The sequence below is a fragment of the Streptomyces sp. NPDC006997 genome (assembly GCF_040635175.1).
Classification (GTDB): domain Bacteria; phylum Actinomycetota; class Actinomycetes; order Streptomycetales; family Streptomycetaceae; genus Streptomyces.
Genome location: NZ_JBEYHH010000010.1, coordinates 165425 through 221125, shown reverse-complemented (window position 1 = coordinate 221125; position 55701 = coordinate 165425). Strand labels below are relative to the sequence as shown.

General features: G+C 71.1%; 35 protein-coding genes and 2 pseudogenes (1 of these 37 running past the window's edge). 10 read left to right on the top strand and 27 right to left on the bottom strand.

What is annotated here, in order from left to right; translation table 11 throughout:
• Positions 1-109: 109 nt before the first annotated feature.
• The 4 genes from ABZ659_RS13055 to ABZ659_RS13040 form a co-directional block, all read right to left on the bottom strand.
• The gene (locus ABZ659_RS13055) at positions 110-418 is read right to left on the bottom strand and encodes a hypothetical protein (protein WP_360217478.1); all 309 of its coding nucleotides are present in this window, start codon (positions 416-418) and stop codon (positions 110-112) included.
• Positions 419-630: 212 nt separating this feature from the next.
• On the bottom strand, positions 631-1626 hold the full coding sequence (locus ABZ659_RS13050; protein ID WP_360217475.1) for an SDR family oxidoreductase: 996 nt from the start codon (positions 1624-1626) through the stop codon (positions 631-633).
• 126 nt (positions 1627-1752) lie between these two features.
• A complete protein-coding gene (gene glnII / locus ABZ659_RS13045) occupies positions 1753-2781 on the bottom strand; it encodes a glutamine synthetase (RefSeq protein ID WP_360217472.1) in 1029 nt (342 codons plus the stop codon).
• A gap of 473 nt (positions 2782-3254) precedes the next feature.
• Positions 3255-3626 carry an arsenate reductase family protein gene (locus ABZ659_RS13040; RefSeq protein ID WP_360217469.1) on the bottom strand — a complete coding sequence of 124 codons (372 nt, stop codon included), beginning with the start codon at positions 3624-3626 and terminating at the stop codon, positions 3255-3257.
• Positions 3627-3859: 233 nt separating this feature from the next.
• Here ABZ659_RS13040 and ABZ659_RS13035 point away from each other — a divergent pair, with 233 nt between their 5' ends.
• Positions 3860-5374: a DUF1996 domain-containing protein gene (locus ABZ659_RS13035; RefSeq protein ID WP_360217466.1), complete on the top strand. Its 1515-nt coding sequence runs from the start codon at positions 3860-3862 to the stop codon at positions 5372-5374.
• Positions 5375-5430: 56 nt separating this feature from the next.
• Here the strand turns inward: ABZ659_RS13035 and ABZ659_RS13030 are convergent, their stop codons facing one another.
• From ABZ659_RS13030 to ABZ659_RS13005, 6 genes are all read right to left on the bottom strand, one after another.
• Positions 5431-5874, bottom strand: a complete 444-nt coding sequence (locus ABZ659_RS13030) for a hypothetical protein (protein WP_360217464.1) — start codon at positions 5872-5874, stop codon at positions 5431-5433.
• A 142-nt stretch (positions 5875-6016) separates the two neighbouring features.
• Positions 6017-6559 carry a DUF1629 domain-containing protein gene (locus ABZ659_RS13025; protein ID WP_360217461.1) on the bottom strand — a complete coding sequence of 181 codons (543 nt, stop codon included), beginning with the start codon at positions 6557-6559 and terminating at the stop codon, positions 6017-6019.
• Complete coding sequence (locus ABZ659_RS13020; RefSeq protein WP_360217458.1) at positions 6559-8568, bottom strand: RHS repeat-associated core domain-containing protein; 2010 nt, start codon at positions 8566-8568, stop codon at positions 6559-6561. The genes ABZ659_RS13025 and ABZ659_RS13020 overlap by 1 nt, the downstream gene beginning before the upstream one ends.
• A complete protein-coding gene (locus ABZ659_RS13015) occupies positions 8466-13514 on the bottom strand; it encodes a sugar-binding protein (RefSeq protein ID WP_360217455.1) in 5049 nt (1682 codons plus the stop codon). The genes ABZ659_RS13020 and ABZ659_RS13015 overlap by 103 nt, the downstream gene beginning before the upstream one ends.
• 132 nt (positions 13515-13646) lie before the next feature.
• Entirely contained in the window at positions 13647-16415 is a 2769-nt protein-coding gene (locus ABZ659_RS13010; RefSeq protein ID WP_360217452.1) for a LamG domain-containing protein, read from the bottom strand.
• Entirely contained in the window at positions 16346-17188 is an 843-nt protein-coding gene (locus tag ABZ659_RS13005) for an FG-GAP repeat protein (RefSeq protein WP_360217449.1), read from the bottom strand. Before ABZ659_RS13005 ends, ABZ659_RS13010 begins: the two co-directional genes overlap by 70 nt.
• A gap of 653 nt (positions 17189-17841) precedes the next feature.
• On the opposite strand from ABZ659_RS13005, the gene ABZ659_RS13000 reads away from it, so the two are divergent.
• Both ABZ659_RS13000 and ABZ659_RS12995 read left to right on the top strand, forming a co-directional pair.
• The gene (locus tag ABZ659_RS13000; RefSeq protein WP_360217446.1) at positions 17842-19755 is read left to right on the top strand and encodes a hypothetical protein; all 1914 of its coding nucleotides are present in this window, start codon (positions 17842-17844) and stop codon (positions 19753-19755) included.
• A 159-nt stretch (positions 19756-19914) separates the two neighbouring features.
• Positions 19915-20613: a TetR/AcrR family transcriptional regulator gene (locus ABZ659_RS12995; RefSeq protein ID WP_360217443.1), complete on the top strand. Its 699-nt coding sequence runs from the start codon at positions 19915-19917 to the stop codon at positions 20611-20613.
• On the opposite strand, the gene ABZ659_RS12990 is transcribed toward ABZ659_RS12995, so the two are convergent.
• The 7 genes from ABZ659_RS12990 to ABZ659_RS12960 all read right to left on the bottom strand — a co-directional run bounded on the left by ABZ659_RS12990 (position 20610) and on the right by ABZ659_RS12960 (position 33381).
• Positions 20610-20969, bottom strand: coding sequence for an isomerase (locus ABZ659_RS12990; RefSeq protein WP_360217440.1), 360 nt, complete (start codon positions 20967-20969; stop codon positions 20610-20612). The genes ABZ659_RS12995 and ABZ659_RS12990 overlap by 4 nt on opposite strands.
• A gap of 66 nt (positions 20970-21035) precedes the next feature.
• Positions 21036-26444: a pullulanase-type alpha-1,6-glucosidase gene (gene pulA, locus ABZ659_RS12985; protein ID WP_360217508.1), complete on the bottom strand. Its 5409-nt coding sequence runs from the start codon at positions 26442-26444 to the stop codon at positions 21036-21038.
• A gap of 165 nt (positions 26445-26609) precedes the next feature.
• On the bottom strand, positions 26610-27989 hold the full coding sequence (locus ABZ659_RS12980) for an alpha-amylase family protein (protein ID WP_360217437.1): 1380 nt from the start codon (positions 27987-27989) through the stop codon (positions 26610-26612).
• A 214-nt stretch (positions 27990-28203) separates the two neighbouring features.
• Positions 28204-29883: a glycoside hydrolase family 13 protein gene (locus ABZ659_RS12975; protein WP_360217434.1), complete on the bottom strand. Its 1680-nt coding sequence runs from the start codon at positions 29881-29883 to the stop codon at positions 28204-28206.
• Between the two features lie 172 nt (positions 29884-30055).
• Complete coding sequence (locus ABZ659_RS12970) at positions 30056-30928, bottom strand: ABC transporter permease subunit (RefSeq protein WP_360217431.1); 873 nt, start codon at positions 30926-30928, stop codon at positions 30056-30058.
• 13 nt (positions 30929-30941) lie between these two features.
• Entirely contained in the window at positions 30942-31946 is a 1005-nt protein-coding gene (locus ABZ659_RS12965; RefSeq protein ID WP_360217428.1) for a sugar ABC transporter permease, read from the bottom strand.
• A gap of 163 nt (positions 31947-32109) precedes the next feature.
• A complete protein-coding gene (locus ABZ659_RS12960; protein WP_360217425.1) occupies positions 32110-33381 on the bottom strand; it encodes an extracellular solute-binding protein in 1272 nt (423 codons plus the stop codon).
• 401 nt (positions 33382-33782) lie between these two features.
• Here ABZ659_RS12960 and ABZ659_RS12955 point away from each other — a divergent pair, with 401 nt between their 5' ends.
• Together ABZ659_RS12955 and ABZ659_RS12950 are read left to right on the top strand one after the other, a co-directional pair.
• A complete protein-coding gene (locus tag ABZ659_RS12955; protein WP_360217422.1) occupies positions 33783-34817 on the top strand; it encodes a LacI family DNA-binding transcriptional regulator in 1035 nt (344 codons plus the stop codon).
• A gap of 132 nt (positions 34818-34949) precedes the next feature.
• Complete coding sequence (locus ABZ659_RS12950; RefSeq protein WP_360217419.1) at positions 34950-35969, top strand: phosphatase PAP2 family protein; 1020 nt, start codon at positions 34950-34952, stop codon at positions 35967-35969.
• Between the two features lie 17 nt (positions 35970-35986).
• Here the strand turns inward: ABZ659_RS12950 and ABZ659_RS12945 are convergent.
• The 3 genes and pseudogenes from ABZ659_RS12945 to ABZ659_RS12935 all read right to left on the bottom strand — a co-directional run.
• Positions 35987-36145, bottom strand: a pseudogene (locus ABZ659_RS12945) (LysR family transcriptional regulator); the annotation flags it as partial.
• Positions 36146-36413: 268 nt separating this feature from the next.
• A complete protein-coding gene (locus tag ABZ659_RS12940) occupies positions 36414-39425 on the bottom strand; it encodes a bifunctional [glutamine synthetase] adenylyltransferase/[glutamine synthetase]-adenylyl-L-tyrosine phosphorylase (RefSeq protein WP_360217416.1) in 3012 nt (1003 codons plus the stop codon).
• Between the two features lie 260 nt (positions 39426-39685).
• Positions 39686-41230, bottom strand: a complete 1545-nt coding sequence (locus tag ABZ659_RS12935; RefSeq protein ID WP_360217413.1) for a pectate lyase — start codon at positions 41228-41230, stop codon at positions 39686-39688.
• A 613-nt stretch (positions 41231-41843) separates the two neighbouring features.
• Here ABZ659_RS12935 and ABZ659_RS12930 point away from each other — a divergent pair.
• Positions 41844-42803, top strand: coding sequence for a sigma-70 family RNA polymerase sigma factor (locus tag ABZ659_RS12930; RefSeq protein ID WP_360217410.1), 960 nt, complete (start codon positions 41844-41846; stop codon positions 42801-42803).
• Positions 42804-42831: 28 nt separating this feature from the next.
• Here ABZ659_RS12930 and ABZ659_RS12925 read toward each other — a convergent pair whose 3' ends face one another.
• The 3 genes from ABZ659_RS12925 to ABZ659_RS12915 all read right to left on the bottom strand — a co-directional run bounded on the left by ABZ659_RS12925 (position 42832) and on the right by ABZ659_RS12915 (position 45951).
• Positions 42832-44586 (bottom strand): NAD+ synthase, encoded by a 1755-nt coding sequence (locus tag ABZ659_RS12925; RefSeq protein WP_360217407.1) that lies wholly within the window; start codon positions 44584-44586, stop codon positions 42832-42834.
• Between the two features lie 67 nt (positions 44587-44653).
• Complete coding sequence (locus tag ABZ659_RS12920) at positions 44654-45292, bottom strand: DUF305 domain-containing protein (RefSeq protein ID WP_360217404.1); 639 nt, start codon at positions 45290-45292, stop codon at positions 44654-44656.
• On the bottom strand, positions 45289-45951 hold the full coding sequence (locus tag ABZ659_RS12915; protein ID WP_360217401.1) for a DUF3105 domain-containing protein: 663 nt from the start codon (positions 45949-45951) through the stop codon (positions 45289-45291). Before ABZ659_RS12915 ends, ABZ659_RS12920 begins: the two co-directional genes overlap by 4 nt.
• Positions 45952-46325: 374 nt before the next feature.
• Here ABZ659_RS12915 and ABZ659_RS12910 point away from each other — a divergent pair, with 374 nt between their 5' ends.
• A complete protein-coding gene (locus ABZ659_RS12910) occupies positions 46326-47687 on the top strand; it encodes a glutamine synthetase family protein (protein WP_360217398.1) in 1362 nt (453 codons plus the stop codon).
• 1794 nt (positions 47688-49481) lie between these two features.
• On the opposite strand, the pseudogene ABZ659_RS12905 reads toward ABZ659_RS12910, so the two are convergent.
• Positions 49482-49825 (bottom strand): annotated as a pseudogene (locus ABZ659_RS12905) (fatty acid--CoA ligase family protein); the annotation flags it as partial.
• Positions 49826-49873: 48 nt separating this feature from the next.
• Between ABZ659_RS12905 and ABZ659_RS12900 the strand changes: the two are divergent.
• Positions 49874-50053 (top strand): hypothetical protein, encoded by a 180-nt coding sequence (locus ABZ659_RS12900; protein WP_360217505.1) that lies wholly within the window; start codon positions 49874-49876, stop codon positions 50051-50053.
• A 225-nt stretch (positions 50054-50278) separates the two neighbouring features.
• On the opposite strand, the gene ABZ659_RS12895 is transcribed toward ABZ659_RS12900, so the two are convergent.
• The 3 genes from ABZ659_RS12895 to ABZ659_RS12885 form a co-directional block, all read right to left on the bottom strand.
• Positions 50279-51337 (bottom strand): endonuclease/exonuclease/phosphatase family protein, encoded by a 1059-nt coding sequence (locus tag ABZ659_RS12895; protein ID WP_360217395.1) that lies wholly within the window; start codon positions 51335-51337, stop codon positions 50279-50281.
• A 177-nt stretch (positions 51338-51514) separates the two neighbouring features.
• The gene (locus tag ABZ659_RS12890) at positions 51515-52150 is read right to left on the bottom strand and encodes a TetR/AcrR family transcriptional regulator (protein ID WP_360217392.1); all 636 of its coding nucleotides are present in this window, start codon (positions 52148-52150) and stop codon (positions 51515-51517) included.
• A 131-nt stretch (positions 52151-52281) separates the two neighbouring features.
• A complete protein-coding gene (locus ABZ659_RS12885; protein WP_360217389.1) occupies positions 52282-53883 on the bottom strand; it encodes an MFS transporter in 1602 nt (533 codons plus the stop codon).
• 194 nt (positions 53884-54077) lie between these two features.
• Here ABZ659_RS12885 and panB point away from each other — a divergent pair, with 194 nt between their 5' ends.
• A complete protein-coding gene (panB, locus tag ABZ659_RS12880) occupies positions 54078-54953 on the top strand; it encodes a 3-methyl-2-oxobutanoate hydroxymethyltransferase (RefSeq protein WP_360217386.1) in 876 nt (291 codons plus the stop codon).
• 157 nt (positions 54954-55110) lie between these two features.
• Positions 55111-55701 carry the 5' portion of an ATP-binding cassette domain-containing protein gene (locus tag ABZ659_RS12875; protein WP_360217383.1) on the top strand. The gene runs 432 nt beyond the window's last position, so only the first 591 of its 1023 coding nucleotides appear in the window; it begins with the start codon at positions 55111-55113; the stop codon falls past the right edge of the window.

The window sequence follows — 55701 nt, the reverse complement described above, 5'->3', positions numbered from 1 at the left end:
CGGGCAGCGAGTTGTGGGTTACTGACCCCAGTAACGCGCTCCGGTCGCGCCGCCCGACGGCAGCCCCCACGCTGCGGGGCGGGCACCCGGCGGCCCTGGCACGGATCTCTCAGCGGCTGTAGCGGATCAGGGCGCGCACCATGTGGCACGTCGTGTCCGACGGCGGGTGTACGCCGATCAGCGCCGCGGTGCTGCGGATCTTCTCGTCGCGCGCCTGGTTCGGTACGTAGACGCCCGAGTCGAGCAGGGCGATCGCCAGACGCATGGCCTTCAGACGGCGGTTGTGCGTGACGTACCACTCGCGGGGTCGGCCCGGCGGCAGCGGGCGCTTCTCCACGGGTGCGTACGGCAGGTCGAGCTGGACGGGACGCCTCGCGGTGGACTGGGTGGGCAGCGGCTTGAGAGCGGCAGCGGGCACAGGCAACCTCCTGTCGCGGTCAGAGTTCCGGCGGGGGCGCAGGCCCCGCCGGAACTCTCGAACACTGCTTACAGTCTACTGCCCACCACTGACAATGGCCGATGCCTGAGAACCCCTCAAATCCGCTGGTGGAGTGGGGAATCGGGAGTGTGTCAGGGTGGGCCCCTGAGGCCCGTGGAGTCGGCTGTGAATTCGAACAGAGCCGACCTCCCTCACTCGCCCAGCACCTCCGCCTCCACCCGGGGGTCCAGCCCCACCACCGGCCGGTCCGGGCGCTGTGGCGCGGTGCCGCCGAGGCCGCGCAGCCAGCTCCAGGTGTCGGCGACCGTCTCCGTCACGGGACGGCAGCGCAGGCCCGCCGCGACGGCCCGGGAGACGTCCGCGCCGTGCACGGCGTCGTGCAGCTCGCTCGCCGGGGGCACCCACACCGGCAGCTGGGTCCAGGGCTCGATGCCCGCCGCCAGCACGGTCTCCGGCTCGGTCCAGCGCAGCTCGGCCGCCCCGCCCGTCACCTCCGCGCAGGCGTCCAGCAGCCCGCCCATCGTGGTGTGGCCCGACGGGCTGACCAGGTTGTACGGCCCGCTCAGCCGCCCCTCCACCGCGTCCAGCGTCCAGTCCGCCAGGTCACGGACGTCGACGTACTGGAGCGGCAGGTCACGCGGTCCCGGGGCGAGCACGGGGCCGCCGCGGGCCGTCCGGTTCAGCCACCACGGCAGACGGCCGATGTTCTCGTACGGCCCGAGGATCAGTCCGCACCGCACCAGCAGTGACCGGTCCGCGCCGAAGGCGGCCTCGGCGGCCAGTTCACCGCCCCGCTTGTCCCGCGCGTAGTCGGTGGCGTCGGCGTCGGCGGAGGCGCCCTCGACCAGCGGGGCGTCCTCGGTGTACCCGGCGGGCCGCGGCCAGGCGTACACCGAGCAACTCGACACGTACGCGAACCGGCCCGCCCGCTCCCGCAGCAGCCGTGCCGCGTCCCGCACCGCGCGGGGCGCCGCCGACCAGGTGTCGACCACGGCCTCCCAGGTGCCGCCCCGGGCGAGGGCGGCCAGTCCGTCCGGGTCGGTCCGGTCACCGCGCAGCGACCGCACCCCGGCCGGAGGCCTGTGCCGTCCCCGGTGGAACACGGTCACGTCCCAGCCGCGCGCCAGCGCCGCCTCCACCACGGCCCGCCCCACGAACTCCGTACCGCCCAGCGTCAGTAGCCTCATGCCGGTGACTCTGCCCCGGCGGGCTGCCGCCGCGGTACCCCCCTCTGCCGTCAGCAGACGCGCTGCCGGTGCCACGCCGAAGGGCGCCCGCCGAACCGGCGGACGCCCTCAGGGGAAGCTGGTGGATCAGACCTGCCCGGCCTTCTCCAGCGCCGAGCAGCAGGTGTCGACGAGGAGGCGGGTCACCACGTACGGGTCGACGTTGGCGTTCGGACGGCGGTCCTCGATGTAGCCCTTGCCGTCCTTCTCGACCTGCCACGGGATGCGCACCGAGGCGCCGCGGTTGGAGACGCCGTACGAGTACTCGTCCCACGGGGCGGTCTCGTGCAGGCCGGTGAGGCGGTCGTCGATGCCCGCGCCGTAGTTCTTGACGTGGTCGAGCGGCTTGGAGCCCTCACCGAGCGACTCGCACGCGGTGATGATGGCCTCGTAGCCCTCGCGCATCGCCTTGGTGGAGAAGTTGGTGTGCGCGCCCGCGCCGTTCCAGTCGCCCTTGACCGGCTTGGGGTCGAGGGTGGCGGAGACACCGAAGTCCTCGGCGGTGCGGTAGAGCAGCCAGCGGGCCACCCACAGCTGGTCGGAGACCTCCAGCGGGGCCAGCGGGCCCACCTGGAACTCCCACTGGCCCGGCATGACCTCGGCGTTGATGCCGGAGATGCCCAGCCCCGCCTTCAGGCAGTTCTCCAGGTGCGCCTCGACGACGTCGCGGCCGAAGATCTCGTCGGCGCCGACACCGCAGTAGTAGCCGCCCTGCGGGGCGGGGAAGCCGCCCTCGGGGAAGCCCAGCGGACGGGAGCCGTCGAAGAAGGTGTACTCCTGCTCGATGCCGAAGATCGGCTCCTGCGCGGCGAACTTCTCCTCGACCTCGGCCAGCGCGGCGCGCGTGTTGGAGGAGTGCGGGGTCATGTCCGTGTTGAGGACCTCGCACAGCACCAGGATGTCGTCGCCGCCGCGGATCGGGTCCGGGCAGGAGAAGACCGGCTTGAGCACGCAGTCGGAGGCGTGGCCCTCGGCCTGGTTGGTGGAGGAACCGTCGAAGCCCCAGATCGGCAGCTCGGCGCCCTTGGCTGAGTCGGCCAGAATCTTCGTCTTGGAACGGAGCTTGGCCGTCGGCTGGGTGCCGTCGATCCAGATGTACTCAGCCTTGAAGGTCACGGGCCACTTCCTTCGGGGGTGGGTCTGGGCGCGCTTGCGGGTGCTACGGCGCTACGGCACTGGGGCACCGCGGTGATCTGCCCGGCAGCCTGTCAACAGGCGGTTTCCCGGCCATTGCCCGTTTGTGAACCCCGTGTTACCTGGTGATGGTGTGGCCAGCCTCACGCCGTGAGACGGGACGGAGTGCGCGGCCCCCCGCCGACAGCCGCCGGTCCGCGCCCGCGGCCCCGGCCGGACGACGGCTCGTATGCGATGGGAATACGGCACCGGGGAGCGGGGAGTCGCCGCCGCGCCGGCGAGGTGACGCCCCCGGACGCCGCCTCGCCGTGCCGCAGGCTGCCGTGCCGCCGTGTGCCTCAGGCCGCCTCCTCGACGACCGCCCGGCGGATGCGGAACCTGCCGGGCTCGCGGAGCTGCTCGAAGGCCGCGTCGTTCACCGGGAGCGGATGGGCATGGCCTGCGTCACACCACCCTCATGCGTCGCCCGTCCGGGACAGCGCCTCCCGCACCGCCTCCTCCGTGCGCCCCACCACCGCCGTACCGTCGTCCGCGGTGATGATCGGCCGCTGGATCAGCTTCGGGTGCTCGGCGAGGGCGGTGATCCACCGGTCCCGCGCCGCCGCGTCCCGGGGCCACTGCCCGACGCCGAGTTCCCTGGCGACGGCCTCCCGGGTGCGGGTGATGTCCCACGGTTCGAGGCCGAGGCGGGCGAGCACCTCCCTGATCTCGTCCTCCCCCGGCACCTCCTCCAGATAGCGGCGGACGGTGTACTCGGCCCCCTCGGCGTCGAGCAGGCTGACGGCGGCGCGGCACTTGGAACAGGCCGGGTTGATCCAGATCTCCATGCCGCCCACGCTACGTCCCACCCGCCGCCGGAGCCGTCACCTCCCGCGCTGGATCAACAACTCGCGGTCTCCATCGGGCAGTTGAAACCCGAGGGGCCCAGGAATCCGACGGCAATTCCCGGGACGGCTGAACACCGGTGGGACCGCCTCCGTATGGGAGTGCGCCGCTTCACTCCTGTCGGGCGCCTCGCTGCCCCGCAAGGGATGCCCCGCAAGGAAGTCAGAGGAGTTCCATGGGACGCAACACGAGAAAACGCCGTACGCCGCTGGCCACCAAGGCCATAGCCGCATCGGCGGCCCTAGCGCTCGGTGGGGGCGGGCTGGTCTGGGCTAACTTCCACGCCTCGGCGCACGAGTCGAACAGGGCGGAGACCCGGGCCGGCACGACGGGCGCGCGGATCGCCACGATCTCCTGTCCGGACGTCGGCGAACGGCTGCGGAAGGTGCCGCGGCGGGCGCGCAACGGTGTCGCCAGGGAGCTGGCGAACCTCGACAAGCAGATCACCGAGGCGTACGCCCGGCTCGCGTCGACGCGTCAGGCCCAGGAGGGCGACCCCGCCTTCGTGCAGAACGCCATCCTCGGCCCCCTGAAGTCCAAGCGCACCGCCACCATCGACCGGATCGGCATCAACGTCCGCCGCGCGGGCGGGTACACGCCGAGGTGGCTGGGCAAGCTCGCCGAGTGCAAGGGCATGGGCGGCGACGAGGTCACCGAGGGCGACGGCCAGACACCGCCGGAGAGCGAGCAGCCGAGCGCGGAGCCCGGCCAGGGCGGCGACGGTGGCGGCGGCGGTCAGGTCGGCGACAACGGCAACGGCGCCGCCGGCCCCTTCGCGGACGACTTCGTCGACATCACCACCGTCGAGCCCAACACCCCGCCGTCGAACGGCAACGGCTTCGCGGCCAACGGCGACTCCGGGTCGCAGGGCTCGTTCACCACGGTCTGCGGCGTGAACGAGAACAACAAGTTCAACACCGACAACCTGATCGTCGCCCCGGGTGTCGACAACGGCGCCCACCACCTCCACGACTACGTCGGCAACCAGGGCAACGACGCCTTCGCCAGCGACCAGGACCTGGCCGACGCCGACACGTCCTGCCAGAACCAGGCGGACAGGTCGACGTACTACTGGCCGGTGATCCGCGTCCAGGACGGCACCCAGGAGTTCGACGCGGGTGAACTGGGCGGTGGCCTCGAAGGCAACGTCGGCCGCGTGGTGAAGGCCAGCCAGGCCGAGATCCGCTTCGTCGGCAGCAAGCAGGGCGATGTCGTCGCGATGCCGAAGTTCCTGCGCATCATCACCGGCGCCGCCAACGCGTTCACCAACGGCGACGCGAACGCCAACGCGGCGTGGAGCTGCACCGGCTTCGAGGACCGCCAGCTGCGCGACAAGTACCCGATCTGCCCGCAGGGCAGCCAGGTGGTGCGCACGGCCAACTTCCAGAGCTGCTGGGACGGCCAGAACATCGACAGCGCCAACCACCGCGACCACGTGGCCTTCGTCCAGGAGGACGGCAGCTGCCCGGAGGGCTTCCAGGCCATCCCGCAGCTCCAGGTCCGGCTGGTGTACGACGTCCCGGCGCCGACCATCGAGAACGGGCAGATCCGGGCGCCGTTCGCGGTGGACGGCTTCCCGGAGCAGTTGCACAAGCCGATCACCGACCACAACGACTTCATCAACGTCATGGACGAGGACCTGATGAACCGGGTGGTGGAGTGCATCAACTCGGGTGAGGACTGCGAGTAGCACCGTAAAGGGGGCGGCGGGAGACACCACACCTCCCGCCGCCCCCTTCGGCGTGCTCAGCCTCCGTGCCCCCCGTGCCCACCGGATCGACCTGCACCGGAGTGACCGGCGCCGGAGTGATCGGCGCCGACCTCGATGTCCCCGCCCAGCGTGGCCCGCAGCCGTGTCACCACGTCCTCGTGCCCGACGGCGAGCCACTTCCGCCCGACGAGGTAGTAACCGCCGTAGTCCTTGGCCTCGTTGATCCACTCCCGCTGCCCCCGGTCGGTGGCGAAGGTCAGCAGCACGTACTTGTCGGCCGCCCCCTTGCAGAGCGCCTGCCGCAACTCGTCGGCATCGATCTGGATGTCCGGCTGGCACCGCGCCTCGGCGGCCAGATGCTCCAGGCTGCCGGTCGCCGTCTCCGGTACGGCGTCCTGGTCGCCGTCGGCGCCGCAGCCCACGAGCGCCAGTGCCAGCGCGGCGCCGCCCAGGGCGAGCATCGGTCGGGTCAGCCTCATCTGTTCCTCCGGGTCCAGTGCGGGAACGCACACGTGTGCCGCACTTCGATACGGGCGCCGGGCACCGCCTGCTCAACGCGGTACGCCGCGCCCTCTCGGGAGCGCGGCGTACCCGGCCTACCGCTCTACTGCCGGACGGGGCTCAGCCCTCGCTCCAGTCCGCGGGGACGAACCGCAGGCCCTTGATCCCGGCGGCCTCCAGCGCCGCCTTCACGCGCTCTCCGCAGAACAGCATCGTCATGGCCTTCGGCACGCGGAACAGCCGGCCCGCGATCTCCTCCTCGGCATGTCGCCAGAAGGCGGGGAAGGCCAGCACCTCGTACGACGGGTACCGCTCGACGATCGACGCCTCCATGTCCACCACGTCCAGCACGGTGGTCACCTGAACCAGGAAGACCGGCTCCCCGTCGAGGGTGCCCCGGGCGATGGTGTGCAGGTCCTGCCCCGCACACTCCTTGAGTGTCCGGTAGGCGCGCTCGCCGCACACCCAGTCGCCCATCTGCGGATACCAGAACACATCGGGCCTGACCCGGCTTTCCCCCCGCTCCCACTCGAAGACGGGCTCAGCCTGGACCGCGGGATAGGGGGTCCGCCAGTCATGCTCCGTGATGTCCACGGGGAAGACGCTCTCATCCGCGTCGACACAGCCGTACTCACCGGTGTCCAGCTCAACGAGGTAGCCCATCAGAGCTTCCCGTACCTTTCGAATCGTGCGTACTGGTCGACTGCGGAGAGTTGCGTCTTCAGCTCCGCCAGGAAGTCCAGCACTCCCTGTCTGCCACCGAGTGCGTCCGCGTTCCTGATGCCGTCGTTGACATAACCGTAGTAGTCCCTGCCCTTCGCGCTGGTGAAGGTGCCACGGTGTCCCTGGTGACTCATCCACACGCCGTTCTCGGCGGAGTTGATGTCGATGTTGTGCTTCTTGAGGATCTGCTGTGCGGGCTTGGCCTTCCGTGCTCCGCACGGGACCATGTGGTGCGCCTGGGCGTCCACGCCGACGGGCTTGGCCTCACCGTTCTTGATGAGGTTGCGGCCCAGCTTGGCGCTGTCGCAGTTGTGCACCAGCGTCGAGATCGAGCCCGGCACCACGTAGTAGGTGTGGATCTGGTCGACGGTGAGGTCGTGCGTGCGCTGCCGGCGCTCGAAGTGGCGGACGGACTCGACCTCGGCGGTCGTGCCCTGTGCGGTCCGTACGGTCATCCCTGGCCGGAGTTCGCCCGCTGGCACCCACTCGCCTTCGGACACCACCCACAGCGGATGGGTCGTCGTGGTGATCAGCGCCGCGTCCAGCTCACCGTCGGCGGTGAGAGTAAGGTCGACGAAGTGCTTGTCGTCCTCTGTGACGATCGTCCCGACGACCTCCCGGGTCGTGGTCTCGCCGGTCTCCGGGTCCGTGACGGTGACCTTCTCGCCCAGCTCGACGTCCTCGATGGCCTTGGTGCTGCCGTCGGCGAGGAGGACTCGGGTACCGGGTAGGAAGCTGTGGCAGTCCGGCTCCTTCTTGGTGATCTTGCTCTTGGCGGCCTTCGCCTTCGCGGCGGCCTTCGCCTTCGCGGCCTTGAGCGCGTCGGTCGCCCGGTCCAGACCGTTCTGGGCCTTCGAGACCGCCGCGGAGGCCTTCCCCAGCCCCTTGAACCCGCTGATCAGGTCGCCGGCCAGGCCCCATACGCGTTTGACGAGCTTTGCGGCCCTGCCCCAGTTCCACGGAGCCCCGTACTTGGCGAGGATCTTGCCCGCCAGGCCACCGGCGAAGCTCCCGGCGATGTTGAGTGCCGTCTCTCCGCAGGCGCCGAGGTCACCGCTGGAAAAGCAGTCCATGGCCGCGTTGATGCCGAGGATGTCCTTGGCGATCTCGACCAGGCCGGAGACAGCGCTCTTGATCTTCTGCTTGGCCCGCGAGTGCTGTAGCTGGGCCGCGCCCAGATCGGACTTGGCCTTGCTCTCCTTGGCCTGAGCGTCGCGGACGTCCTTGTCCGTGTGGACGACGGGTACACCGCCCCGGCACTCGATCAGGCCCTGGGCGCACTCCGGAACGATCAGACCGGTCGGATCGCTGTGCGTGACCGGGCTGTTGTTGGCGTATGCGTAGCCGTTGATCTGCTGTGGCTGGGTGTACGCGACGATCGGGTCGACGGAGATGAACTTGCCCAGCCCGGGGTCGTACTCCCGGGCACCGATGTGGACCAGCCCGGTCTGTGCGTCGATCGTCCCGCCGACGAACCCCTTCTCACCGGGCCAGACCCCCGTGGCCTCGCCCCGCTCCTGCCCGAACGGGTCGGAGCGGCGCTGGGCCACCGCGCCGGTGGCGGCGTTGATGGCGACCTCGCCGGTGCCGTGGTGGTCGGCTGCGAGCCAGGACAGCTCACCGTCGCCGGTACGGACCGCGATGGTCTGGTCGGCGAAGGTGTAGTAGCGGGTCGCCTCGACGCTCGACGAGCCCTTCGCCAGACGCAGTTCCGTGCCCGGCAGGTAGACCGTGGTGGCCTCGGCGTCGCGGCGCAGTACACGGTTGCCGCTGGTGTCGTAGACGTAGGTGGCCTCCTTGCCGTCGGCCTCCGTGGTCTTGCCCAGCTTGCCCTCGGCATCCCAGGTCAGCGTCTGGGTGTCGCCGCCGGCGGTACGCGTGGTGGTGTTGCCGGTGACGTCGTAGCCGTAGCTGTAGCGGCGGTCGCCGGTCGGGGTGTTCTCCACCACCGTGGTGACGGCGTGCGGGCCGGCCTCGTCCTCGCCGTAGGTGTAGTCGCGGACGATGTCCTTGGCCGGGTCAAGCGTGGTGTCGTGGATGACCTCCTTGGTGCGGTTGCCGATGGCGTCGGTGGCGTAGGACTTCCAGTACGCCGCCGGGCCGCCGAGCGGCTGGCTGCCGGGTGCGCCCGCACAGGCCGACGGCGGCTGCCGCTGAGCTGGCTGCCGACGGTGCCGGAGCCCGCCGCGGTCGCCGCGGTGGCCGCGGGGGTCCATGCCTGGGAGAGCCGCTGGCGGGTGTCGTAGGCGAAGCACTGGACGTCCGGCACGCCGCCGGCCAGGTCGGAGATCGCGGTGACGTTGCCGGCCTGGTCGTAGGAGTAGTGCGCGTCCCGGACGGCGCCCTTGCCGATGATGTCGGTGGCTGAACTCCTCAGCCGGTCGGTGCCCTTCTCGTACTGGAAGGTCTGGTTGACCTGCGCGCCGCTTCCGGTGGAGAGCTGTAGCTGCTTGAGCTGGCTGGTGGTGGAGAACACCGCGCCGGTGACATAGCTCCCCAGGTTGCTGCTCATGGACGACGGCCGCTGCAACTCGTCATAGCCGAGCTCCAGGGTCTCCGCGCCCAGGGTGCCGACCGCGGGCATACCCATGCTGCGCAGGGTGCCGTCACGGCTGTAGGCGCTGGTGAAGACGTACGTGCCGGCGAGTGCCCCTTCGGAGGCGGGCACCGAGTACGCCGCCTTCAGCGGACGGTAGAACTCGTCCATCTCCTGGGTGACGCTGGCGAAGTACGAGGGACCGCCGTCGACGAAGCGCAGCGAGGCCCAGGCCTGGCCCAGCCACCCCGCCCGGTCGTAGCGGGTCTCGGTGAGCTTGGTGCCGGTGCCGGGCTCGCCCTCCCAGGTGAACGTGGGGCGGCCCAGCTTGTCGTACTGCGTGGAGGTCTTGATCCCGCGTGCGTCGGTGATCGACACCTGGTGGTCCAGGGCGTCGTATGCGGTGATCGTGGTGCCGGCGTCCGGGTCGGTGCTCTTGGTCTGCCGGCCGAGCTGGTCGTACTCGTAGGACCAGACGTTGCCCTCGGCGTCGGTGACCGTCTTCAGCTGGCCGCCGGGCGTGTAGCTGTACTTCGTCGCGTCGTACCCGTTCCCCGGGCCCTCGGCCGCCTGCGGGTTGGGGCTGCCACCCTCGTAGTGGCGCAACTCGACGGTGCGGCCCGCGATGTCGGTGATGGCCGTGGTGGGCACACCGCCGACGGGCGGGTCGGTGTGGGTGCGGTCCCCCTCGTAGACGGTGGTGGTGCGCCACTGCTCGACCCCGGCCACAGCGAAGATCTCCGCGGTCGGGCGACCCATGCCGTCGTACTGCCACAGGGTCTGCGCGCCGACCTCGCCGTTGGTGACGATCTGGAGCTCGCCTTCGGGCGCGCCCAGGGCGTTGTAGGTCTGGTTGACCTTCTTGATCTTGCCGACGCCGTCGTAGAAGGTGTCGGCCATCATCCGGCTGCCGTCCGGCCCCTGGGTCTGGATCTGCCGGGAGCGCAGCAGGCTGTCATAGAGCTGGTACTCGGCGCCGTACGTGCCGTCGATCTGGATCTTCTCCATCTTGACGGCGGTGACCTTGTCCTTACGGACGTCGTAGCTGTACTTGATGCTCGGCGTCTGGGTCTTCGCCCGGTCCGCCAGCCACACCGACACCAGCCGGCCGAGGGCGTCGTAGGCCAGCTCGGTGCGCTTGCCGTTGGGGTCGCTCTGGCCGGTGGAGACGCCCCAGGCCGGGGCGTAGTCGGTGGTGGTGACGTGACCGAGCGCGTTGGTGACCTCGGTCCGCGAGATCAGGCCGTTGACGTCGGTGTACCGCGTGGTGGTCGTGGCGTTCCCGGCGTCCGTCTGGGACGTCGGGCGGCCGAAGGCGTCGTACTCGGTGGTGCCGGTGACCTGGTACGTGGCGGTGGTGCCGTCGTGCTTGGTCAGCCGCTCCGTCCTGGTGGCATCGCCCCTGACCGGCGCCGCGCCGTAGGCGCCACCGTCGTAGGAGACCCGCTCGTCGGCCAGCACCTGGGTGCTGCGGTCCGGGGTGAGGGAACAGGCCACCGAAACGGCTTCGCTGCGCCGGGGCAGCGAGAGGATGTTCTTGGCCGCGTTGTCGGCGTACCAGATGCGGGTGCACTGCTCGTCGCCCGTCCGCTCGGTGTCGCCGAGTTCCTCGACCTGGGTCAGCCGTCCCGCGTCGGTGGCGGTGTCGTAGCTGGTGACCGTCTTGGTCGACTGCCAGGTGCCGTCCTTCCTCGCCTTGTAGTCACGGTTGGTCTTCGTCTGGACCAGGGTGGCCTTGACCGTCCCCCAGGACCGGGTCTGGGTGGCGGTGTCCCGCTTGGACGGCTCCGTGACCGACTTGGCGACGATCTTGCCGGCGCTGTAGGCGGCCGACTCGATCTCGAAGCCGGTGAACTCCGGGTGGTCGGTGTACTCAACACCCGTGGAGTCGGTGACGGTGACGCTGCGGGTGCCGCCGGCTGGGTCCTTGTCGCCGTGCATACCCTGTAGGTACGTGTAGTCGACCCGGCTGGGCATGGTCTCGCCGTCGCCCGCGGTGACCGATACCTTGCCGTAGCCCTGCCACTGGCTCCAGGTACGGTACTTCTCCGGGGTCAGGCCGTCGGCCGGGACGTGCCGCCAGGCGGCCGGGCCCTGGTAGTCGTAGCGGGTGACCAGGTCGGCGCCGCCGCCGGTGCGGTCGGTCTCAAGGGTCTCGGCGACCACGTACTTGTGGAACCAGTCGGTGACCGGCTCGGTGTAGCCGGGGGGCGCCCACTTGACGGGATAGCAACGCTTGACCGATGTGCCCGGCTCGGGCAGCGCGGTGGCGCTGCAGTCGGCCGGGGCATAGGTCACGTCTAGCTGTGCGCCGGTCTCCGAAACCACGGTGACCAGGCGGAAGCGGTGGAAGGCGTCGATGTTGTCGCCGTCCTTGTCCACCCGGTTGGGGAGCTGGATGCCCTGGAGGTCCAGGCTCGGGAGCTTGATGCTGCCGCCGACCCTGCCCTCGTGGCCGATCTTCGAGAGCCAGAGCGTCTTCGACTGGTCGCCGTTGTCGGTGAAGATGTGCGTCAGCGACCAGGCGTCCACGTCCTGGTAGCTGGTGGTGTCCTTGCGGACCTGTGTGGTGATCGCGGTGAGCCGCTTGGTGGTGAAGAACGACGGCACCACCTGGCTGGACGTGCACCTGGTCGCGGCCTTGCACTCCAGGTCGACGGGGGTGTCCGGCCAGTGCGCGGCGTTGGCGGTGGTCCGCTTGGCCGTCGCGCAGTCGAAGTCCGTGGTGGGCAGACAGCGTTCGGAGACGTCGAAGACCACCCGGGCCGGTGCCTTGGCCGCGTACACCTGGCCGTCGCGCTGGCCGTAGTCGATGCGCTTCAGATAGCCGCCGCGCTCGTACGGGGTGCCGTTGACGTCGGTCTTGGCGTTCAGGGCGTAGTGGTTGACCTCAGCCCCGTAGTAGTAGGACATCACGTTGCCGTGGGTGTCCTTGACGTAGTCGAGGTTCCAGCGCCAGGCCTGCTGGCAGTGCGCCGAGGTGAAGGTGGCCTGGTAGCAGGGCTCGCCGGAGTCGTCACCGAAGACCGGGGCGGTCCACACCGAGTTCGTGGTCTCGTCGCCCGAGGCCCAGCCCGGCAGCCTGTGCAGGCCGAAGTAGTACTCGGTGCCGTCGGTGGTGGTGACCTTCCACGCCTCGCCGTTGTCGTCGCCGTTGCCGGACGAGGTGATCTTCTCCACCTTGGCGCCGGACTCGTTGGTGAAGTGCCACTCGCCGCCGTCGTCATCCTTGATCAGCTGGCTGGAGGTGCCGTCGAGCAGGATGGTGGCGTTGTCGAAGGCCCAGCACTGCTCAGCCGAGGTGGAGTGGCCGTCGTCCGCGCAGGGCTTGTAGGCGCGCTCGATGTAGCCCGCCTCGTAGGAGAAGCCCTCGCCGAGCCACGAGCCCTGGTTGTTGGTGACCGAGGTACGGCCGTCCACCGACTGGGAGGAGTAGCCCAGGCCCACCGAAGGTGCCAGACCGCCGGGGGCGGGGGCGGTGCGGATCGGGTAGTTCCAGGAGAAGCCGCCGGAGGAGTTGGAGACGCTCCAACTCGCCGACGGGGACAGCGGGGTCGCCTTGTAGTCCCCTTGCGATGAGGAGGCTCCCGCGGTCACGGCAAGCAGCCCGGTGGCCCGCGTGGTCTGTGTGGACAGCCCTTCCTGGGCGGGGTGAGCGGTGACGTCGGCGGAGATCGTGCGCTTGTCCACGCTGTTGCGGGTGGGCAGCTCTACCGGCTGCGCGGGGCAGTCCGCGCTGCCGGGCGGGGCCACGGCCGCACAGCCCGGCAACTGCACCAGCCGCAACCGGGCCGCGTAGTCGCCGCCGTATGCTTCGGCGAACTCCGCGTAGTCCACGGTCAGCCGGACCTTGCCGGCCTCGGCCTTGCCGTCTGTCCGCTCCACCCGCAGCAGCGCGGCGGCGCCCAGCTCCCTGGCGGCCCTGTGGTCCAGCGCGGTCACCTTGGCCTTCGCCACCGCACCTGGATCGGTGTCCCGGGCCCGCTTCCCCTTCTCGGCCCGCTTCGCCGCTTCGGGGGCCCCGACCGTGATGCCGAGCCCTCCGGCCCGGGCCTTGCCGACGGCCTTCCCAGCCGCGTCGACCGGGACCTCGACGCTGCCGGGCTCTGGCCACGCGGCCTTCTCCAGCACCGTGACCGCGGCCTTCTTCGCCGCGTCCGCCGGGCGGCCGGCGGCCTTGGCGTCCTCGGACTCGGCCGGGTCGGGGTCCTGCTGCAGCGCCCGGCCCGACACCGCGGCCTCGATCGGCAGCGCCTGGGCACCGGTGGCCGCGAGGGCCAGGCTCAGTCCGAGCGCCAGGGTCCCGACGGCGCGTTGGGGTAGGTGGCGGTCGAGCAGACCGCCTCTCAGCCATTTCACGGAAATCTCCCGCAGATCGGATGCCTGCGCGGCAGCGAAGCGCGCCGGCGGGGACATGGAAGGGGTGGAGGGCAGCGGACATGCGGCGCCCGCCCCCGTTCGAGGGCGGGCGCCGCACAGCGGTGCCGTGGACTACATGCCGGGCAACGGGGTGAGGTCGGCGGTGATCCGGACCTTGCCGGCGTCGAGCACGCCCGCGTACACCCGCACCTCGTCCAGCGCTCCGGCGAAGTACTCGCTGCCGCCGCCCTGGGCGGAGCGGCCCACTTGGAGTCCGCCATCGGCGGCCCACAAGGTGGTGTCCTCGGCCTGGGCGATGGAGGCTAGCTGGCCCTCCACATACAGCCGCAGCTCGTTGGCGAAGGCGTCGTACACCACCGCCAGATGCTGGCCCGGGCCGCCGGAGACCGGCAGTTCTTGGTCGTCGGTCACCAGAACCTGCTCCGCGCCGGCCGCGTCGGTCTTGTTGACCTCAAGCTCCCACTGACCGGTGGCGGCCTGGTAGCGCACCGCGACCCGGTCCGCCGCCACACCCGGCAGGGAGAACACGGTCTGCGACTTCACCGGGTCCAGGGTGGTGAGCTGGGCGCGGGCGGTGATGGTGAAGCTGGAGCCGCCCGTCGTCGGCGGGGTGCTGGTGGCCGCCCAGTCGCCGTCGCCGTCGAGTTGCAGATGGCCGGAGCCGACCAGCGCTGGCGGGTCGAACAGCTCGTCTGCCGGGCTGTAGATCGCCGCGTTGCCGTTCAGGGTGAGCGCCTCGCCGCCGGACTGTACGTTCGCCGAGCTGCCGACGGTGGCCGAGTCGAGCGGCCAGTAGCCCTTGCGCTGCGGCTTGACCGTCATCAGCTCCGCCACCTGGGACGCCGGCAGCACCCGGTCGAACACCCGCACCTCGGCCAGGTCGCCGGTGAAGTGATCGCGGTAGCCCGACTTGGCCACCGAGCGGCCGATCTGGAGGGCGCCGTGGGCGGTCCAGGACGAACGCCGCTTGGCGGTGCCCTTGAGCACGTCGTTGACGTACAGCCGCAGTTCCGGTCCGTCGGCGGCGTGCGCGTCGTAGACGCCGGTGATCAGGACCCACTGGTCCTTGACCACGCTCACGCCCGCCTTGGCCTGCCAACTGCCCAGCGCGGCCACGTCACTGACCGGCTGTCCGAAGGCCCAGGATCCGGAGACCTGGTCGTAGCCGAGCACGAAGCCCGGTTCGCCGCTGCCGTTCTGGCTGATCACCGTCATCGAGCGGTCCAGCGCGGTGGGGCGTACCCAGGCGCTGACGCTGAAGCTGTCGTTGGTGTCCAGCACGGTGGCGCCGGTGTCCAGATAGGCGTTGGCGGTGCCGTCCAGGCGGGCCGCCGTGTCGGCGGCGCCACCCGGGCCCTGCACTCCGAAGGTGACGCCGGTGCCGGAGGCGGCGGGGTAGTCGCCCGACTCGTCGTGGGCGTTCTCCGCTCCCGCGGCGTCCGCCAAGTTCCACTGGCCGAGCACGGGCTTGCCCTCGGTGACCAGGAACTCGTGCAGTGCGGGAACGCTGGAGTTGCCCGCCCGGTCGTACGCCTCGACCGTCACCCAGTGCTTGCCGGGCCGCAGCGGGGTGAAGGGCACCGTGGCCGGTCCGCCTGCCGTGGCGGGGGCGACGGGCTGCATCGGGGCGTCGTCGAAGCTGTAGCGGTACTCCACCAGGTCGGTGTCGGAGATGCCGTCGTCGGTGTTCGGCGAGAAGGTAAAGCTTCCCGCCGTGCCCACCCCGTCGTGGTAGATCAGATCGTCCGGGTACTCGGCGGAGGACACCCGCGGGGCGCCCGGCCGAGTCGAGTCGAACACGATCTCGCAGCGCTGGGCGGGGTCGCCGGTATAGCTCCACGCTCCCCAGGCGTCGCCGTCATAGGCGCGGGCGCTCCAGTAGATCACCGAGTTCTGTTTGACGTTCGCGATCACCGTCGACTTCACCGTGTGGGTGAAGGTCGTCCCGGTGTTGGGCGACTTGTATCCGGTGTCGTAGGTGTAGGACTGGGCGGTGCCGTCCTTGTGCGTCCAGTCCACCTTGAACTGCACCTTCACCGGGTCGGTGGTGGTGGAGTTGTGGTCCGGGTCGCGGGCCTCGGTGCGCAGTTGCGGGGCCACGTCGGTGTAGGGGCGCACGGTGGAGCCCCAGACGCAGCGTCCACCGGGGTTGGAGGACATCCAGCTAGTGCTGATCTGCTTCGGCGGGGTGTTGTAGCTGATCTTCAGGTAGGAGTTGCCGCAGATCCGCTTCCAGCCACCGAAGGTCGTCTCGTCCTTGGCGCGGATGCCCAGCGACATGGAGGACCAGCCCTCGGTCGCGGCGGTCTGCACCTCGGTCTTGAGTTCGCCGCCCTCGAAGTGCAGGTTGGCCTGGCTGCCGCACGAGGTGGGGTTGATCTGCTTGTCCACCGTCAGCAGGTAGTCGTCCCAGTCGTCGCTGGTGTTGGACCAGTTGCTGCTGGAGGTGACGGTGTAGTTCTTGCCGCCGATCCGGTACAGGTCGACCGGTTCGGCCCGCGCGTCGGCCCAGTAGACGTGGTTGAGCCGGGCACTGAAGGTGGCGCCCAGGATCTGCTTGCCCTTGTAGAAGGACATCGGCATGGTGAACAGGAGCCGCCGCACCCCCACGCCGTTGCAGCTCACGGGGTTGTAGTCGGTGGGGCACCTGCCCGCGCCGGCGCTGCCGGAGTACTTCCAGTCCTGGTCGGTCGGGAAGCCCGACGTCACCCCGGTCCAGGCGGTACGGGAAGTGGTGCGCTGGATCGGGTCGATCACCACGGGGTACGTGGTGTCCTCGCCGGTCAGCATGGTGCGGTCCGGGACCAGCGTCAGACGACCCTTGCCCACCCGCAGGTCCACCTCGGCGGTGCGGCCGCCGGCGCCGGGGCCGGCCTGCACCGCCTGAGCGGACCCGGCCCCAGATGCTTCGGGGTGGCGGCCAGCGAGTAGCCGAAGCGGTCGTCCGCCTCGGCGACGCCCTGCACGCCGTCATGGTCCTGGTGGATGCTCACGTTCGCCGTGCCGCGCAGGTAGTGCGCCATGCCGGCGTCCGCGGTGGTTCCCAGGTCCTCGCCCGGCACCCCGATCGCCAGGTACGGCTCGCCTGCCGAGGTCCTGCCGCCCGCCACCGCGAAGCCGAGCCAGTCCTGGTTCTCGGGCTCCGACGCGGCCAAGCTACCCGAGCCGCTGCCCTGGAGCAGTTCCGTCACGGCCGTCCCGGTGGCCAGTCCGGTCGTCGCGCCGTACAGCACCTGCACCAGGCCCGAGTCAGGTGTTTCTCCGATGTCCTCGTACGGGATGCCGACGACCAGGTCGGTGCAACCGTCCTTGTTGTAGTCGACGGCCGCCAGGCTGTGCCCGAACCGGTCCCCCGGCTCCGGGGCCCCCGGCACGCCGGCGGAGTCCTGGTGGATCTCGGCCAACCCCTTGCCGCCGCCGTAGACGATCCGCACCAGGCCGGCCTCGGCGTGCCCGGAGACCGTCGCCTCAGGGTCAGCGATCGCCAGGTCCCGTACGCCGTCGCCGTTGAAGTCCGAATCGGCTCCCGCCGTGCAGCCGGCGGCTGCGGCGGTCGACGCGGTCGACGTGTCCACTCCCAACGCCAGCAGCACCCCCACCGAACAGCCCGCGAGCAGTCGCGGCATCATCCCTCTGCCTCGCAGAGTCAGCACATGGTCTCCATCCTTCTCGACTTCTCAGGGCACATGTGGCTCCTGACGGATACGTGCAGCCGCAGCTCAAATGGCGTATAGCCGCGAGGGATTGGGGGCGTCAGCGCAAGGCGCCCGGCCCCCCTGTGACGGTCGTGTGCGGCCCACGGGCCGGAGGAGGGCAGGGTGGGCAGGCGAGCGCTCGAACCCCATGTGCAGCCAGCCCCTTCGCACATCGCTACATGGCAATAGGCGGCCACCGCGTCCGCGGGGCCGTCAACAGAACGGTGTGTTCTCGAAGTTGCCGTGCGGTGGGGCGCCCGACGTCGAGTGAACAGAAGATAAGCGATCAAGCCGCTGGTCAGTCAAGAGTAGATGAATACTCCGGATGCATTTGCCCGCTCCTTTCATCGATGAACGGGAAAGCCGGTTACTCCTGACACATACGGAATAGCCATGCCTTTTCGCTTACGACAAGGACATGGACGTCGAATAACTCCATGCCGACATGTGTCCGCAGAAATACAAGAGAACCCGTGTGCGCCGATTTTCTGACTGCCACATCCCGCGCCGCGCGGGGTCAGCCCTCGATGTCGTCGGCGCGGCCGACGAGTTGCTCGCCGTGTGGGACGGCCCTCGGGTGACCAACCGCCCCCTCGTTCGTTGCGCTGGGCGTGCAGTCACAGGATGTCGCCCCGCCCCCCGCCCCCGCCGACCCGGTCCTCGATGTCGAGCAGGCCGAGGCCGCGCTCGTCGAGCACTACCCGCGGCTGGTCCGGCTCGCCTATCTGGTGTTGCCGCCCCGGCTGGGGCGCAACCGGCGGGTGCTCACCGCGCACGCCCTGGTGCAGCGCGCGCTGCCCCGGGGCCGGACGCCCGCGCCGGTGATCCCGGCCCAGTCCAGCGGCCGGGACGGCGACCCGGGGTACGCCTTCGTGCGGCTGCGGGTGCTGCGTACGGCGCTGGAGGCGGGGCTGCCGCGGACGTTCCGGGCGTGGCCCAAGCGGGCGCAACTGCCGATGCCGCTGCCCCAGGTCTGGGGGCTCAGGCTCTTCCCGCGCTCCGGCGGCGCCGACGAACTCGCCCTCGACCAGCAGTTGTCGGCGCTGTCCTCGCCCGCCCGGGCCGCGTACGCGCTGCGCGGTCTGGAGAAGCTGCCGGACGGCGACGTACGGGCGGTGCTCGGCGAAGCGGGCGTCGGTGACGTCGAGGGCGCGCTGCGGGAGGCGGACGAGGTACCGGCGCGGTACGCGCTGCTTGAGTCGCCGGAGTTCGACCCCTGCTCGCTCCAGGCGCGGCCCACCGACCTGATGCGCCGCCGCCAGCACCTGAAGGCCGCGCTCGCCGCCGCTGCCGCCGTCGCCGTGTGCGGGGCGCTGCTCGGACTGCCGGGCGACGGCTGGGCCCCGGACGGCGCCGCCGCCCCGCCGTACGCCCGCAACCCGGCCGCGCAGGCCGCCCTCGACCCCGGGCAGCTGACCCGGGTCGCGCCCAGCGCGTGGCGGACCTCGGCGCGTACCGACTTCTCGGTGTGGCCCGCCCGCGGCGGCCTCACCGGCGACAAGGCCCTGCTGCGCCGCGCCCTCGCCGTCTGGGCCCGCCCCGGGGAGACCGTCGTGGTCTCCGCCACGCCGGGCACCCCGGCCGGGGGTCCCGCCGGGCCGCCCCAACTGCTGTACGCGGGCGAGGTGGACGCCGCGCGCGTGGTGATCCTCTACGACGGTCTGCGGATCGTCCGCTACGCCGAGCCGAAGGACGGCACGGCCGGTGCCGCCCTCGACCTCGCGCGGGTCGACGGGGCCGCGCGGGCCGAGGCGGGCGCGGTGGTCCTCCAGCGCACCGACGGCAACGTCCGGTATCTGACCGCGCCCTGGGTGACCGGCGCGGCCGAGCGCGACCTGCTGAAGCCGGGCGCCGGGGCGATGGACCTCACCCTGGCCGACGGGGTCACCTCACCGCTGGCCAGCCCGGCCGCCCGCACCGGCGCCTGCGCCTCCTGGAACGCGCTGGAGCTGACCGACGCCTCCGGCACCCGCGTCACCACCGACCTCGGTGAGCTGGTGCCCGCCCGGCTGACCACCGGTCACCCCGGTGCGACCCACGACGCGAGCGGCGCGGAGGAGCTGCGCACCTGGGCGCCGTACGCCTGCTCGCTGGGGGCGGTGCGCGGGAGCGGGGTGCGGTCGGTGAACGCCTGGCAGTTCACCGAGCAGCCGCTGCCCGACGCGAGCGGCTCGGCGGGGTGGGTGTGCACCCGCGCCGACACCTGGCGGGGTGCCGGGGCGCGGGTGCTGGCCCAGTTCCGTACGCCGGGCGGCCGGTCCGGGGCGGTGGCGGCGCAGGCCCAGGACAGTCCGGCGTGCGGGGCGCGGGATCCGCATGTGCTGGCCGGGGTGCTGTGGAAGTCGACGGAGGGTGACTGGTACCTGCTCGCGGCCGGCGACCGGGACACCGTGTCCGTGCGGGCGAGTGGCGGGATCGAGGGGTCCGCGCAGGGCCATCTGCTGACCGCCGAGGCGGAGGCGGGCGCGCGGGCCGAGCTGACGGGGTCCCTGGAGGACGGGCGGACGGTGGAAGGGCTGCGCTGAGCACCGAGGCGCCGCCGTTCCCGGAGCGGGCGGACTCGATGCTGATCTGCGTCTCGCGGGCGAGGAGTGACCGAATCGTGTGGGACATGTGAGGGAAGTGTGGGCGATCGCGGTCGGTCCGGTCGGCTGAAGGCCGGAACCGATCGGTAAGGTGTGTCCATGACTACCGGGGTGCGCCGCAGGATGGGAGTCGAGGAGCGCCGACAGCAGCTGATCGGCGTCGCCCTCGACCTGTTCAGCCGTCGGTCCCCGGACGAGGTCTCCATCGACGAGATAGCGTCGGCCGCGGGCATCTCGCGTCCGCTCGTCTACCACTACTTCCCCGGCAAACTCAGCCTGTACGAGGCCGCGTTGCGGCGCGCCGCGGACGATCTCGCGGGGCGGTTCGTGGAGCCGCACGAAGGGCCGTTGGGGGCGCGGCTGCTGCGGGTGATGCGGCGCTACTTCGACTTCGTCGACGATCACGGGCCCGGGTTCTCGGCGCTGATGCGCGGAGGCCCGGCGGTCGGTTCGTCCACGACCAACGCGCTCATCGACTCCGTACGGCAGGCCGCCTACGAGCAGATCCTGGCCCATCTCGGCGTCGGGGAGCCGCCCGCGCGGCTGGAGCTGGTGGTCCGGTCGTGGATCTCGCTGGCCGAGTCGACGGCGTTGCTCTGGCTGGACGGTCGGCGCATCCCACGCGGTGAGCTGGAGGCGCAGCTCGTCAACGACTTCGCCGCGCTGGCCGCCGTCAGCGCCGCCTACGACGACGAGCTGACGGCGATCCTGCGGCGCGTGCTCCGGGACGAGCCGGGCGACGGGCCCTTCGGGGACCTCGCCGCCCGGCTGATCTCGCTGGCCTCCCCGTCGTCCTAACCGGCGACCACGGCCTTCTGGTACGACGCGTCCAGCTCCCGGACCTCGGCGGACAGGTGCAAGGTGACGCCGTCCACCGGCTCCACGTGCTCGCGCAGCAGTTCCACGACCGCCTCGGTGAGTCTGGCCTTGGTCTCCTCGGAGCGGCCCGGGAGCAGGGCGAGCGTGACGTTCACGATCGCGTGGCCCTCCGCCTCCGCGCCGACCGCCTCGTCCTCGGCGCGCAGGACGCGCGTCTTGCACGCCTCGACGCGCGCCGCCGCCGTCTCCACGACCACCGGGTGCAGCGCGAGGGCGAACCGCTCCCAGTCGACGTGGTCGAGGCGGGGGGACCGTTCGACGGTGATCTGCGGCATGGGGTGGACTCCTGTTCCGACACCTTCGCGGGAGGCTCACCCTAGCCGCAGATCACCGCCTTCCGGTCAGCGTGTGAACACCGCCACCGTGCGGCCGGGGACGGTGAACGTGCCGGTCGCGGGGGCGTACTCGGCCCGCTTGACCACCTCGTCCGCGCCGGACGCCTGGACCGGGTGCAGGCGGTAGCCCGCGTCGGCCAGGGCGCCGACCCGCTGCTCCTGGGTGTCCGGGGTCGCGTTGAAGACGACGACCAGGTCACCGAGGCGCATGGTGATCACGCCGGGGGTCTCGTCCTCGCCGGAGAGCGGGAAGGAGAGGCGGGACTGGACCTGGGCGGCCGTGTCGAGGGAGAAGGACTTCTCCGTCGTACGGATCCTCAGCAGGTCCTGGTACGCCGTCGACGCGCCCTCGATCTGCGCGCAGCCGACGCTGACGCCGGTCAGCAGCGGCTTGGCGTACGGCCACTTGGACTGGTTGTCGGTGGCCATCGGCAGCCCGCGCCCGAAGCCGTTGCCGTCGGCGCAGTTCCAGTGGATCGCGTTGAACCAGTCGCCGCTGTCGTAGGAGTTGCGGTCGAGGGACTTGGAGCGCAGCAGGTCGGTGCCCGCCTGGGAGAGGGCCGGGCCCTGCGAGAGGGTGGCCGTGGCCATGGCGAGGACCTGCATCCTGGCCCGGTCGGTGGCGCTCACCGAGGCGGGCAGCTTGAACGCGAGGGCGTCGAAGAGGCTCTCGTTGTCGTGGGCGTCCGCGTAGGCGAGGGCGTCGCCGGGTGCCGCCGCGTATCCGGCGGGGGCGCCGTTGTAGTCGACCTGGGAGCCCTTGACCTCCTTGCCGTGGGTGTCGGTGAACGTGAAGTCGGCGAGGTTGCCGGTCAGGCCGACCTTGATGAGGTCCTGGTAGTGCAGGAGCCGGGCCTTCTGCTCGGCCTCGGTGCCGTTGTCCGCCGAGGAGTTGGGCTCGGTGTAGAGGCCGGAGGCGAAGCCCTGCACGCCGGGGTCCTCGTCGAAGGGGCCGCCGCCGCGGACGGCGTCCCGGGCGCGGTCGGAGAAGGTGGCGATGCCGGTGCCCGCCATGTTCTTCTGCGTGGCCTGGACGAAGCGGGCGTCGTCGGCGACCTCGCCGAAGTTCCAGCCCTCGCCGTAGAGGATGATCTTCTTGCCGTCCACGCCGTCCTTGGCGGGGGTCAGCGCGTCGAGGGCCTCGCGGACCGCCAGGATGTTGGCCTTCGGGTGGTGGCCCATCAGGTCGAAGCGGAAGCCGTCGACCTTGTACTCCCTGGCCCAGGTGACGATCGAGTCGACCACCAGCTTGCCCATCATGGCGTTCTCGGTGGCGGTGTTGGCGCAGCAGGTGCTGTTGGCCACCGAGCCGTCGGCGAGCAGGCGCTGATAGTAGCCGGGGACGATCCGGTCCAGGACGGAGGTCTTGGCCTGGCCGCTGGCGGCGGTGTGGTTGTAGACGACGTCCATGACGACCCTGAGGCCGTCCTCGTTGAGCGCCTTGACCATCTCGCGGAACTCGACCGTGCGGGCCGTGCCGTCCGGGTCGGTGGCGTAGGAGCCCTCGGGGACCGTGTAGTGGTACGGGTCGTAGCCCCAGTTGTAGGCGTCCTTCGCGGCGACCTCGGCCACGCACTCCTGCTGCCGCTCGGAGTCGGCGGGCAGGGCGGCGAGGTCGCAGTCGACGGTGGCCTGGTCGCTCTTCCTCTCGGGGATGGTGGCGATGTCGAACGCCGGGAGCAGGTGCACGTACGAGGTGCCCGCCTCGGCCAGTTCGCGGAGGTGCTTGCTGCCGTCGCTGGTCCTGTCGGTGAACGCCAGGTAGGTGCCGGGGTGGTCGGCGGTGGCGTCCGCGACGGAGAAGTCCCGGACGTGCAGTTCCTGGATCCGGGCGTCCTTCAGCGGGACCGCCCTGGGCTTGCTGAGCTTGGACCAGCCCTTCGGGGCCAGTGCCCGGTCGTCGAGGTCGACGACGAGGCTGCGCTCGGAGTCGGTGGTCAGGGCGACCGAGTAGGGGTCGGTGACCTTGTTGGTGACGACCTCGCGGACGCTGGGCGCCCACACCCTGACGACGTACCGGTACGGCTGGTTCTTCCAGGACGCCGGGCCCGTGACGGACCAGACGCCGGTGGTGGCGTTCCGCCGCATCGGGACCGTCCTGCCGCCGATGTCGAGGGCCACGTTCTGTGCCGTCGGCGCCCAGACCGCGAGCGTCGGGCGGCCCTTGCGGAACGTCGGGCCGAGGTCGGCCCCGGTGGCGTCGTACAGGTCGTCGAGGACGCCGCCGATCTGCACGCCCGTCGCCGCGAGGACGGCGCCGTTGGCGGCGCGCTGGGTGGCGACGACCTGGCCGCGCAGGGCCTGGCGGACGCGGTCGCGGTCCCGTGGGTCGACCGTCCAGGCGGTGGCGTCCCTCAGGTGCGGGAACTCCGCCTTCTGGGCGTCGGTCAGGGTGGTCTTCGTCAGCCGCAGCCAACGCTCGTCGTCGCTGGTCAGCGTGGCGTCGGTGACCTTGATGGAGCCGGTGCGGGAGGCCAGGAGCTGGGTGGAGGCGGCGGCCTCCGAGCCGTTCCAGGCGACGGTGTCCCGGTCCAGCCAGACCGCCTTGGAGGTGGTCAGGTCGAGGGCCGCCGCGGAGCCCGCGGGCTGGGGCAGCAGGTACTTCTCCTGCCCGTTCAACAGCCACACCTCGTAGCCGTTGGCCTTGAGGTCCAGGGCCTGGTCGGTGGGCAGGTCCTTCTCGTCGCCCTTGTGGAGGATGTAGCTGAGGCTGGTGGCGCCCTCGGTGAGCGGCACCTCGTAGACCGCGCCGTAGGCGTCGGTCCGCACCGGCTCCAGGGGCTTCGACCAGTCGGTGGGGCTGGCCGCTCCGGACCAGACGTGCATTCCCCAGCCGTCGTAGTTCCCGTCGGCGCGGTGGTAGTGGAGTACGGCCTTGCCGGTGTCCTGCGCCGGGTAGTCGGGACGCTCGGTGCGCACCGTCTCCTTGCCCTGCTCGATCCAGACCTCGCCGGTCTTGGTGACGTCGATCGAGCGGTCGGTCGCGACGTCCTTGTTGCCGTCCTTGTCGATGACCAGGAAGCCGACGTCGGAGGCGCCCGGCTTCAGCTTGACGTAGGCGAAGGCGCCGTAGGCGTCGCGGCCGACGAAGGGGTGGCTGTCCGGCCAGTCGGTGGCCTCGCCGTCGGCGAGGTCGCCCCAGGCGTAGACGCCCCAGTCGGCGTAGTCGCCGTCCTCGCGCTGGTAGTGGACGACGGCGTAGTCACGGGAGGACGCGGTGGGGACCTCGGGGGCGGGCGGGGTGCCGGTGGTGGAGGCGGCCGTCGCGCTGGCGGTGCGGCCCGTCGAGTCGACCACCACGGCCTTGTAGCGCAGGGCGGTGCCGGGGGCCACGTCCTCGCCGATGGTGTGGGTGACCTTGTAGGGGGCGTGGTCGGCGGTACCGAGGGTCCGCCACCTGCCGTTGCCGGTCTGGGCGGCGAAGACGACGCGGTTGAGCTGGCCGCCGTCGACGTCGGCCGTGACCTCGACGGTGCCGGTGGCGCCCGCCTCGGGGGCCTTGAGGGTGACGGTCGGCTTGGTGGCGGGCCTGTCGAGGGCGCCCGCCGCCTTCAGCACGATCGCCGAGCCCGCCGGGACCGTGACGGTGACCTCGCGGTCGGCGCCGGACCTGACGGTGGCGTCGGTGCCGTAGAGGCCGCGGAAGGTCATGTGCGCGGAGCCGGTGGCGAAGGTGGCCGTCCTGGCGCCGTCGGCGTTGTTGAAGGCGACGACGTACTCGGTGCCGGTCTTGGCGTCCGTGCGGGAGACGGCGTAGACGCCCGCCCCGTCGGCGGCGTAGCGCTCGGTCTGGACGCCGTCCGCGAGGGCCGGGTGGGCCTTGCGGAGCTTGGCCAGGGCGCTGATCTGCCGGTAGAGCGGCGCGCTGGTGTCGTAGGCGTCCTCGGCGTGGGTGCGGTCGGTGCCGAGGAGGTCGTCGTCGAGGTAGTCGGCGGTCCGGGAGGCGAACATGGTCTGGCGGGCGTCCTTGTCGCCGCCGGGGCCGGTGAAGCCCTGCTCGTCGCCGTAGTACACGACCGGGTTGCCGCGGTTGAGGAACATCAGCTCGTTGGCGAGCTCGGCCCGCTTGACCAGTTCGGCGTCGGAGGCGTCGGGGGCGTCCTGCTTGAGGAAGCCGCCGATGCGGCCCATGTCGTGGTTGCCGAGGAAGGTGACCTGCTCGTACGCGTTGGCCTTGTCGGTCGTGTACGCGTAGTCGCTGCCGAAGACCGCCGCGAGCTTCTTCGCGCTGCCGCCCTGGGAGGCGTAGGCGCGGGCCGCGTCCTGGAAGGGGAAGTCCAGGGTGGAGTCCAGGCGGCCCTGGGTGACGTACGGGGAGGTGACGGCGGGGTCCGCCGAGTACACCTCACCGAACATGAAGAAGTCGTCCCGGCCCTTCTTCGCCGCGTAGGCGTCGAGGGCGGTGGCCCACTGGGTCCAGAACTCCATGTTGACGTGCTTCACGGTGTCGATCCGGAAGCCGTCGATGTCGAAGTCCCTGACCCACTTCTTGTAGATCTTCTCCATGCCCTCGACGACCTCGGGACGCTCGGTCCACAGGTCGTCCAGGCCGACGAAGTCGCCGTAGGTGGCGGACTCCCCGGCCCAGGTGGAGTCGCCCCGGTTGTGGTACATCGTCGGGTCGTTGAGCCAGGACGGCACCTTGGTGTTCTTCCTCGCGGCCGGGACGACCGGCGTGCGCGGGAAGGAGTCGCCGTCGACGGCGGGGAACGTCCGGGTGCCGTCCGCGTAGTCGGCGTCGTCGAAGGGCCGGCCGTCCTTGGTCAGGTACGGGAACGCGCCCTTGGAGAGGTAGTCGTAGGACTTCTCCTCGTAGTCGACGACGTCGGCGGTGTGGTTGGTGATGACGTCGAAGAAGACCTTGATGCCCTTGGCGTGCGCCTTGTCGATGAGGGTTTCGAGGTCCTCGTTGGTGCCGAAGTGCGGGTCGACCTGGGTGAAGTCGGTGATCCAGTACCCGTGGTAGCCCGCGGAGGCGTCGGCCCCGGTGCCCTGCACGGGCTGGTTCTTGAAGATGGGGGCGAGCCAGAGGGCGGTGGTGCCCAGGCCCTTGATGTAGTCCAGGCGCCGCGTCAGGCCCTTGAGGTCGCCGCCCTGGTAGAAGCCCTTGTCGGTGGGGTCGTACCCGGTGGTCGTCCGGGTGCCGGTGAGGCCGCCCTTGTCGTTGGCCGTGTCGCCGTTGGCGAAACGGTCCGGCAGGACGAAGTAGAACTGCTCGCGGGTGAGGTCGTGCCGGGCCGCCGTCTTCGCCAGGGCCGCGTCGGAGGGCGGCGGGGGCGGGGTGGCGGCCTGCGCGGCCAGCGGCTGGACGAGGGCCGCGGCGAGCGCGGCGGCGGTGACGGCGGCGGTGGCGGCCGCGATGCGTCCGGCGTGTGCGGTGCGGTGCCCCGGGGGCACCGGCCATCTCGGTATCACAGGCTTGAACTCCTTGCGCATACGGCTCATCCGGCTCCTGACGCCCGCGCCACGGGACGGCTCCTTCGCCGGGGTGCGGGCTGACCGTATCGCCGTCGCAATGATTGCAGCAAGGGCCGTGAAAGTAACGGAAAGAACTTTCACGGCCCTTGCCCGGATCGACTGCTAACAGCTCGACTTGCCCGCGTACACCGCGAGCGCCGTGTTGCTGCCGAGCGTGGCCGTGAGCTGGCCGGAGCCGTTCACGGTGACGGTGGTGTTGCTCTGGACGTCGCAGTACGTGCCCGCGGGCAGCGACGTCTGGTAGGTGCGGGTGAGGGAGCCCGACTCGTGGTTGACGGCGACGAAGCCCTTGGAGCCGCGCCCGAAGGCGATGGCGTCGTTGCCGTTGTCCCACCAGTTGGTGACGGCCTGGCCGCGGGTGGCGTTGCGGAAGGCGACCATGCGCTGGATCTCCGGCCAGGCGTGCTGGCACTTCCAGCCGTCTCGCCAGCAGGCGTTGACCGTGCCGCCGTTGGGCGGGCCGGCGTCGTGGTCGGTGAACTCGTAGCCGGAGTTGATGTCCGGGGCGCCGTACGGCCAGGCCAGCATGAAGACGTTGGCCATGGTGTACGTGGCGTTGTCCTTGTAGCTGAGCGTGGAGCCGTTGCGCTCGGTGTCGTGGTTGTCGACGAAGACGCCCGCGACGGAGCTGTTCAGGTAGCCCCAGCCCTCGCCGTAGTTCCTCAGGTAGGCGAGCTTCTCGTTGTTGAAGACCCGCTTGAGGTCGTAGGCGTAGCGGAACTCCTGGACGTCGCCGGTGCCGGTGTACTCGGTCGGCTGGACGGCCTCCCCGGCGCCGTAGATGACCTCCTGCTTCCAGTAGGCGTTGGGGTTGCTCAGCCGGGACTTGATGTTCGCCAGGTCGGCGGCCGGGATGTGCTTGGCGGCGTCGATGCGGAAGCCGTCGACGCCGTAGGAGAGCAGGGTGTTGAGGTACCCGGCGATGGCGGAACGGACGTAGTCCTCGCCGGTGTCGAGGTCGGCGAGGCCGACGAGTTCGCAGTTCTGGACGTTCCAGCGGTCCTGGTAGTTGGTGATCTGCGAGGTGCAGTTGTCGAAGTCGTAGGACGAGTACAGGCCGGGGTAGGTGTACTTCGTGTACGACGAGCCGCCGGTGCCGGTGCCGCTGCCCGCGGACATGTGGTTGATGACCGAGTCGACGACGACCTTGACGCCCGCCGAGTGGCAGGCGCTGACCATGTTGCGGAAGGCGGCGGTGTCGCCGAGCCGCCCGGCGATCCTGTAGCTGACCGGCTGGTACGACGTCCACCACTGCGAGCCCCGTATGTGCTCGGCGGGCGGGGAGACCTGGACGTAGCCGTACCCGGCGGGGCCGAGGCGGTTGGCGCACTCGGCGGCGACCGAGGAGTACTTCCACTCGAAGAGGACAGCGGTGACGTCCCTGGTGCCCGGCGGGGACGCCTGGGCGCTAGGCGAGTTCATGACAAGAGCGGTGGCGGCCGCGGCGGCCGCCAGCGCTCCGGCGAGGAATCTGCGTGCCATGGGGGGGAGTTCCTTCGACGTTGAAGGTTCTTGCTGAAACATTCAGCAAGGATTGCGTGTCGCAGATGTTAAACGCCCGCCGCCCCAAAGGGCAGCGGGCGGTGCGGAATTCAATGAAAAATCTTGCGGCGGGCCTTCCAGGGCCCCCGGGTGCCCTCCGGCCCCCGGCGCCCTCCGGCGTCAGGAGCCCTCAGGCGTCGGGGGCCCTCAGGCGTCAGGCCGTGGCCCACCACACCGTCGTGTCGGCCGGGACCTTGACCTCGCCGTCCGCCTCCGACACCTCGCCGCTGGCGAGCAGCACCCGCCCGCGCACCGGCGCCGTCACCGACTCGCCGGTGGTGTTGGCGACGCACACGAACTCCCCGCGCCGGAACGCCAGCACGCCCTCGGGTGCCTTCAGCCACTCCACCGCGTCGCCCGCGCCCAGGTCGGGGCGCTCCCGTCGGACGGCGAGCGCGGCGCGGTACAGCTCCAGGGTGGAGTCCGCGACGCCGGTCTGCGCCTCCACGCTCAGCTCGCCCCAGCCCTCGGGCTGCGGCAGCCAGCTGCCGCCGTCCCCGAAGCCGTACGAGGATCCCGTACGGGTCCACGGGATCGGCACCCGGCAGCCGTCGCGGAAGCCGTCCTGACCGGCGCCACGGAAGTACGCCGGGTCCTGGCGCACCTCGTCGGGCAGGTCGACGACGTCCGGCAGGCCGAGTTCCTCGCCCTGGTAGACGTAGACGGAGCCGGGCAGCGCCAGCATCAGCAGGGTGGCGGCGCGGGCCCGGCGCAGGCCGAGTTCGCGGTCGCCGGCGAGCCGGATCTGGGTGCCGAGGCCGGGCGGGTTGGCGAACCGGGTGGCGTGCCGGGTGACGTCGTGGTTGGAGAGCACCCAGGTGGCGGGGGCGCCGACCGGGCGCATCGCCTCCAGCGTGCGGTCGATGACGGTGCGCAGCTCGTCGGCGTCCCAGGCGGTGGACAGGTACTGGAAGTTGAACGCCTGGTGCAGCTCGTCCGGGCGGACGTAGTTGGCGGTGCGTTCGACGGTCGGCGTCCACGCCTCGGCGACGAAGATGCGCTCACCCGAGTACTCGTCGAGGATGACGCGCCACTGGCGGTAGATCTCGTGCACCCCGTCCTGGTCGAAGAACGGCATGACATCGTTGCCCAGCAGCTTCAGCTGCTCGTGGGATCCAAGGTCCGGCAGCCCTTCCGCCTTCACCAGACCGTGGGCGACGTCGATGCGGAAGCCGTCGACGCCCATGTCCAGCCAGAACCGCAGGATGGAGCGGAACTCGTCCCCGACGGCCGGGTGGTCCCAGTTGAAGTCGGGCTGCTCGGGCGCGAAGAGGTGCAGGTACCACTCGCCGTCCGGGACGCGCGTCCACGCGGGCCCGCCGAAGATGGACTCCCAGTCGTTGGGCGGCAGTTCGCCGTTCTCGCCCTTGCCGGGGCGGAAGTGGTACCGGTCCCGGGACGGGGAGCCGGGGCCCTCGGCGAGCGCCCGCTTGAACCACTCGTGCTGGTCGGAGGAGTGGTTGGGCACCAGGTCGACGATGATCCTGAGGTTCAGCTCGTGCGCGTCGCGGATCAGCGCGTCGGCGTCGAGCAGGTTGCCGAACATCGGGTCGACGGCCCGGTAGTCGGCGACGTCGTACCCGGCGTCGGCCTGTGGGGAGGCGTAGAAGGGGCTGAGCCACACGGCGTCGACGCCGAGGTCGCGCAGGTACGGGAGACGGGTGCGTACGCCCTCCAGGTCGCCCATGCCGTCGCCGTTGCTGTCGGCGAAGCTGCGCGGGTACACCTGGTAGATCACCGCGTCGCGCCACCAGTCGCGGCGGCGGCCGACGGTGGCGACGGCGCTTGCGGTCTGGGCGGTCGGGGCCGGGGCGGCGGAGTGCTGCTGGCTCATGTCGTCCTTGCTGCGATGAGGTCTCGGTGAACGTGAACGAGTACGTGTACGTGTGCGGGGCTGCGGTGCCCCCGGGTGATGAGGCGACCGCGGTGCGGCGGGGTCTGATGGCACCGCGGTCGCCGCCCGCGCGTGACAGGCGCGCGGGAGCCGTTCACCCGGGGCGGGCGGGTCAGCCCTTGGTGCCGCCCGCGGTGAGGCCGGTCACCAGGTTCTTCTGCACGAGGTAGAAGAAGGCGGAGACGGGTATCGCGACCAGCACCGCGGTGGCGGCCATCAGGTTGCGCTGGGCGTCGTGCTCGCTGACGAAGCTCTGCAGACCCACGGCGAAGGTGTACTTCGTGTCGTCCAGCAGGAACGTCGTGGCGAAGGCGACCTCGCCGAAGGCGGTGATGAAGCTGTAGAACCCGGCCACCGCGAGGCCCGGCCTGGCCAGCGGCAGGATCAGCCGCAGGAAGGTGCCGAAGGGGGAGAGCCCGTCGACACGGCCCGCCTCGTCGATCTCGAACGGGATCGTGTCGAAGTAGCCCTTCATCAGCCAGGCGCAGTACGGCACCGCGGTCGAGCAGTAGACCAGGATCAGACCGAGGTAGGTGTCGATGAGCTGGAGCTCCGACAGGATCTGGTACATCGGCACGATCAGCACGGCGATCGGGAACATCTGGGTGACCAGCAGGACCCACATGAACTTCTTGTAGCCGGGGAAGCGCATCCGGGAGACGGCGTAGCCGGTGGTGGCGGCGATCATCACGCCGATCACGGTGGTGCCGAGCGAGACGACGAGCGAGCTCTTCAGCCAGTGGAAGAAGTTCGTGTCCTGGAGGACGAACGAGTAGTTGTCGAACGTCATCTTCCCCCAGATGTCCCCGGGGTGCAGGTAGTCGTCCTTGTCCGGGCCGAGGGAGAGGAACACCAGCCAGGCGATCGGGAACAGCGCGATCAGGCTGGCGACGGTGAGGATGCCGTGCGAGGCGAGCTTCCCGGCGAGGCTGGTCTCGCCGCGGCGGGGCGTGCGGCGCGGCGGGGTGGTGGGCGTGGCGCTCATGGGGACTCCTGCCTCAGATCGCGAGCTGCTGGTCGTTGCGGTTCAGCCAGCGGCGGTAGAAGGAGGTGAAGACGATCAGGATGGCCAGCAGCAGGATGCCGTAGGCCGCGGACTCGGCGAACTCGCGCGGCTGCTGTCCGAAGCCGAGCTGGTAGGCCCAGGTGACCAGGATCTGGGCGTCGGGGGCGGTGTTGCCGAACAGCAGGAAGATGATGGCGAACTGGTTGAACGTCCAGATCACCCCGAGGAGTACGACGGTGGAGCTGACGGAGCGCAGGCCCGGCAGGGTGACGTAGCGGAACCGCTGCCAGGGGGTGGCGCCGTCCATCTCGGCGGCCTCGTAGAGGGTGGAGTCGATGGACTGCAGGCCGCCCAGCAGGGAGACCATCATGAACGGCACACCGCACCAGGTGTTGACCATGATCGCGGCGAACCGCTGCCAGAAGGTGTCCTCCAGCCACTGCGGGCTGGGCAGGTGCAGGGCGTCCAGCGCGGTGTTGATGATCCCGGAGTCGGCGAGCATGAACCGCCAGCCGAAGACGGTGACGAAGGTGGGCACGGCCCACGGCAGCACCAGCAGCAGCCGGTAGAGGGTGCGGCCGCGCAGCTTCTGGTTGAGCAGCAGGGCGAGGCCGAGACCTATGGAGTAGTGCAGGGCGACGCAGGCCGCGGTCCAGACGATGGTCCAGATGAAGTGCGACCAGAAGCGGTCGTAGGCGGTCTCGCCCCACAGGATGTCGGCGTAGTTGTCGAAGCCGATGAACTCGTAGGTGGCCTCGATCTCGTTGACGCCGATGGTGCGGGCGGTGTTGAGGCTGTCGGCGTCGGTGAGCGTCAGGTAGAAGCCGTACGCCAGCGGATACAGCACCAGCACGCCGAGCACGAGGACCACCGGGGTGATCATCGCGTACGCGTACCAGTACTTCCGGTAGCTCTGCTTCAGGCGCCGACCCAGCCCGGGACGCGGCGCGCGGTCACCGCGACGCTTACCGGTCGCGCGGTCGATGGCGACTGTCATGGTTCGCACTTTCTACAAGATCCGGGGGTGGGACGGCCGCTGCTGGCACCCCGCCGACGCGTGGGCCGCGACCGGCGCAGCCCCGGCCGGGGACGGCCGGGGCACAGGCCGGTGGCCGCGGGATCCCTCCGGTTCGTTCCGGGGGATCCGGCGGCCACGTCGACTACTTGCTGAAGTCCGGGACCAGCTTGGCGATCGCGATCTCCGCGTCGCCCAGGCCCTTGTCCAGGGACTCCTTGCCGCTGGCGATCTCCAGCAGCTGGTCGTCGAGGGGACCCCACAGGGAGCTGTACTCGGGCAGCGCCGGGCGCGGCTGCGCGGCGGCGAGGACGCCCTGGTAACCCGCGATGCCCGGGTCGGCCTTGACCTGGTCGGTGTAGGCGTCGTCACGCGTGGGCAGCGTGTTGTTCTTCAGCGCGATGGTCTCCTGCGCCTTCGCGGAGGTCATGAAGTTCACGAACTTCAGCGAGGCCTCCTGGTGCGCCTTGTCCGAACCCGCGTAGACGGACAGGTTGTGGCCGCCGGTCGGGGCGCCCGCCGTGCCCGAGGAACCGGCCGGGACGGTCGCGATGCCCAGGTTCTGCTTGTCCGTGAACGCGGAGCCCTTGTAGAAGTTGGTGATCTCCCACGGGCCCTGGATGATCGCGGCGACCTTGCCGTTGACGAACGCGTCCTGGATGTGGGCGTACGCGTCGGCGGTGGTGTCGGCCTTGTGCAGGCCCTTGCCGTCGAACAGCTCCAGCCAGGTGCCGTAGCCCTTCTTGGCCTCGGGCGAGGTGACGGTGATCTTCTTGGCGGCGACGTCGACCGTGTCGGTGCCCTCGCCGTAGAGGAAGGACTGGGCGTAGTAGGCCTGGGTGGAGCCCCAGTAGCCGTCGACGCCGGTCTTGTCCTTGATCGTGGCGGCGGCCTTCTTCAGGTCGTCCCAGGTCTTGGGGGCCTCGACGCCCGCCTTCGCGAAGAGTTCCTTGTTGTAGACGAGGGCCAGGGTGTCCGTGGTGAACGGCACGCCGTACGTCTTGCCCTCGTACTTGGCCTGCTCGACCAGGTTGGACTTGAACTGGCTCTGGTCCGCGAGGGCCTCGGTGCCGTCCAGCGGCAGGAAGAAGCCCTTCTTGGCGAACGCCGGGGTCCAGCCGACCTCGGAGCGCAGCACGTCCGGGGCGCCCTTGGAACCGGCCGCCGTGTCGAACTTGTTCTGCGCCTGGTCGAAGGGCACGTTGACGTACTTGACCTTGATGTCCTTGTTGGCGGCCTCGAACTCCTTGACCAAGGCCTGGTACGTCGGCGCCTCATTGGTGGCGTTGGAGGTGTCCCACCAGGTGATGGTGACCGGACCGTCGGCCTTGTCGCCGCTGTCGCTGTCCCCGCCGCAGGCCGTCGCCGCGAGAGCGAGGGACGCCACCAGCGCGGTGGCCGCTATGCCACGCCGCATGAGTTCTCCTTGAGGGTTAAAGCCCGTGGGGTGCGGAAGGCGGTCCCGTCCGCCGACCCGCTACTTGCCGACTGCGCCTTTGCCGCCGCCGGGCGACGTGAACGTAACAGCGATGCAATCGACGCGAAAGGCCTTGCAGCAAAAAAGTGCAAGAGATCTCGCAAGTTACCTGTCCGTGACCTCTCGTCGACCGTCATGAGACCGGTTCGAGTCCGCTTGGAGACTGGTTTTTACTGCGACGGAGCGGCAAGGCACAGACTTGTGCAAGACTCTGCAAGCTCTTGCCAGCGAAATTCCGAGGGGACGCGATGAGGCAGCAACCCGCACGGGGCCGCGCTACGGCCCGCATCCGGCGTCCGGTTGGTGGGCAAGGTGAGGGCCGCCCGGTACAGTCCACCCCTGTGACCACACGGCTTGCGGACATCGCTGCGCAGGCGGGGGTGAGCGAGGCGACCGTCAGCCGCGTCCTCAACGGGAAGCCAGGCGTCGCCGCCACCACCCGTCAGTCCGTGCTGGCCGCCCTCGACGTCCTCGGCTACGAGCGTCCGGTGCGGCTGCGGCAGCGCAGCGCGGGACTCGTCGGCCTGATCACCCCGGAGCTGGAGAACCCCATATTCCCGGCCCTGGCGCAGGTGATCGGCCAGGCGCTGACCCGCCAGGGCTACACCCCCGTGCTCGCCACCCAGACCCCGGGCGGCTCCACCGAGGACGAGCTGACCGAGATGCTGGTGGACCGCGGGGTCGCGGGCATCATCTACGTCTCCGGGCTGCACGCCGACACCACCGCCGACACCCAGCGCTACGAGCAGCTGCGCGCCCAGGGCGTGCCGTTCGTGCTGGTGGACGGCTTCTCGCCGAAGGTGCAGGCGCCGTTCATCTCCCCCGACGACCGCGCGGCGATGACCCTGGCGGTCACCCACCTCGCCTCCCTCGGCCACACCCGGATCGGGCTCGCCCTCGGCCCGAAGCGGTTCGTGCCGGTGCAGCGCAAGATCGAGGGCTTCACGCGCACGGTGCAGGACCAGCTCGGCCTGGACGCCGCGACGATCGAGACGGAGCTGATCCAGCACTCCCTGTACACCCTGGAGGGCGGCCAGGCCGCCGCCAACGCCCTGATGGACCGGGACTGCACCGCCGTGGTGTGCGCCAGCGACATGATGGCGCTCGGCGCGATACGCGCGGCCCGCCAGCGCGGTCTGGACGTGCCCAAGGACATCTCGGTGGTCGGCTTCGACGACTCCCCGCTGATCGCCTTCACCGACCCGCCGCTGACCACCGTGCGCAAGCCGGTCCCGGCGATGGGGCAGGCCGCGGTACGCACGTTGCTGGAGGAGATCGGCGGGACGCCCGCGCCCCACAGTGAGTTCGTGTTCATGCCGGAACTGGTGGTGCGGGGATCGACCGCTTCGGCCCCTGGTGACCGGAATCGTCCTTAGGGCGGAGCCTCAAGGTCGCCCCTCTCGTACACGAGTAGCAGTCGTACGACTGCGGCCGGTGTAGAACTGGCGTCCGGAACCCGACCGCGGGATGATCGGGGCAGTAAGTCTTTTCTGGCAGACTCTGTACCCATGGGTGACTCGACCGTGATGACACCGGAAGGCCGCGCGAGGGCCGTTCCGCACCCCGTCACGGACGCCTCGGGGCCGGCCCCGCTGCGCCGTCCGCGCGCCCCGCGCCGCCCCCGTCTCTGGTTCGAGACGCTGCTGATCGCGGTGAGTTACTGGACGTACTCACTGATCCGCAACGCCGTCCCGGAGCAGCGGAGCGAGGCGCTGCGCAACGCCGACTGGATCTGGCGCACCGAGCACCAGCTCGGCCTCGCCTTCGAGCACTCCGTCAACCACGCCGTCAACTCGGTCACTTGGCTGGTCGTCGGCATGAACTACTACTACGCGACGCTGCACTTCGTCATCACGCTGGGCGTGCTGGTCTGGCTCTACCGCGGCCATCCCGGCCGCTACGCCGCCGCCCGCCTGGTCCTCTTCGCGACGACCGTCATCGCCCTCGTCGGTTACTACCTGTATCCGCTGGCGCCCCCGCGACTGATGACCGGCGGCGACTTCATCGACACGGTGCTGGTCCACCAGACCTGGGGCTCGATGGCCTCCGGCGACCTGAAGAACATGTCCAACCAGTACGCCGCGATGCCCTCGATGCACATCGGCTGGTCCCTGTGGTGCGGCCTGATGATCTTCGCCCTGGCCAGGGTGCCGTGGGTGCGGGTCCTCGGCCTGCTCTACCCGGCGGCCACCCTGGTCGTCATCGTGGCGACGGCCAACCACTTCTGGCTGGACGCGGTCGGGGGCATGGTCTGCCTCGCCTTCGGCTACACCGTCGCCCGCCTGTGGTACGGCGCCCTCCCGCACGCCCTCCCCCGCCAGGTCCCGGGGCCGCGCCGCCGCCCCGTCCTGGACCTGCGGCGCCTGCTGCCCGCGGCGGCGCGGGGGGAGCACGACGCGGGCGACGGTCGGCTCCCGGGCCCCGCCGAGCTGGTTCCGGAGCGTCCGGAGCCCCGGGACGGATCCCAGGAGACTCGGGAGACCGCCGCCTCCCACAACGCCGCGACGAAGGCCCCGAGCGCGGGCTGAGCGGGCGCGGTCCCCCGTGCCGCCGCGAAGACCGCACGGGACGCCTCCGGCTCCCCGACCGGCCGTACGACCACGTCCGGAGGCCGGCCGCGCGGCCCCGGGCGCGGGAACAGGGCGACGCCGAGTCCCGCCGCGACGGAGCCCCGCGCGGTGCCGTAGTCCTCGCCCTCCCCCACGAAACAGGGGCGAAAACCGGCCGTTTCGCACGCCGCGCCCCCGCCGCCGCCCGTCGTACGGAGTGCCGTCCTGCCAGGCCCACCCCCGTCAGCAGGACCGCCATCCCCCACCACCACCCGTCCGCCCACCCGTTCGTCCCCCGCGGGTCCGGCGTGACGCGGTCTCACGCGGGTGCGCCCCGCGCGACGGGCGGCACCCGCGGAGGCTACGGCGGCGGTAGGGGACGCCGGGCCCGCGCACCCCGGCCCCACCCGGCCCCCGCCCGGCTCACCCCCCGTAGAACAGCTCGTCCACGACTCCCCGTGCCCGTCGTGCCGTGCGCCGGTAGGCGTCCAGCATGTCGCCCGCCCGGCCGGGCCCGTACCCCAGGTACCGCCCGACCGCGGCCAGCTCCCGCACGTCCGAGGGGAAGGTGTCCGCGGCCCGCCCGCGCACCAGCATCACCGCGTTGCGCACCCGCGTCGCCAGCACCCACGCCTCGTCGAGGATCGCGGCGTCCTCCTCGCCGAGGAGCCCGGCGTCGCGGGCGGCGGCGAGGGCCTGCCGGGTGCGGGTGGTGCGCAGCCCCGGCACCCGGGCCCCGTGCCGCAGCTGCAGCAACTGCACGGTCCACTCCACGTCGGAGAGTCCGCCGGGCCCCAGCTTGGCGTGCAGCTTGGGGTCGACGCCGCGCGGCAGCCGTTCCGACTCCATCCGCGCCTTCAGCCGCCGGATCTCGCGTGCGGCGTCCTCACCGAGCCCGCCCACCGGGTACCGCAGCGGGTCGACGAGTTCCACGAACCGCCGCCCCAGCTCCTCGTCCCCGGCGACCGGCTCGGCCCGCAGCAGCGCCTGCGACTCCCAGACCAGGGACCAGCGGCGGTAGTACGCCTCGTACGACTTCAGGGTGCGCACCATCGGCCCCGACTTGCCCTCCGGGCGCAGGTCGGCGTCGATGAGCAGCGGCGGGTCGGCGCTGGGGAGCTGGAGCAGCCGCCGCATCTCGGAGACCACCCGGTTCGCGGCGTTGGCGGCCTCGCCCTCGTCGGCGCCCTCCCGGGGCTCGTGCACGAAGAGGACGTCCGCGTCGGAGCCGTAGCCCAGCTCGTGCCCGCCGAACCGGCCCATGCCGATGACCGCGAACCGGGTCGGCAGGGTGTCGCCCCAGCCCTCCCGGACGACCGCCCGCAACGTCCCCGCCAGCGTCGCCGCCGTCAGGTCGGAGACCGCGCCGCCGACCAGGTCCACCAGGGCGCCCTGGTCGGCCTCGGCGGGCTGGGCCTCGGTGCCGTAGGAGCCGACGATGTCCGCCGCCGCCGTACGGAACAGCTCCCGGCGCCGTACCCCGCGTGCCGCGGTGACCGCCTGTTCGGCGCTCGGGGCGCGGCCGACGGCGGCGAGGATCTCCTGCTCCAGCGGCCCGCGCTCGCGCGGCACGAGCCCGCCGCCGCCCCCGCCGCGACCGTCGCCGTCGCCGAGCAGCGCCACCGCCTCCGGGGCCCGCATCAGCAGGTCGGGGGCGAGCCGCCCGGCGGACAGCACCCGGGCGAGGTTCTCCGCCGCCGCGCCCTCGTCGCGCAGCAGCCGCAGGTACCACGGGGTCTTGCCGAGCGCGTCGGACACCTTGCGGAAGTTCAGCAGGCCCGCGTCCGGCTCGGCGGAGTCCGCGAACCAGCCGAGCAGCACCGGCAGCAGCGTCCGCTGGATCGCCGCCTTGCGGGTGACGCCGGACGCCAGCGCCTCCAGGTGCCGCAGCGCCGCCGCCGGGTCGGCGTACCCGAGCGCGACCAGCCGCTCCCGCGCCGCCACCGCGCTGAGCCGCGTCTCGCCGGGGGCGAGCTGGGCGACGGCGTCGAGCAGCGGCCGGTAGAAGATCTTCTCGTGCAGGCGCCGCACGACGGCGGCGTGCCGCTTCCACTCCCGGTTCAGCGCCGACACCGGTTCCGTACGCAGGCCCAGCGAGCGCCCGAGCCGCCGCTGGTCCTCCTCCGCCTCGGGCACCAGGTGGGTGCGGCGCAGCCGGTAGAGCTGGATGCGGTGCTCCATGGTGCGCAGGAAGCGGTAGGCGTCCTCCAGCTGGGCGGCGTCCGCCCGCCCGACGTAGCCGCCCGCCGCCAGCGCCTGGAGCGCGCTCAGCGTGGTGCCGCTGCGCAGGGAGGCGTCGGCGCGGCCGTGCACCAGCTGGAGCAGCTGCACGGCGAACTCGACGTCGCGCAGCCCGCCGGGCCCGAGCTTCAGCTCCCGGTCGACCTCGGCGACGGGGATGTTCTCCACGACCCTGCGCCGCATCTTCTGCACGTCGGCGACGAAGTTCTCCCGCTCGGCGGCCTGCCAGACCAGCGGCTCCACGGCGGCGACGTACTCCTCCCCCAGCTCCAGGTCCCCGGCGACGGGGCGGGCCTTCAGCAGCGCCTGGAACTCCCAGGTCTTGGCCCAGCGCTGGTAGTAGGCGAGGTGGGAGGCGAGGGTGCGCACCAGCGGCCCGTTGCGGCCCTCGGGCCGCAGGTTGGCGTCGACGGGCCAGATCGTGCCCTCGACGGTGGTCTCGGAGCAGATCCGCATCATGTGCGAGGCCAGCCGGGTGGCGGCGCGCAGCGCCTTGCCCTCGTCGGCCCCGCCGACGGCCTCCCCCACGAAGACCACGTCCACGTCGGAGACGTAGTTCAGCTCGTGGCCGCCGCACTTGCCCATCGCGATCACCGCGAGGCGGCACAGCGCGGCGTCGTCGGGCGCGGCGGTGCGGGCGATGGCGAGCGCGGCGCGCAGCGTGGCGGTGGCGAGGTCGGCCAGCTCGGCCGCCGCCTGGGCGACGTCGGTCGTCCCGCACACGTCCCGCGCGGCGATGGAGAGCAGACAGCGCCGGTAGGCGACCCGCAGCGCCACCGGGTCGGCGGCCCCGGCGAGCCCGCGCTCGAACTCCTCCACCCCCGGGTGCAGGTCCCGCGGCTCGTACGTCACCAGCGCCTGCCAGTCCCCCGCGTGCCGGGCGAGGTGGTCGGCGAGGGCGGCGGAGGCGCCGAGCACCCCGAGCAGCCGGTCGCGCAGCGGCTTGGCCGCTATCACCGTGTCCAGCAGCTCCCGCCGGGCGGTCGGCGAGGGCTGCGCCTCCAGCAGCCGTACCAGCCCGTGCAGCGCCAGGTCGGGGTCGGCGGTGGCGCCGAGCGCCTCAAGGAGCACCGGGTCGTTGCGTACGGCGGCCAGCTCCACCCCGTCGAGGAGGCGCTCGGCGGCCGACGGGTCCGTGAAGCCGTGCCGCAGCAGCCGAGTGAAGGTACTGCTCCTGCGCCCCGGCGCCGTCATGGTCGGCCTCCCTCGTCGGATCCCCGGCGGATCCTCGCGGACCCCCGACGGATCAAGGTGGTACGAGGCCGAGCCTAACCGCAGGGACCGGCGCAGGCTCCGATGAGTCCGCGCCCCGGACGGGGTCACTGCTCCAGCCGACCCGAAAGGAACCGTCCCGCGCGTCCCCCGGGCCAGACCCGGTGGCGCCTCACGTAGGACGGAGCGCCGGGGGCCGCCCGCCGTGGCGGACGGCCCCCGGCCGGGGACTCGGGTGCGACTCAGGCGTACGTCTCGAACTCGGCGACCCTCGGGGTGCCGTTGGAGCTGGTGATCTCGAAGGTGATCTTGTTGAGCGTGGTCGCGGTGAAGGCGATGGCGCCCGCCCCGCTGCCGGTCTTCAGGACGGCGCCGGTGTCGTGGTTGACGACCCGCCAGGAGCCGATGGCACCGGTGGCCCCGGCGGCCTCGCGGATGTTGATCGAGGAGACCCGGGTGGCGGAGCCCCACTTGACGGAGATCGAGCCGGTCGAGCCGGTCGGCGACCAGTAGGTGCTCATGTTGCCGTCACGGACGTTGCCGTAGCTGGTGCCGTCGGCCTTGCTGGACCCGTCGGACCCGGCGCCGATGCTGAGGTTGGTGCCGGTGGGCGGGTCGGTCGGGTCGGGGTCGGTGGGGTCCGGGTCGGTCGGGCCGGGGTCGGTCGGGTCCGGCGTCTGCGGGGTGCAGTTGCCGTCCGAGACGCGCAGCCCCTTGTTGGCGCCGGCGGTCTGGCTGACGACGCTCGGCACGCAGCTCGCCGCGTCCAGGGAGTAGGAGTAGGGGATGCTGACGCTGGTGTTGGACGTCGGGTTCGGCCCGGCCGGGTTGGTGTCGCCGCTCCGGCTCGACCAGGTCACGTTGTCGAAGATGTTGCCGTTGACCTGCCAGTACCCGGCCGCGTCGGTGTAGAACGTGCCGAGGACGTCCTGGGAGTCCTCGAAGTAGTTGCTGTCCACCCGGGCGCGGGCGCCGGCACGGGAGTTGATGCCGGACTTGTTCAGCTGGACGTAGTGGTTGTTGTAGATGTGGGCGATGCCGCCGCGCAGCAGCGGCGTGCGGGAGTCGACGTTCTGGTACAGGTTGTGGTGGAACGTGACGTACCCGTTGGAGACGTCGCTCTCGCTGGAGCCGATCAGCCCGCCGCGCCCGGAGTTGCGCAGGACGCTGTAGGACAGCGTCACGTACCGGGTGTTGTCCTTCATGTCGAAGAGGCCGTCGTAGCCCTCCGACTCGCCACCGGACGCCTCCAGCGTGCTGTGGTCGACCCAGACGTTGCGGACGTCGCTCTCCATGCCGATGGCGTCGCCGCCGTTGGAGGTCGGGGAGCCCGACTTCTTGACGTTCTTCACCGTCACGTTCTGGATGATGATGTTGCTGGCCTCACGGATGTGGATGCCGAGTTGGTCGAAGACGGCCCCGTTCCCGACGCCGACGATCGTGATGTTGCTGACCTGCTTCAGCTCGATCTTGTCGGCGGCGGTGTTGCAGCTGTCGCCGGAGACCTTGCTGGTGTTGCCGTGGTTGATGGTGCCCTCGACCTGGATGGTGATCGGGGTGCTGCTGCTGGCCCGGTTGCACAGGGCCGTGTGGATCGCGGTGCCGGTGGTGGCCCGGACGGTCTGGCCGCCCGCGCCACCGGTGGTGCCCCCGTTCTGGGTGGCGTAACCGGTGGCCCCGGTGGTGGCCGCCGACGCCGTGGGCATCGACAGGGCCACCCCCGTCGCGGCCACTACGGCTCCGGTGGCCAGGGCCGCGTAGAGCCGCACTGCGACTGGTCGCTTCATGCTTGCTCGCCTTGCCTTTCGTCTTCGACTAGGGGTCATTGCCGCATTGCATGTGCCGTGCGCGTGACGCGCCTGGTCGTGCGCGTCGTCCTGCGCTGGTCTCGCGCGTCGTACCTGGTGCATGTCATGGGCATGTCAGCAAGCCGTCGACAAGCCTTTGCGGGTGCCGCGACGTCTACCTCCACCGGAACAACCCATGAAGATGGGAAAGCGCTTTCTGTTGCGCGAGGGTATGGGTAGCTCCGGCCGCTGACAAGCCTCCGCGCAACAACCGGAAGAAGCCGACCGCCACGGGACGGCAACGCGACGGCCACCGGGACGCCACCGGACACCACTGACCACGCTCGCCCCGACGGCCCGATCAGGCTCTTCCCCGTCACGGACGTCGACGCCGCCCCGAGCACGGGGAGCACGGAGGCGGACACACCGGCGTCGGCGGTCTGAGCCGGGCCCCGTCACACAGAGCCCCGACCCGGCGAGTACGCGTAGGCCGGGCCGTGCTCGCCCACGGCACCAGGGCGGTGTGACGCAGGGCACAACCACGGCTGTCACATAGTGGCCGGGCCGGGCGTCTTGTGCGTGACGGACGAAGGCGAAGACGCGGGGAGCCGACATGAGCGCACAGACGAACGCACGGACCGGGAACGCCGTCGGGACGCACGCGCGTGACGGTCGTACGGACTCCGCCACCGAGGCGTTCGTCGCCCATCGCAACCTGCTGTTCACCGTCGCCTACGAGATGCTCGGCTCGGCCGCCGACGCGGAGGACGTCCTCCAGGAGACATGGCTGTGCTGGGTGGGCGTCGGCCCCGACACCGTGCGCAACCAGCGCGCCTACCTGGTCCGTACGGCCACCCGGCAGGCGCTGAGCCGACTGCGCACCCTGAGACGCGGCAAGGGGTCCTACGTCGGCCCCTGGCTCCCCGAACCGCCGCTCACCGCGCCCGACGTGACCGGGGACGTGGAGCTGGCCGACAGCGTGTCGATGGCGATGCTGCTGGTGCTGGAGACGCTCGCCCCGACCGAGCGGGCCGTGTTCGTGCTGCACGAGGTCTTCGACCTCCCGTACGACGAGATCGCGGAGGCCGTGGACGAGACCCCGGTCGCGGTACGCCGGATCGCGCACCGCGCCCGCACCCACGTCGCCGCGCGGCGGCCCCGCGAGGTCGTCTCCCCGGCCGAGGCCCAGGGCACCTTGGAGGCGTTCCGGCAGGCGATCGAGACCGGCGCCCCCCGGCGCCTGCTCGCCCCGGACGTCGTCCTGCTGACCGACGGCGGCGGAGCCGTCCAGGCCACGCTCACACCCGTCGTCGGCGCCGACCGGGTGGCCGCCGCCCTCACGGGAACCGGCGCCCGGGTATCGGTACGGCCGACCCAGGTCAACGGCTGCCCGGCGCTCTCCCTCCACGTGGACGGCAACCTCGACACCGTCCTGGCGGTCCGCGCCACCGACGGCCTCGTCACCGCCCTCTACGCCGTACGCAACCCCGAGCAGCCGCCCCACCTCGACCAGCGGACCCCGGCGAACGGCCGGGCGACGGGCGGGACGGACCCCGAGGAGGCGGACGGCTGACGGCGTAGGGACGGGGCTGTCGCCGTCCCTACGCCGTCTCCCGCCACCCGTTCGTGATCGGGAGGCGTCGGTCCTTGCCGAAGCCCTTGGGGGAGATCTTCGTGCCCGGCGGGTACTGGCGGCGCTTGTACTCGGCGGTGTCGACGAGGCGGAGGGTCCTGGTCACCAGGTCGTGGTCGAAACCGGCGGCGGCGATGGTGTCGGCGCCCTCGTCGCGGTCGACGTAGCGCTCCAGGATGGCGTCGAGGACGGGGTAGTCCGGGAGGGAGTCGGTGTCGACCTGGCCGGGGCGGAGTTCGGCGCTCGGCGGCTTGGAGATGGAGTTCTCCGGGATGGGCGGGGTCTCGCCGCGTTCCGACGCCGCGCGGTTGCGCCACTCGGCCAGGCGGAAGACGGACGTCTTGTACACGTCCTTGATGGGGCCGTAGGCGCCCACCGAGTCGCCGTAGAGGGTGGAGTAGCCGACCGCCAGCTCCGACTTGTTGCCGGGGGCCAGGACGATGTGGCCCTCCTGGTTGGAGATGGCCATCAGGAGCGTGCCGCGCAGCCGGGACTGGAGGTTCTCCTCCGCCAGACCGGTCAGGGACAGCGCCCCCATGTACGCGTCGAACATCGGCTCGATGGAGACCGTACGGAAGTTCAGCCCGGTACGGCGGGCCAGCTCGGCCGCGTCGCCGCGCGAGTGGTCCGAGGAGTACTTCGACGGCATCGAGACGCCGTACACGTTCTCCGCGCCCACCGCGTCACAGGCGATCGACGCCACCAGCGCCGAGTCGATGCCGCCGGACAGGCCGATCAGGACGGACCGGAAGCCGTTCTTCTCCACGTACGCCCGCAGGCCCGTGACCAGCGCCGCGTACACCTCCTCGTCGTCGTCGAGGCGGTCGGCGTAGCCGCCGGGCAGCTCGGGTTCGTAGGCCGCCAGCGGCTCCTCGGAGAGGACCACGCGGTCGATGCGCAGACCGTCGTCGACGACGCCCGTCGGCGCGTCCGGGGCCGCCGCGGGCAGGTCGAGGTCGAGGACCACGCACTCCTCCGCGAACTGCGGCGCCCGCGCGATCACCTCGCCGTCCGCGCCGACGACGATCGAGTCGCCGTCGAAGACCAGCTCGTCCTGGCCGCCGATCATGGCGAGGTAGGCGGTCGTGCAGCCCGCCTCCTGGGCGCGCTTGCGGACCAGTTCCAGCCGGGTGTCGTCCTTGTCGCGCTCGTAGGGGGACGCGTTGACGGACAGCAGCAGGCCCGCGCCCGCCGAACGGGCCGCGGGCACCCGGCCGCCGTCCTGCCACAGGTCCTCGCAGATGGCGAGGGCGACGTCGACGCCGTGCAGCCGCACCACGGGCATACTGTCGCCCGGCACGAAGTAGCGGAACTCGTCGAAGACGCCGTAGTTCGGCAGGTGGTGCTTGGCGAAGGTGAGGACGACCTCCCCGCGGTGCAGCACCGCGGCGGCGTTCTGCGGGGCGCCCGCGGGCTGGCCGTACTTGGGCTGGGCGGTCTCGCAGCGGTCGAGGTAGCCGACGACCACCGGCAGCTCCCCGAAGCCCTCCTCGGCGAGGCGCGCGGCGAGCGAGCGCAGCGCCGCCCGGGACGCCTCCACGAACGAGGAGCGCAGCGCCAGGTCCTCCACGGGGTAGCCGGTGAGGGCCATCTCCGGGAAGGCCACGAGGTGCGCTCCCCGCTCGGCGGAGTGCCGGGTCCAGCGGAGGATCGTCTCCGTGTTTCCGGCGATGTCACCGACGCGTGCGTCGATCTGGTTCAGAGCGAGGCGAAGTTGAGGCACGCCGCCCAGTGTAATCGTCAGAGCGACGCGATGGGGTGCCGTGTGGCGTGGGCCACTGCTCGCGCCGCTACGGCCGCGGCTTCGCCCCCCGCTCCTCCAGCATGTCCGCCATCAGCGCCATCTCCGACTGCTGCCCCTCGACCATGCCCCGCGCGAGCTGCCGCTCCACGCCGACCCCGCACCGGTCCACACAGCCCTCCGCCATGTGCACGCCGCCCTTGTGGTGCTCGGTCATCAGCTGGAGGAAGAGGACCTCGGCCTGCCGCCCTTCGAGTTCGCCGAGCTTCTCCAGCTCGGCGTTGGTCGCCATGCCCGGCATCAGCGCGCCGTCCTCGCCGGGCGGCATGGACCCCATGCCCATCCACGTCATCGGCGGGTTCGCGGACACCTTCGGCAGCCCCCACAGGTCCAGCCAGCCCAGCAACATGCCGCGCTGGTTGGCCTGCGTCTGCGCGATGTCGTACGCCAGGCGCCGGACGTCCTCGTCGTCGGTGCGGTCGCGCACGATGTACGACATCTCCACCGCCTGCTGGTGGTGGACCGCCATGTCCCGGGCGAACCCGGCGTCCGCGGAGTCCGCGGAGTCCGCGGCGGGCGGCTTCACTCCGGAGCCGCCGTCCTCCGCGACCGCGTAGGTGATCGCCCCGGCCGCGACCAGCGCCGCCGCCGCGGCGCCCGCGATCCACCCCGCCTTCGCCCGGGTCACTGACCCAGCCCGCCGGTGCAGGCGGCGCCCTTCTCGGGCGTCTGCTCACCCTGGACGAACTTCTCCAGGAACTTGTCCACGTTCGGGTCGTCCGCGCCGGTCACCGTCCGCTGGTGCCCCCACGCGGTGAGCATGATGGGGTCCGCCTGCTTCTCGTCCGGACTCATCAGCGTGTACGGCGTCTGCTTGACCTTCGCCGCCAGCGCGTCGACGTCCGCCTTCGGGGCCTTGCTGTTGTACGTCACCCAGACGGCGCCGTGCTCCAGCGAGTGCACGGCGTTCTCGTTCTTGAGGGCCTTGGTGTAGACGTCACCGTTGCAGTTCATCCAGACCGCCTGGTGGTCGCCGCCGACCGGGGGCGTCACCGGGTACGTCACGGACTTGGTGACGTGGTTGCGGGAGAGGGTGCCCTTCCAGGTGCTGATGCCGTCCGCCCCGGCGACCAGCTTGCCCGTGGTCTTGGAGTCGTCGGCCGAGTCCGAGTCGTCGGACTGCGACCGGACGAGGATCACCCCGCCGACGACGAGGGCGGCCACGACGACCGTGGACGCCGTGATCGTGGCGACGCGGCGACGGCGCTCGCGGGCTTGCTCCGCGCGCCGCATCTCCTCTATCCGCGCCTTGCGCTCGGCACTGCTCTTGTTCTTGGCGGAACCCATGGGACTGGCCCTTCTGGGGAGGGGGGACGGTCGGGTGCGCTGATCGTAATGGGGGACCACCGCGGTCTCGTAGGGTGGTCACAGGAATGGCCCGATAGGTACGGGAACGGGCGTTCCGGTGAGGCGGCGGCGGGCCGCCGGAAGCTCCCGTACCGCCCTGCCATTACGGATGTCGGTGCGGGCAGGCAAGATGGGCGGAAGAGCCCGGGGAGCTGTACACCTGCCGTAGCTGAGGCGTTCAGACCGGGGTCGGCCGGGCGATCAAGGTCCGCAACGCGCACGAAACGGTGTTGTGGTGGGATGCTCAGGTGCCCGACCGCCTCCCGAGGGACCGGAGACAGGCGGCCTGACCAGCAAGGATGGGGAAGCGGAAGATGGACAAGCAGCAGGAGTTCGTGCTCCGTACGTTGGAGGAGCGCGACATCCGGTTCGTACGCCTGTGGTTCACGGACGTCCTGGGCTTCCTCAAGTCGGTCGCCGTGGCCCCAGCCGAGCTTGAGCAGGCGTTCGACGAGGGCATCGGCTTCGACGGTTCCGCGATCGAGGGCTTCGCCCGGGTGTACGAGTCCGACATGATCGCCAAGCCGGACCCCTCCACCTTCCAGGTGCTGCCGTGGCGCGCGGAGGCGCCGGGCACGGCCCGGATGTTCTGCGACATCCTGATGCCGGACGGCTCCCCGTCCTTCGCGGACCCGCGCTACGTCCTCAAGCGCGCCCTCGCCCGCACCTCCGACCTGGGCTTCACCTTCTACACCCACCCGGAGATCGAGTTCTTCCTGCTGAAGGACAAGCCGCTCGACGGCTCGCGACCGACCCCAGCCGACAACTCCGGATACTTCGACCACACCCCGCAGAACATCGGCATGGACTTCCGCCGCCAGGCGATCACCATGCTGGAGTCGATGGGCATCTCCGTCGAATTTTCCCACCACGAGGGCGCCCCCGGCCAGCAGGAGATCGACCTGCGCTACGCCGACGCGCTCTCCACGGCCGACAACATCATGACGTTCCGCCTGGTGATGAAGCAGGTGGCGCTGGAGCAGGGCGTCCAGGCGACCTTCATGCCGAAGCCGTTCTCCGAGCACCCCGGCAGCGGGATGCACACGCATCTGTCGTTGTTCGAAGGCGACAGGAACGCGTTCTACGAGTCCGGCGCCGAGTACCAGCTCTCCAAGGTCGGCCGCTCCTTCATCGCGGGCCTGCTGCGGCACGCGGCGGACATCTCGGCGGTCACCAACCAGTGGGTGAACTCCTACAAGCGCATCTGGGGCGGCTCCGAGCGCACGGCGGGCGCGGGCGGCGAGGCCCCGTCCTACATCTGCTGGGGCCACAACAACCGCTCGGCCCTGGTCCGCGTCCCCATGTACAAGCCCGGCAAGACCGGCTCCGCCCGCGTCGAGGTCCGCTCCCTGGACGCGGGCACCAACCCCTACCTCGCCTACGCCGTCCTCCTCGCCGCCGGCCTGAAGGGCATCGAGGAGGGCTATGAGCTTCCGCCGGGCGCCGAGGACGACGTCTGGGCCCTCTCCGACGCCGAACGCCGCGCGATGGGCATCGAGCCCCTCCCCCAGAACCTCGGCGAGGCCCTCACCCTGATGGAACGCAGCGACCTGGTCGCCGAGACCCTGGGCGAACACGTCTTCGATTTCTTCCTCCGCAACAAGCGCCAGGAGTGGGAGGAGTACCGGTCGGAGGTGACGGCTTTCGAGCTGCGGAAGAATCTGCCGGTGCTGTAGGACGACGTGGCGGCGTGCGCCTTCCTACGGAGGGAACGTCATCCCTTCTCGGGAGGACCGCAGGTGTCGCAGCAGGGGGCGGGGCCGTTTTCGCACTCCCCGCTCCCTGCCCCCTGAAGCCACAGCGTGCGGTCGGGCCCGAACTCAGCCGCAGCCATCAGCTCCTAAGAACTCCTGACGAAATGAGTGGCGGGGAACGCTAGGCTCGCTGGTCATGAGTCAAAGTGGTTCGCAGGCGGCGGCATTCTTCCGAGACGTTCGCCAGAGCCAAGTCGTCTGATTTGTCCGGGATGATGGAGGAGGGGAGGGCGTACAGGCAACGCCTGCTGATTGGGGTTGCCGTCGGGGCCGCCCGCTTCTTTGCCAGGGTCGTGCTTCCACGCCCCGGCCTCAAGGGCGCTGCGCTGTCGCTCCGCGTCGCCTTCGGCGATCGGCCTGCGGCCGACCCTTGACCCCGGGCCGCTCCAGCACGGGTAAGAAGTGCGCGGACGGCCCGGAAAGACGGGGGCCGGGCCCTGTTGATCCCCAGGGTGCGCTTCTGGGCGGGCGTGGGTATGGGGGCGCGTCGGCGTCTCGCCTGCACGCCGGGCTGGCTTAGCGGCTTGCGGCCCGGTGGGTGGCAGGGGCGCGCACCGGGTGAGCGGAGGCACGCCGGATCGGTTCAGCGACTGGCGGGCTGGCGAGTAGTGGCGGGAGCGGCGCCGGGTGGCGTCCCGCCGAGTGGTGTAGCCATACGGACCGCGCGGCTCCGATCAGAGCCATGTGACGGTGGCCGACCGGCTCGCTTGGCCGCAGGGCGTGCTGCTCGCGGGCGTCAGCACCCCGATCCGGCGCGGAGGCAGTTGCACCGCCGAACTGACCTGCGCAGTCATGAACTCCGCGCCGCTACACCACTCGGTGGGACACCACCGCGCGCCGGGTGGGTGGGGGCACGCCGGGTCGGCTCAGCGGCTATCCGTGGGTGGATGGGGTGAGGGGGACGGGGGCAGGTGGGTGAATGAGTGAGAGGGCGGTCCCAGGGCTGGAGATTGAGGGCGCGCGCGATGGGGGCAGGAGGGGCAGTCGACTCGGAGCGGGGGAGGCCACCTCACCCGTCACACCAGCCCATCCCCACCCCACAGACCACACCCTCGGGCAGTGATTGGCCCTTTTGACCCATACCCCCTCTGACCAAGGGAAACGAAGACCATGGCCCGCCGAGGGGAAGCACTCTGGGCCGTGAGCCAAAGGCACCAATCACCCCCGTCAGGCGCCCACGAGGCTTACTCATGAGGCAGATGTGACAGCAGAGGCAAGCCATCTGGCCCTCTCACCCCGGCACCCCCTCCGCCCGCCGCCGCCCGTTCCCTTCACCCGCCACCCCACCGGCCCGCAAGCCGCTAACCCAGCCCGGCGTGCCACCACCCACCCGGCGCGCTCCCCCGCCACCCCCACCGGCCCGCCAGCCGCTAACCCAGCCCGGCGTGCCGCCACTTGCCGGGCGCGCACTCGCCACCGGGCCGCAAGCCGCTAAGCCAGCCCGGCGTGCGGGCGAGACGCCAGCGCGCCCCCACACCCACTCCAACCCAGAAGCAGGCGTGAGGGATCAGCAGGCCCCGGCCCCCCGTCTTTCCGGGCCGCCCGCTCGCTTCTCACCCGTGCTGGAGCGGCCCGGGGTCAAGGGTCGGCCGCAGGCCGATCGGCGCAGCCGACGCGAAGCGACAGCGCAGCGCCCTTGAGGCCGGGACGCGGAAGCACGACCCTGGCGAAGAAGCGGGCGGCCCCCGCGGCAACCCCCACCCGCAGGCGCCGGCCTCAGCGGTCCCGCTGCCTCAAGTCGCCCTTCAGGACCTTTCCGCTTGCGTTGCGTGGGAGGTCGGGGAGGAATTCGATCCCTCGCGGGACCTTGTAGTTGGCCAGCTCGCGGCGGGACCAGGCGATCGGGTCGGCTGCGGTGAGGGACGAGGTGGGGCGGCGGAACACGTAGGCCTTGGCTACCTCGCCGAGGCGGGGGTCGGGGATGCCGATGACCGCGGAGTCGGTGGCGTCGGGGTGGCGGGACAGGGTCTGTTCGATCTCCCGGGGTAGGCGTTGAAGCCGCCGACGATGAACATGTCCTTGACGCGGTCGGTGATCCGCGGGTTCCCCGATCCGTCCAGACGATCCTGGGGCATAGCTCCGGATCACCTTGTGGTCGTCTTGTGGTCGTGCACCCGCCGTCCCTGACAGGCGGTCGGAGGGTCCGCGTGGACGGCGAGATCCTCCGCCTCGCGCACGACGTGCGGGACCGGGTGGAGTTCCTGCGCCGGGCCGGGCTGGAGATCGAGCCGGAAGACGTCGCCTCCTTGCCCTTGATCGACTGGCGCGGGGACGGCCCCGAACGGTGAGGGCACGACGCTCCGGGTGATATCTGCACAGGCCCCCGCGCGCCCGGCGCTGTCGTCCCCACGGCCAGCCCGCGTCCCGGGCGCCTACGGCCAGGGCTGGCAGGGCCAGGGGCATGGGGATCGTGGGCTTTTCGAGAGGGGTGTTCCGGGCATCGTATGTTCAGATGCGGGACAAACTCTCTCGGGGTCAGTATTCCGGCAGGTCAGGCCCAGGCTTCCAGTCGGTTAAGAATGTGTGGACAGGTCGACGCGGGCCGCCACCGGGAGGTGGTCGCTGCCGGTCTCCGGGAGGGTCCAGGAGCTGACCGGTTCCACGCCCTTCACCATGATCTGGTCGATGCGGGCCATCGGGAACGACGCGGGCCAGCTGAAGCCGAAGCCGCTGCCCGCCGCGCCCTGCGTCGAGCGGAGCTGGCTGGTGACCGCGTTCAGGGCGCGGTCGTTCATCGTGCCGTTCAGGTCGCCGAGCAGGGCGGTCCGAGGCAGGCGCTCGTCGGCGATGGCCTCGCCGAGGGCGTCGGCGCTGTGGTCGCGCTGCCGGGCGGTGAACCCGGCCTCCAGTTTGACCCGCACCGAGGGCAGGTGGGCGACGTAGACCGCGAGCGGTCCGGTGGGGGTGGTCACCGTGGCGCGCATGGCGCGGATCCAGCCCAGCTTGATGTCGACGGACCGTACGCCGCTCAGCGGGTACTTGCTCCACAGGCCGACCGTGCCCTGCACGGCGTGGTACTCGTACGTCGACGCCAGCGCCCGCTCGTACACCGGGACCGCCGAGGCCGTCAGCTCCTCCAGCGCCAGCACGTCGGCACCGGCGGCGGCCACGGCGCGGGCGGTGCCCTCCGGGTCGGGGTTGTCGGCGTTGACGTTGTGGGTGGCCAGGGTGAGGTCGCCGCCGGTGGTGGCCTTGTCGGTGAGCAGTCCGCCGAACACGTTCAGCCAGACCACCAGCGGCACCAGGACCGCGACCAGCGCGGACGCGGAGCGGCGCAGCACGCCGAGCGCGAGCAGCACCGGGATGCCGATGCCCAGCCAGGGCAGGAAGGTCTCGGTGAGGCTGCCGAGGTTGCCGACGGAGTTCGGGATGTGCGCGTGCGCCACCATCACCAGGGCGAGCAGCAGCGCGAGCGCGGCGAGCACCAGGCCGCGGCGCCAGAACCGGCGGTCGGTCCGCACGTCGGTGAGCAGCCGGGCCGTACGGCCGCGCAGGCGCCGTAGGGCCGAGCCGGGGTGTTCGGGCTCCGCGTCGCCGTTGTCCGTGTCCGTCACGTACGCCTGTTGCGCCATGCTGTCGCCTCGCTACCTGCCGTGCACACCGTCGTCCCCCACGCCTACGACCCTAGGGGATGATCGGCTCCCTTCCCGCCGTCCCGTGGCGGCCGTACGCACGTGAGGGACGAGCCGTGCCGCGCGGGCAGTTCCGGGGCCCGGGCGGAACGCTCGTCCTGTGACGGAACGCGCACATCAGTGCGGGGCGGTGGGCGGGCTGACGGGGCGTAGGCCTTCGAGGAGGGTGTCCACGATCTGCTCCGCGAGGCCCTCGGGGAGGTCGGCGGCGCGGTGCAGTACGGCACGCACCAGCATGGGGCCCACGATGATGTCGTAGAGCAGTTCCGCGTCGGTGTCGGCGCGCAGTTCGCCGTCGCGCTGGGCGCGGCGCAGCACCTCGATCCCGGCGCGGCGGCGGGGGGCGATGACCGTGCTGTCGTAGGCGGCCCAGATCCTGGGGCTGCTCTTCATCTGGGCGCGCACGTTGTGCAGGAGCGCCGAGGTGCGGTCGGCGAGGCCGCGGCGGCGCAGTGTCTCCAGCAGGACGACGAGGTCGTCCCGCAGGGAGGTGCCGGGGAGTTCGGGTACGGGGGGTTCGGCGGTCCGCAGGACGTCGACGAAGAGTTCCTCCTTGCCGCGCCAGCGGCGGTAGATGGCGGCCTTGCCGACGCCCGCGGTGCGCGCGATGCGTTCGATGGAGAGTTCGCCGAGCGGGACGCCGTCCTCCAGGAGCTTCATCGTGCCCTCGATGATGGCGCGTTCGACGGCCTCGCTGCGGGGGCGGCCCCGGGTGGGGCCGTCGTGCGGGGGGTGGGGGGCGCCGAGGCTCACGGCGGTGCGTCCCTTCGTCGTGCGTGGCGCGTGGTGCGACGACCACGTGATGCGTCGTGTGGGGCGGTCGGCGCGATTCTCCCCGGGTTCCGGTGCGCGGTCCACGACGGTCCGGGTCCGGGGGGAGACGTCTACGGCCTTCCGCCGCCCTGCGACACCCGTTCCGCCGTCTCCTCGCCGCCCGTGGGGCGTTCGGTGGCCGGGGCCGGTCGCCTGCCCGGCAGGAACGCCGCCACGACGAGCGCGCCGAGCACCGCGACGCCCGCGCCGCACACCGCGGTGACGTGCATGGCGTGCAGGAAGGCGCCGTTGGCCGAGTCGACGAGGGGGGCGCCGGCGGGGCCGAGGCGGTCGGCGACGGCGAGGGTGGCCTCGATGGACTCGCCCGCGGCGTGCCGGGCCCCGGCGGGTACGGCGGCGAGCTCGTCCTCGATGCCGGTGCGGTAGGCCGCCGACAGGACCGAGCCGAGTACGGCGATGCCGAGGGCGCCGCCGACCTGGCGGAAGGTGTTGCTGAGCGCGGAGGCGGAACCGGCCTTCTCGCGCGGCAGGGTCTGCATGATGACGACGCTGACCGGGGTCATGATGTGCGCCATGCCGGTGCCCATCAGGAAGAACACGACCTCCAGGATCCAGATCGGCGTGTCGGCCTCCAGGGTGGCGAACGCGCCGAGCATCGCGGCGATCAGCACCATGCCGCCGGTCGTCGTCGCCCTGTTGCCGAAGCGCTCGACGACGAGCCGGGCGCGCGGCGCGAAGACCAGCTGCGCGAGGGCCAGCGGCAGCATCAGCGCACCGGTCTCCAGCGGCGAGTAGCCGCGCACGCTCTGGGTGTAGAAGACGGCGAAGAACGTCACGCCCATCAGCGCGAAGAAGACCAGCGAGATGGCGGCGACCGCGGCGGAGAAGACCTTGTCCTTGAAGTAGGTGACGTCGATGGACGGGTGGTCGCTGCGCTTCTCGAAGACGACGAACCCGGCGAGGACCGCGAGTCCGGCGGCGATGGTGCCCAGCACGGTGACGTCCGTGAAGTCGGCCAGCTCACCGCCGCGGATGATGCCGTAGACGAGCAGGACCAGGCCGACGACGGAGAGTCCGACGCCGACGGGGTCGACGCGGCCGGGGTCCGGGTCGCGGGAGTCGGGCACCAGCCACACCATCAGCGCCAGCGCGAGCAGCACGATCGGCACGTTGACGAGGAAGACCGAGCCCCACCAGAAGTGGTCGAGGAGCGCGCCGCCGGTGATCGGGCCGATGGCGATGGCGAGGCCGACGCCGCCCGCCCAGATGCCGATGGCCTTGGGCTGCTCGTCGCGTTCGAAGACGTTCATCAGGACGGCGAGGGTGGCGGGCATCACGAAGGCCGCGCCGAGGCCCATCAGGGCGCGGAAGCCGATCAGCTCGTTCGGCGAGGAGGCGGAGGCGGCGAGGGCCGAGCCGATACCGAAGACGACGAGCCCGCCGAGCAGCACCCGTTTGCGGCCCAGCCGGTCCCCGAGGAGGCCGGCGCTGAACAGCAGGCCCGCGAAGACGAGGGTGTAGGCGTTGATCGCCCACTCCAGCTCGCTCTGGGTGGCGCCCAGGCCGGTGGGGGCGGGGGTGGAGATCGTCTTGATGGCGACGTTCAGGATCGAGTTGTCGAGGACGACGATCAGCAGGCTCAGCATCAGCACACCGAGGATCGCCCAGCGGCGCCGGTGCACCGCCTCGGGCACGCCAGAGGGAGTTGTCATGCCGTCGAGGCTAGGGGGAATTACGATACGACCCGGTCTCGTATCGTAAGTTTTTACCGCCTTCTTAACCGGCCACCGTGACCGGATGTCGACGTGACGGGGGTCCCCTAGCCGCGTCCGGCACGAGGTGCCACCATGGAAGGGATCCGGGGACGCCGTCAGGGTGCCTCGAGATGACGTAAGGAGCCGGTGCAATGACGCAGCTTTCGGCTGCCCAGCCCGCGAAGGCGGGAGCCTCCGACGGCAGCAAGGCGCTGTACGGGGGCAAGGGCACACGCCGCATCACCGTCCGCGACATCGCCCTCGCCAAGGAGCGGGGCGAGAAGTGGCCCATGCTCACCGCGTACGACTCGATGACCGCGTCCGTCTTCGACGAGGCCGGGATACCGGTCATGCTCGTCGGCGACTCGGCGGGCAACGTCCACCTCGGGTACGAGACCACCGTGCCCGTCACGCTCGACGAGATGACCATGCTCTCCGCGGCCGTGGTCCGGGGGACCAAGCGCGCCCTGATCGTCGGCGACCTGCCGTTCGGTTCGTACCAGGAGGGGCCGGTGCAGGCGCTGCGCTCGGCGACCCGGCTGGTGAAGGACGCGGGCGTGCAGGCCGTGAAGCTGGAGGGCGGCGAGCGGTCGTACGACCAGATCCGGCTGCTCGTCGAGTCCGGCATCCCGGTGATGGCCCACATCGGGCTGACGCCGCAGTCCGTGAACGCGATGGGGTACCGCGTGCAGGGGCGGGGCGAGGAGGCGGCCCAGCAACTGCTGCGGGACGCCAAGGCCGTGCAGGACGCGGGGGCGTTCGCGGTGGTGCTGGAGCTGGTGCCCGCGGAGCTGGCCGCGGAGGTCACCCGGACGCTGCACATCCCCACCGTGGGGATCGGGGCCGGGGCGGCCACCGACGCGCAGGTGCTGGTGTGGACGGACATGATGGGGCTCACCGGCGGGCGGGTGCCGAAGTTCGTCAAGCAGTACGCCGATCTGCGCGGCGTGATCGGGGACGCCGCGAAGGCGTTCGCCGAGGACGTCGTCGGCGGGACGTTCCCCTCCGAGGAGCACTCCGTCCACTGAGCCACTGTCCGCACCACCAGGGTGGCCCCGCCGATCTTCCCCCGTCGGCGGGGCCACCCCCTTCGGCGGGGGTGCCCGCGGCCGCCCGCGAGGGCTGTCGGTGGACTGTCGGTCGGCTGTCGGTGGTCTGTCGGCGCGGGCTGGGACCGTCTCTCGCATGACGGGAATCGACATGAAGGCCAGGGGCGCGGCGGTCGCCGTGCGTGGGCTGGTCAAGCACTTCGGGGAGACCAGGGCGCTGGACGGCGTCGACCTGGAGGTCCGGGAGGGGACCGTGATGGGGGTGCTCGGGCCGAACGGCGCCGGGAAGACCACCCTCGTGCGGATCCTCTCCACGCTGCTCAAGCCCGACGCGGGCCAGGCGCACGTCGCGGGGTACGACGCCGTACGGCAGCCCCGGCAGTTGCGCCGGGTGATAGGGCTGACGGGGCAGTACGCGTCGGTGGACGAGAAGCTGTCGGGGTGGGAGAACCTCTATCTGATCGGGCGCCTCCTTGACCTGCCGCGGAAGGAGGCCCGCGCGCGGGGTGACGAGCTGCTGGAGCGGTTCTCGCTGACCGAGGCCGCCCGGCGGCCCGTGCAGACGTACTCCGGCGGGATGCGGCGGCGGCTCGACCTGGCCGCGTCGATGATCGGGCGGCCGGTCGTGCTGTTCCTGGACGAGCCGACCACCGGGCTCGACCCGCGGACCCGCAACGAGGTCTGGGACGAGGTCCGGCGGATGGTCGGGGACGGCGTCACCGTGCTG

Excerpts from the sequence above, each read along its gene's own strand:
- ABZ659_RS13050 (WP_360217475.1), bottom strand. The coding sequence starts at position 1,626 with ATGAGGCTACTGACGCTGGGCGGTACGGAGTTCGTGGGGCGGGCCGTG.
- ABZ659_RS13040 (WP_360217469.1), bottom strand. The coding sequence starts at position 3,626 with ATGGAGATCTGGATCAACCCGGCCTGTTCCAAGTGCCGCGCCGCCGTC.
- ABZ659_RS13035 (WP_360217466.1), top strand. The coding sequence starts at position 3,860 with ATGGGACGCAACACGAGAAAACGCCGTACGCCGCTGGCCACCAAGGCC.
- ABZ659_RS13030 (WP_360217464.1), bottom strand. The coding sequence starts at position 5,874 with ATGAGGCTGACCCGACCGATGCTCGCCCTGGGCGGCGCCGCGCTGGCA.
- ABZ659_RS13025 (WP_360217461.1), bottom strand. The coding sequence starts at position 6,559 with ATGGGCTACCTCGTTGAGCTGGACACCGGTGAGTACGGCTGTGTCGAC.
- ABZ659_RS12995 (WP_360217443.1), top strand. The coding sequence starts at position 19,915 with ATGACTACCGGGGTGCGCCGCAGGATGGGAGTCGAGGAGCGCCGACAG.
- ABZ659_RS12990 (WP_360217440.1), bottom strand. The coding sequence starts at position 20,969 with ATGCCGCAGATCACCGTCGAACGGTCCCCCCGCCTCGACCACGTCGAC.
- ABZ659_RS12980 (WP_360217437.1), bottom strand. The coding sequence starts at position 27,989 with ATGGCACGCAGATTCCTCGCCGGAGCGCTGGCGGCCGCCGCGGCCGCC.
- ABZ659_RS12975 (WP_360217434.1), bottom strand. The coding sequence starts at position 29,883 with ATGAGCCAGCAGCACTCCGCCGCCCCGGCCCCGACCGCCCAGACCGCA.
- ABZ659_RS12970 (WP_360217431.1), bottom strand. The coding sequence starts at position 30,928 with ATGAGCGCCACGCCCACCACCCCGCCGCGCCGCACGCCCCGCCGCGGC.
- ABZ659_RS12965 (WP_360217428.1), bottom strand. The coding sequence starts at position 31,946 with ATGACAGTCGCCATCGACCGCGCGACCGGTAAGCGTCGCGGTGACCGC.
- ABZ659_RS12960 (WP_360217425.1), bottom strand. The coding sequence starts at position 33,381 with ATGCGGCGTGGCATAGCGGCCACCGCGCTGGTGGCGTCCCTCGCTCTC.
- ABZ659_RS12950 (WP_360217419.1), top strand. The coding sequence starts at position 34,950 with ATGGGTGACTCGACCGTGATGACACCGGAAGGCCGCGCGAGGGCCGTT.
- ABZ659_RS12940 (WP_360217416.1), bottom strand. The coding sequence starts at position 39,425 with ATGACGGCGCCGGGGCGCAGGAGCAGTACCTTCACTCGGCTGCTGCGG.
- ABZ659_RS12935 (WP_360217413.1), bottom strand. The coding sequence starts at position 41,230 with ATGAAGCGACCAGTCGCAGTGCGGCTCTACGCGGCCCTGGCCACCGGA.
- ABZ659_RS12930 (WP_360217410.1), top strand. The coding sequence starts at position 41,844 with ATGAGCGCACAGACGAACGCACGGACCGGGAACGCCGTCGGGACGCAC.
- ABZ659_RS12915 (WP_360217401.1), bottom strand. The coding sequence starts at position 45,951 with ATGGGTTCCGCCAAGAACAAGAGCAGTGCCGAGCGCAAGGCGCGGATA.
- ABZ659_RS12910 (WP_360217398.1), top strand. The coding sequence starts at position 46,326 with ATGGACAAGCAGCAGGAGTTCGTGCTCCGTACGTTGGAGGAGCGCGAC.
- ABZ659_RS12895 (WP_360217395.1), bottom strand. The coding sequence starts at position 51,337 with ATGGCGCAACAGGCGTACGTGACGGACACGGACAACGGCGACGCGGAG.
- ABZ659_RS12885 (WP_360217389.1), bottom strand. The coding sequence starts at position 53,883 with ATGACAACTCCCTCTGGCGTGCCCGAGGCGGTGCACCGGCGCCGCTGG.
- panB (WP_360217386.1), top strand. The coding sequence starts at position 54,078 with ATGACGCAGCTTTCGGCTGCCCAGCCCGCGAAGGCGGGAGCCTCCGAC.